Source organism: Clostridioides sp. GD02367, from assembly GCF_045900275.1.
GTDB classification, from domain to species: Bacteria; Bacillota; Clostridia; order Peptostreptococcales; family Peptostreptococcaceae; genus Clostridioides; species Clostridioides difficile_A.
This window is the reverse complement of record NZ_JBJODK010000006.1, coordinates 230686-288356: the sequence shown is the minus strand read 5'-3', so window position 1 is coordinate 288356 and position 57671 is coordinate 230686. Positions and strand designations below refer to the sequence as shown.

Sequence of the window (57671 nt, the reverse complement as noted above, 5' to 3'; positions counted from 1 at the left end):
CTCTTCTTTTAAATAATTTATCATTTCTTCTCTTGACTCATCATCATCAAACTTCATAAGATTACTTTCCAGAGTTATATACTTTCCTATATCTTTATTCATTATCTCTGCGCCTTGCCTGTCTATTACTTCAACTTTTGTTACAATACAATTTTCTAATTCTTTCGTTTCTATTTTTACACCAGGAATACTACTTCCTTCTTGAGACTTTTCACACATTTCACTAGCTTCTAAAGCTAAATCTGTTCTTACGCTAATCATATAAACCTCCAGTATAAATTAAATGCTAATTATAATTGTTAACAAAATTTAGTATTTTATAACAAAAAAATATAAATTTATTTAAAACAAGTAAAATTAAGGCTTTCAATGTAAGAAAATTGAGATTGGTCAGTAATTTGTCAGTAAACATTCTTATCTATCATTTATTTACAAATGTAAAAAGGTAGCAACTATTTATATAGGCGCTACCTTTTCATCTATTTATCATTTTCCTATTAAGTTTTCATTCGTTATATAGATTACCCTGTAACCACCTTACTCCTTTATTCTTGTTGAAAAAATGGTTCAGCAATTTCCAACCATTCATTTGGAAGATAAAGAGATAAATATCCATGATTATAACCCTTAGCTTCATAAATTTGGCAAGTACTAACAAAAGACTTAAACATCTTTGCAGAGTTTTTAACACATTTCATTTCTTTTTCTCCATACCAGTACATTACTTCTGCTTTGGTTGTTTTTATACTCTCTTTAAGCGTATATTTCATCATATAAGTACGATATATATTGTAAAAGGTTTCTTTTCTGACATGTGGCATATCTTGCATATAATATTTTTTAATCTTCTCTGGATACTGCATATTTTTAGGTAACAATTTTGGCATCATAGCAATTTGAAAACGACAAGCTTTCTCACTGAATAAAAGTCCTCCAAAAAATCGAATACCAGCAATACAAAATCGTGCCATAGTAGGTCTTGGGTAGCAGATACTTCCATCAATAATTGCTTTTTTAGCAATATCAGATTTTCTAGATAAAAGCTCCATTACAATTTGACCACCCAGTGATACCCCACACAGGGCAAAAAGGTGTCCATCACACTTTTCATCTATATATACCATCAACTTGTCTGCTGTATCCTCAGTGGAAATGTATGTTGTTTCATATTCTTCTCCATGACCATTCAATGTAGGAAGTATCACATAATAATTCTTGGACAAAACTTCTGCTTGTCGTAAATAGTTCCACCAAGCATTCCCTCCTCCATGAATCAACATAATATGTGGTTTGTTTTTATTTCCAAATTCATGAAATTTCATACGTAACCTCCTTCTATAAAGATGAGATGTATACTATTTTGTCTTATCATTATCAACTGGTGGAGAAGATATAATTGAAAGTTTTCTAAGTTTTAGATTTGACTTAGGCTTCTGCTCTACATATGGCTTCAATAAATCAGCTATACTTTTAAGAAGATTTTCATATTCATCATCACTCATATATAGTAATGCTGAAGTAAAAAATACATTATCTTTTTTATGTTCTTGCTCTTTTCTACTAAAATACTCATTCATTTCCTGCATCAATCCTACATGAAATGCTGTGGAAAGTGCAACAAATGTTTCTCCTTCCATATCTGCTGTATATTCTTTTAGTGCATAAACTTTTTCAATAGTGCCACGCACACGATTTTCTTTTACCACTTCAATCATGTTGTTCTCTTCTAAAATTTTTACATGATGATAAACTGTTGCACGGGGTATATCATTTAGATATTTTACAATGTCAGATGTTCGAACACTACCATGAAGTCTAATATACTGTAAAATACGAAGTCTAACAGGATTTAAAATTAATTTTGCTATGTCCATCTTATCATCCCTTTCTTTAGTCTATAAAAATATTATAGTCTAATTTTTTAGATTATTCAAGTATATGATATAAATAGTAATTATAACTTAAATTGTATTTTTATTAATCCATTTTATAGATATAAAAATATCAAATAATCTATTTATATAGGAGTATAGAAAAGAGTTGTCACACTAAAAAAAGTAATTTTTAGTGCAACAACCCTTTGTGGATTTAAATAATTTATTTTACTATTCTTTTTGAGTTTTAAGAGCTTCACTTAGAGATATTTTATCAATTTTTCTAGCACACATAAATTTGGATACTTCAAATGTAAGAATTATTATAACAAAACCAATTATCACATAGGATAAATTGAGTCTTGCTTCTAAAGCTATATCTAATGATTCAAATATCTTAAATATTACTTTTATTATAGAGTAACCTATAGGAACCCCTATAATATATCCAAGGACTACATATATTCTTGAGCCATTAAGCATCATTGAGTTTATTTCTTTCTTTTTATATCCAAACACCTTCATAAGGGCTATATGATTTTTATTTTCATCTATACTTATAGATGCAACTACATATATGATAATTACACCTATAATAAATGCTACAAATGCTATTCCATATATAAAGGCTGACATTAATTGCATATAGTCTTCTAACATATTAGTTATATTGTTTGGTGTATTTATCATATATACCATATCTTTGTTAATTTCAATTGGTGTTTTTGACATAATCGCATTATATGAACCTTTTTCCAACCCCATCATATGATTAAAGCTATTTAATGAAGTAAATACATAATCTCCTGAATTGGTCTGAGCGATATCAGTGATTTTTATAGAATACTCCTTATCATCAACTATATTAATAAAAGATAACTTATCACCAATACTAAGGTTATATTTTTTTGCCATTATAGATGTAATAATAAACTTGTTATCATCTATACTTATTTCATTTCCCTTTTTGTCCTTTAAACTAATCATCTGTGAATTTTTATTTCCACCTATTAACTCAAAGTCATTATTCATTTCACTATCAAGTACGAACTTAACGCCTGATACTCCTTCTCCACCTATAGGTGGTTTATCTGTACTTAATTGCTTTAATATATACTCATACTTATAACTAATTACATCATTTCTTTCTTGATTTATCATATAATCCATAGAACATTTAGCAATAAACCCATACATTAAAAATACTGTAGCTATAGAAACTCCAATTACCAAAAATGCTAAACGAGATATTGACCTTAATTGTTCTCTTATAGCAAATTTATTTTTAAATTTTAAATTATTCAAAGTCAACTTTCTTTCAATTATATTTACCTTTTGTCTCTTATTTTCATTTTTCATTAACAACACTGGTGACAATTTTAATACTTTATTAATTGATAAATAACTTCCAATAATTGAAAACACCATACATAAAACTATACCCAGTATAAAATAAATAGGACTATATGATATTTTTTCTATTGGTATTGGGAAAAACGTAAGGAATAAATCAAATAGATACTTCTGTACTATAATACCAATTATCCCACCAATTACTCCTGAGATGCTTGAAAGTATTATAGGATAGTTCATGTAATGAATCATTATTTCTTTTTTTCTATAACCTAAGGCATATAAAGTACCTATGTTTGCCATCTCATTTTTCATCATTCTACCTAAAACAATACTTATTAATACAACTGTTATTAGTAATATGACTGTAGGTAAAATAACTGAATAAACACTTATTGCTGTTACTTCGATATCTAACATTGATATTTTCATATTATTCTTAGCATAAGTCCAATCAATTATATTTACTTCATTAGTGTTCAGGTAGTTTTTAAGATTTTTTGACTGTGTATATATCTCTCTATTTTTATTATATTTTACTGAATATAAATAATCTCCACTTACCATATCTTCTTTATTTAAAATACCTATACCAAAATTCTTTGGATTATTAATCACATCTCCATCTTTTTCAAGTATATAAGCATAATTTGGTATACCAATATATCCTGATATTCTATAAGAAGAATTTCCAATATGATATTCATCCCCAATATTTAATTTATTAGATTTAGCAAATTGAGGGTCTAGTGCTATTTCTCCAACTCTTGGCATAGCACCTTCTAATACTGCTGTAATATTCACTTTTTTATTTGGTGTAAATAATCTTAATGTTTTATCACCATATTTATATTCTTTTACAAGCGTCTCTTGAAACTTTAAATCAAACTTATCTTCTATTTCTCTTATATTATCAATTTTGTTACTAGTATAAAATTCCAAATCTTCTTGAACATTATTTTTTACATACATGTCCTTATTATACTTTAAGTTTTGAGCTGTAATAGTTAAAGCAACAAACAGAAATACTGATAATATCAACATATATAACATACCTATGTATTGCCCTCTATTTTCTTTCATTACACGTAATATACTTTTATTTAGCTTCATTACCACTCCACTCCCTTTGCATCAATAGGGTCATTATTAATAATATAGTCTTTAACTTCTCCACTTCTAAATTTGTATATTCTGTTTGCCATTTCACCTATTGCTGCATTGTGTGTAATTATTAAAATTGTAGTATTAAACTTTCTATTTATTTCTTGTACAAGAGAAAGTACATCAATAGCAGACTCATAATCTAGGGCTCCTGTCAATTCGTCACAAAGTAATATTGCTGGATTTTTTATTATAGCTCTTGCTACTGCTACACGTTGTTGTTGTCCACCAGATAATTCTCTTGGAAATCTATTTTTCTTATCTATTAATCCTACTGATTCTAATACTTCATTAATATCAAGTGGTGATTTACTAATATTTTGTATTATTTCTATATTTTCTAGTACCGTTAAATGTGGAATAAGATTGTATGACTGAAATATAAAACCTGTCTTTTCTCGTCTGTATTCAACTAATTCATCATCTGATAATTTAACAATATCAATACCATCTACAATCACTTCACCGCTATCAGCACTGTCTAATCCTCCAAGAATATTCATCAAGGTAGATTTACCACTTCCTGAAGGTCCTAATATTACACCTATCTCCCCTTTATTTAACGAAATATTCGCATTTTTTAATGCTATGGTTTCTATATCCTCACTCTTATATGATTTACATAAGTTATTGATTTCAATAAACATTATTTTACTCCTTATAGTATAATTTTTTATAAAAATTTATATAATCTTCAACTTCATCAAATAAACTTTTCAAATCTTTTTCATAATTCTCATATGATAGTTTTTCTATCCATTTCATTGATAGTCCATCAAATGTAAGTTCAATCGCTTTTATTGCCATATCAATATCTATATCATCTCTAAATTTTGTCTTATCATAATCCCCCATAAAACTTAATACTAATTGATTTTTGTTCATAGATATATCATTTAACCATTTTTTTGCTATTTTTGAATCATCTAAGTATAAGGTTTTAAAGAATTTAAAAACATATGGATTTTTCTTAAGTATTTTAAACTTAGTATGCACTGCATGTCTGTACAGTTCAAAAAAATCAGTTTCATTAATTTCTTTTTGATTCAATATCTCGTCTTTGATGATATTTATTTGATAATTACAAAGGTATATGTATAGACTTTCTTTATTTTTAAAATATTGAAATATAGAGCCTTTTGATATACCTGCTTTTGATACTATATTATCTATCGTTGCACTTTTATATCCTTTGCTTGCAAATTCTTCTATTGCAGAATTTACTATTCGTCGTTTTTTTTCCTTGTTGAGATTTTCAAACGTCTTATTCAATTAGATACCTCCTTACCCAATAATATGACTATATTAGTCATATTATAATTATATTGTTTATGACTGAATTAGTCAATAATATGGATACACTTGATATTATTGAAAAATAGAAAATACTAGTGACAACGAAATTTCCACAGTTAATAATTCTTTTTATATTTTAATAATATAAATCTTTCTTATATATTATTTCTCTCCTTAAATAATGGACTATAAAATAAAAAATCATCTTAATCAATGGAAAATTTATCATAATAGACCATATAACTTTATATTTTTATAAATTTTTTTACTAAATCTATAAAAATGAGCAATTTCTTGTATTATCTTATAATAATTGGAAATACTATCAAAATGTATGTTAATAGTTTGTGTTATCTCAAAATATTTGTTGCAAAAATGAAGTATTAATTTATATACATTAAAATATTTAAAACACAACATAACCCAACCTAAAAACAAGATATTGCAAATTATTTATACACAATCTACAATCTAAAAAATCAAAATAAAAAACATTATTAAAATATATAAATAATAATCCTTGATTTTTAGATTTATTTCTGTTAAAATCTAATATGTTGACGATGAATATGATAAAAAAATACAGGGAGGTGAACACGGTGGCAAATATAAAATCAGCTAAGAAAAGAATAGGTGTTATCGAAAAGAAAACTGCTTTAAATAGAGTTAGAAAATCTCAAATAAAAACTGCAATAAGAAGATTCGAAGATGCTGTTGCAGCTGGAAACAGAGAAGATGCTGTTGCTAAGTTCCAATACGCTCAAAAAAGAATATACCAAGTAGCTTCTAAAGGAACTATACATAAGAATGCTGCAGCTAGAAAAGTAGCTAAATTAGCTCAAAAATTAAACGGTATGAACGCTTAATTACCAGTTTATATTTCTTATATATAATAACCCCTATGTAGGGGTTTTTTATTTTGTAAATTTATACAATAAAAAATAAAAAAATAAATAGTTAGAATAACTCTACTATTTATTTTCTATATATTATTAATTTATATAATTTGTCTTTTACAGTATCTACTGACCAACATTTCTATTGCTAAAGTATCCCTTATAAGACCTGTTTTTATTTTATAATCACTTTCTAATATATAATTTAAGATTTCTACAATTATATCATCAGAAAAATTCTTAGTTTGCTTTAATGCTTTTCCTACAACAAATTGATGCATTTTCAGTTTGTCAGATATGAGTTTTGTTGAATATCCATCAAGTTGTAACTGTCTTACTTGCATCACTATTTTAAATTGTCTTGCTATCATAGAAAATATCCCTAAAACAGACTCGCCTTCTTGTATCATATCATTCAATATTTTCATTGCATTAGAAGCATTTTGTTCTCCAATATAATCAATTAATTTAAATATATCATTCTCAACTTTTTTTTGAGATAATTTATCAATTACTTCGTTAGTTACATTATTACCCTTACCAACAAATGAACTTATTTTATTTATCTCGTTTTCCAAATCAGATAAAGTCTTTTCACTACTCTTGTCTCTGTATCCTTCTTGCTCGATGAAATACATTATTTGAGAATTTTCTATTATAACTTCATTTAGAGCAAAAGATTTTTTTATCCACTTAAATAAATCCATATCAGAAAGTTTATCACAATCAAAAACAATTCCATTACTTCCAATTTTCTTAACTAAAGATTTTCTTTTGTCAACATCTCCATACACAACAAAAACTATAGTGGTAGTATCTGGAGTATTGTCTAAATGCTCTATTAAGTATTTCTCATCACTATCAGTAAAATTCTTTTTCTTTCCTTTTAGTAATTCAAAATCTTTTATTATTACTATTTTTCTATCATCCATAAATGGAAGTGTTTCTATAGAGCTTATAAGCTGATTTAAGACTATTTCCTTTCCATCTATTATATCTAAATTAAAATCAAGCATTCCCTCGTTTAAACTCTCTTTAAATGCCTTTATTGCATTTTCGATTAAATAATACTCTCTTCCATAAAAAAGATACATTTTTTCAAAATTATTCTCTTTTACATTCCTTATAATATCCTTGTAATCCATTTTCTTGCTCCTTTATCTCTTTTCCTTCTATGTAAAATATGTAAAAAAACACTCCTATGTAATAAATCACTACAATATAAAATTTAGGATTTTCTATATTAATATATGCAAAATTTAAGTTGCTGAGCTTATCTAGTAAAAAAAATATGCTTTCTATCAACGAACTATTGAAAAAGGATATAATTTTAGCTATAACTACACTTACTTTAAATACTATTAAGCTTGCAATACTCAAATACATTATTACACCTACAAATGGTACTATAATCAAATTTCCTATAATTGAAAGTAATGGTATGCCCTTAAATGTATAATAAATTATAGGTAGAGTTAATATATTTGATGATATTGTCAATGATACCATACTTAATTTTACAATACTATTTATTCTATTATAGAATATTAATATAGAAAGTGTAGCTAAAAAAGACAATTGAAAGCTTACATTATATATAACATAGGGGTTATTCATAATTAAAACTATCCCTATTAGAGACAATGTTGATATACCATCCTTTTTTCTATCAATAAATATTGACAAATAGAACACTACAACAAATGTTATAGACCTAATTATGGATGGAGACGCACCTACCATTATACAATATAAAGTTATAAAAATCGACAATATTAATAATTTATACAATTTATTTATACCTCTTAATAAAAAAGATATAATTACACAAAGTATACCTGTATGAAGACCAGATATAGATATTACATGACTAGTTCCTGTTCTAGTGAACATTTCTTTTTGTTCATCAGTCAGATTTTCAACTTCAGCTAATAATATAGAATTTATGAAATCAGAATTTTTCTTATATAAATATCTGTAAGTCTTACTTACATAAAGCTTTATTTTTCCAACTAAAGAATATATTTTATTTTTACCAATAACTTTATAGTTATTTATATATATTATACCTCTATATCCAGTGCTTTTTATATATCTTCCATAATCAAAATCATCATACTTCATCTTGTCTAAACTCTTAAATTTTCCTGTAATACTAACTTCTTGTCCAATTTTCAAATTTTTATTTCTTGAATAATCATTTATTAAAAAAACACCTACCTTATATTGATTGTATTTTTTCTTTTCACTTTTACCTTTAACAGCTCCCTGTATAGTTATTATCTTATCATTAAGTTCTTCATCTTTCTTTTTACTATTTGTGGTCATAAATGATATAACTATTATAAATATTAATATAATTAATAAAGGCCTTCTTATTTGAATTATAATCACTCCTATATAAAAACATATTATCTAGATTATTTTCAAATAGTAAATTTTTAAACAATATAAATTATTATATAAAAAGAATACGCCAAAAGACTTTGAAAATCTTTTGGCGTATTCTTTTTATATATATTCATTTATATAGTTATTTTTTTTAGAAAAAATACACTTAAGTATTTCTATTGTTTCTTTTGAAACACCTTCCAGATTATTTAAGAAAATAGCTTCCTCTACATCTATATACGAAAATGCTAGCTGTGTTAAGGCATTTATATCTAATTTAATATCAAAACCGTCTTGAGACTCTTCTATGGCTTTTTTATCTAATTTTTCTATAGATACCTTATGATTCTTTATAGAAACTTTAAATAGACCATTATTTTCATCTATAAACTTGTCTTCTATTAATAAATTAATCGAACCACTAATATCCTTATCCACAACTATATCCTCTATAAATTTCTTTACATTTATAACTCTTCCCATCATAAAAGGTTTTATTTTTATCTCACAATCTTTAGGGTTGTCTAATATAAATCTTATTTTGTCTATTATAGGAGCAGATATAGTAGCTATCTTGCATTGAGTATTGTGATTATATATAAATTTAAGCATTGATTTAAGAGCATCTATATTCTTATAAAATAACTCTCTAACAAACATTTTGTCTCCTTGAAGAAAATAAACTATATATCCATCTTTTTCATTACCTTCATGAATGTATAAAAGTCCATCTTCACTTTGAATTTCTTTAAATAAGTTTTCATAATAATGTTCATCTTTTAACACATTACCATTAACCTCATTTAAAAAAGCTCTATCTATTTGTATTAAATCATCAATTTGTGATACATCAGCTTTTATCATCTTTCCACTTGACTTAAAATTTTTTAAATCATCTGTATTAAGTGTATATTCAATCTGGTCATAACAGTGTTCATACCCAAATCTTCTATAAAGTCTATAATCGATTGGCATCAATATAGAAACTAATTGTCCTTTTTTATACAATTCATTTAAAGTAAATTTAATAACTTTACTCATATATCCAGTTCCTCTTCCTTCTGGAAGTGTGGAAACCCCTACTACATACGATGTATTGTATACCTTATTATTTAGTATTAACTTATACTGATTTAGCTGAAGAGAGGAAACAACTTTTCCTTCATCTAAAGCTACTACAGTATTTTCATATTTATACTTATCCTCAAAATAGAACTTCATAAAACTATCACTATCATTAAAACAATAACTCCAAATTTCTTTTATACTTTCTATTTCTTCCTCTTTAGCATACCTAATCTCCATATAGCCTACTAAGCCTCCCTAACACTGTACTTTTCAACAAATCTACAAGGATGGTAAGAAAGTTTAGCCTTTCTTAAACCTTCAATACCTAAATCTTCTTCTCTATTTACAAATTCAACATCTTTAAATTCATTTACTAAAAACTGTTGGTTTATAAATGGATATAGACCTCTTATATCAGGATTAGCTTTTTCTATATGAATAAGTGCCATATTTTTGTTTAAAAGCTCTCCTATACTGAATGCTTCTAATTTTCCATCCACATAAACACCAAATACTTTTACTCTATCTTTTAGTACATCATAATGGTTAAATATCTTTTTGATACCTACCAATTCATCATCCATACTTTCATCAAATTCATCATTTTCTTCCTTATTACTTTCCCATTCTTTCATTAATACTAAACATTCATTGAAGTTTTCTTTATCTAATAATTTAACTTCATATCTACCTGCATATTCTTTTAAGAAATAATTTATATGATTTCTCTTCTTCTGGTTCTTCTTACCAGCTAGAGTTCTTAAACTTTCTGCATCATAGATATAGTCAAATAAATCTCTTTCTTCTATATACTCAAATCTATTTGGATACTTTTCTTTTAAAAATTCTACTACTTCAGTAGTAATACCTCTTAAGTATATCTTTTTATTATTTTTAGAAAAATATTCAAGTACAAAATCTACAACTTCTGGAAGTTTTTCTCTTTTAGCTAGTGGTAATATTGAGAAACTATCACCTTCGTATTCACCAACTAAAACAGCAAAATCTTCTCCTATATAATATCCTGTCTTATAAACATGTTGCCACATATATAAAGTACTAAAACAGTACTCACAAGCTTCATAATCTACTAAATCAAAATATGGGTCTAGCTCCTTTTTTGAATTTAGTTCAATATCTTTGAAAAACATAAAATCCTCCTACCTTTTTTATTGCTTAATTTTTTAAATTTTATATCTATAAAAACTCCAATTTTATTTTGGTATTAATTTCATTTATATTGTTTAAAATATAAAATATAATAAGTCATATATATCTTATATTACCCATCATAAATTTATATAAACATGTAATGACTGGAGTGATTTTTTTATTGAGAAATAAAATTTTTTTATTAATACTTATTATAATATCACTTTTAAGCGGTTGTGACAAAAAATCTCTACTATCTATACATATGATAGATGTGGGACAAGGTGATAGTATTTTAGTACAAACACCCACAAATAAAAATATATTAATTGATGGAGGTGATGAAGATAGCGGAAATATAGTTACTAGTTATTTGAAACATAAAAAAATAAAAACTATTGATATAATAATAGCGACACATCCAGATTCAGACCATATAGGAAGTCTTGATAATGTCGTAAAAAAATTTAATGTAAGTTCTATATATATGACTGAACAATCAACAAGTAGTGAATCTTATCAAAATCTAATAAATTCTTGTACTGACAAAAACCTCTCTATTAAATATCTCTATAAGGATGATATTTTAAATATCGATAACAATATAAATATATATGTATTAAGTCCATCATATATACAAGAAGAATCAAATTTAAATTCAATAGTTTTTGAACTAACTTTTAATAATAACTCATTTTTATTTATGGGTGATGCAGAAGAATCAATTGAAAAAGAAATCTTACATTCTTTTGAACTGGACAATATTAATTTTATAAAAATAGGTCACCATGGAAGTAATTCATCATCATCTTTAGAATTTATAAAAAGAATTAATCCAGATATAGCTGCTATATCATGTGGATATAAAAATCAATATGGTCATCCTCATAAAGAAGTTCTCAACAATTTGAAACAAAACCATGTATCGATTTATAGAACAGATAAAATAGGTGATATTGTTTTTTATAGTGATGGAGAAATTATATTTACAAAACATAAATATGAGATAGATACATAAAAAAATAAAACTATAACTGCATAATATAATTAGGCTAAAAGTATCAATATAAAATAATTTTACATTGATACTTTTAGCCTTTAAAATACGTATTTAAACCTTATAAATTAAAATATTTAAACTTATTGTTCTAATAATTCATTCACTATTACAGATGCAATTATTAGCCCTCCTACAGACGGTACGAATGATACACTACCTGGTGTTACTTTTCTCCCATTCATTACTTTCTTTTTAAGTTCTATTGGTTGTTCAGTTGAATATACTACTTTTAATTTTTTAATGCCTCTATCTCTAAGTTCTTTCCTCATAACTTTGGCTAAAGGACAAGTACTTGTTTTGTGTATATCAGTAACGACTATTTTAGTTGGGTCTAATTTATTTCCCATACCCATAGAGCTTATTATTTTTAAGCCTTTTTTTTCACAGGTTTCAATTAGATGTATTTTAGAGCTTACCATATCTATTGCATCCACAACATAATCATATCTTTCAGCCAATATTTCATCACTAGTATCTTTATTGTAAAGGCTTCTTATTTTTTTTATATTGATATTAGGATTTATATCCAAGATTCTATCTTCCATTACATCTACTTTATACTTTCCTACAGTTGAATGTAAAGCTGGTATTTGTCTATTTATATTAGTTATATCTACATCATCAAAATCCACAATAGTAAGATTGCCAACTCCAGCCCTTGCTAGAGCCTCAACAGTAAAACTACCAACTCCTCCGATTCCAAATACTATTACATTTGAACTCTTAAGTTTTTCTATTCCATCATCTCCAACTAGAAAACTAGTTCTCGTTGTAAAATTATTTTCCATCTTTTCACTCTCCTAGATTTTTATCTAAACAATAATAGTATTATAAAATATACATTATATAATACTCAGATATTATATATCATTAAAACTAAATTATCTTAAAATAAATTTAAAAAGGTATCTTTTAATATTAAAAGATACCTTTTACATACTGGCGGGAATGCGTGGGAATCGAACCCACCTAAGAGGCTCTTAACCCCTCATACTAGTTTTGAAGACTAGAGGGCACACCGGCACCCATCCACTCCCATAGTGAAATGCTTCTCAACGAAATCTATAATATCATATATTTTGACTCTTTGCAACAATTTTTATAGATTTATTTGATAGTAAGTTATAATTTAAATAGCTTTTATCTATACATGGTTAAAATTTACTTTTTATTATGTGCTTAAAATTAAAAACTGGAAATTATATTTTATGTATATATAAAGAGCTCCTCTCTATATTAATTAAAATATAATTTCCAGTATAAATATAAATTATCTAATTATTTTAATATACGTATATCTATAGTTTTTCTTCCCCAGTTATAAACTGTCTTTGAGTCATTCATAAATATATCAATTTTATTTCCTTTTATTGCTCCACCACAGTCTTCAGCAGTAAATACCATGTCAAATTGAGGTATATAAACCTTAGTTCCATATGGTATAACCTTAGGGTCTACAGCTATCGTTCCCCACTTAGGCTTTGTTCCTGTAGCAGTTATACTATGACCAGTATATGCAGTTGCTACTACTCTCATATTTTTACCATTGTTACTACTACTATTACTAGATGATGATGAAGCCATTCTTCTTGAGTTTTCTCCCCTTGATGAAGCTACTTGCATCTCTACTTTTGTTCCTTTGCTTACAACTTTGTTTACAGGCTCAGCTTTAACAACCTTTTTCACAAATTCCTTTTCTACTTTCTTTCCATTGTGATAAGTTTCTTTATATATTAATTCACTTTTCCCAGATTTTCCTTCTTCTTTAACTTCAGAGTCTCCCTTTGATAAAGAACCATCTTCAACAACTGTAACTTCAAATGGAATATCTTTAGTTTCTACAACTGTTTTTTCTTTTACATCAATTACTTCTATTTTATCTCCATTAGATAACTTTGAGTTTTCATCTAAAGTAACTATATCATTTGCATCATAGCTAATGTTTTGAGATTCTAAAAGGTCTCCTACATTAGAACTAAATGTTGATATAGTTCTTTCTTCTCCCTTTACTACTAATGTTACTTGTTTATTAAGTGCAGAGTACCCTGATAATATCCCAACTGATAAAACAACCGCCATTACCGAGACTTTAGCATTACTAAATTTTTTAAAATTCATATAAACTTTCCTCCCTCAAATTTTTTTACACTATATATTTTGCTTCATAAAATTCTGCTTTGTAAATTTCTTTTTTTGTTTGTGTTTTTTGTGTAACTAAATTGTAACTATTTTTTAAAGAGTTGTCAACTTGACAAAAAAATAGAAATATGTATGTATAGTATTTTCAACTATTCAAACATATTTCTATAAGTTACAACAATGTCATTGTTTGTTGTTGTTTTGTTATCATTTTGTTACCTTTTAATTTTATATATTTTCTATTTGCCAATTGATAGGTTCTTTTCCTAACTTTTCAAGAATTTCATTTATCTTAGAGAAGTGTTTACATCCAAAAAAACCTTTACTTGCTGATAATGGACTTGGATGAGGTGCTTCTAAAATATAATGCTTACTTGTATCAATCAATTCTACTTTTTTACGTGCATTACTTCCCCATAATACGAAAATAACTGGGTCTTCACGTTCGCTTAAAATAGAGATTACTCTATCTGTGAAAATTTCCCATCCTTTATTTTTATGAGAATTAGCTTCATGTGCTCTAACAGTAAGAGCAGTATTTAAAAGTAATACTCCTTGGTCTGCCCAAGGCATCAAATATCCATTGTTAGGTATAAAACACCCTAAATCTTCTTTTAATTCTTTATACATATTTAATAACGATGGTGGAGTTTTCACTTGTGGTTGAACTGAAAAAGCTAAACCATGAGCTTGATTATCTCCATGATAGGGGTCTTGTCCCAGTATCAAAACTTTTGTATCTTTATATGAAGTATGTTTCAAAGCTTCATATATATTATGCATATTCGGGAATATTTGACGTGTTTTATACTCTTCTATAAGAAATTTTCTTAAATTTAAGTAGTAATCTTTTTCAAATTCTTCTTTCAATAATTCATTCCAATCATTTTCTAAGTTAACCATATTTATCACCAATTCCTTTCAGTTATTTTTATTATTTTATTTAGAAATTATATCTTCTTGATTATCATCCTTTTCATTTGTATTTATTTTTATGCTAACTCTATTAGGTATACAAACTATGCTTTGACTTGGTTTATTTATAAAACCAGTATGTACACAAACCTTGTCAGGACATGAAGCATCTACTATTTCTACCCCTTTATCATGAATCTTTACTATATTATACCCCCCTCTATTCTCTATTTTAAATTCTTCTTTGGCATCTATTGGAACAGTTTTATACAATTTATTATCTACATAAATCTCAATATTTCCAGCATTTTTAGAATTTATAACATTTATTATTCCATAACATGCTGTAATAACAACTAAAATGCCTAAAATAAGAAGAATGTCTTTTTTCTTCATTTTTTGTCCTCCTATGAAATTATGTTATAATAAAATAATAACACAATTTCATAGGAGGAATATACCATGAATAAGAAAAAAATCACATTTATTTTTGTGATATTGATTTTAGCATTAATTTTATTTTCATTTTTTAGGAGTTCAAGCCAGAATACTAAATATAGTAAAACTAGCTATTACCTTGGTACAGTAAATGAAGTTACTGTATTTAATATAAAAGAATCCAAAAGTGATAAAATCTTAAATGAATGTGATTCAATTTTAAGATATATTGATAATAAAATGAGCACTCATATACCAGGCAGTGATGTTTCTAAAATAAATGATAATGCTGGAAAGAATTTTGTCAAAGTTTCAGATGATACGTTTTTCGTTGTAAAAGAGGCAATACAATACTCCAAACTATCAAGTGGATATTTTGATATAACAGTTGGTCCAGTATCAAACTTATGGGCAATTGGAACAGATAAAGCTAAAGTTCCAAGTGATTCTGAAATAAAAGAGCTTTTGCCTCTAATTGATTATAAAAACATTGTATTAGATGAAAAAAATAAATCTATAAAATTGACCAAAGAAAACATGAAAATTGATTTAGGCGCAATAGCCAAAGGATATGCTGCTGACAAAATAGTGTCCTATTTAAAATCAGAAGGTGTACAAAAAGGTTTAGTTAATTTAGGAGGCAATATATTTACTTTAGAAAATGGTAAAAATGATAAGCCTTTTAAAATCGGCATTCAAGACCCAACTAGTAAAAATGGAGAATCTATAGGAAATATAGAAACCACAAACAAATCTGTTGTTACATCTGGAATTTATGAAAGATTTATAGAAAAGGATGGCAAAATATATCATCACATGCTAAATCCATTTACAGGTTATCCTTTTGAAAATAGCTTAAGTAGTGTAACAATAATATCTGATAAATCTATTAATTGTGATGCTTTATCTACTTCTACATTTGGACTTGGACTTGAAAAAGGTATGAATTTAATTAATAGTATTGATAATGTAGATGCTATATTTATAACTAAGGATAAAAAAGTATACTTAACTGATGGTATAAAAGATAACTTCAAACTTACTGACAAAGCTTTTTCTATTGAAAAACTAAATAAATAGTAAACTCATACTCTAAATACTTACCATAGGTATATATACTTATCTAAAACAAATCTACATAAACCATGTTATAAGAAATAAATTATACTGGCAAAGATAAAACTTAAGACTTTAACAACAATAAAAAAAGCACCTTATTATATTAAAGGTGCTTTTCATAACATTCTAGTAATTATTACAAACAATTTATATTTTACTATATAAAATTTTCTTCATCATATTTTCAAATAAAGAATCGCTCAAACAATATTATAATTATTGTAACAAAACTTACTTATCTTGTTTTTTAGAATTATTTTATAAAGACTTTAAAAATAAATCCATCCTATTTAAAGCTTCAACCACATTTTCTTTTTGAGTTCCTAAGTTTATTCTAACATAATTCTCACCATCTTTTACAAAATGGCTTCCATCCTCCAATAATACTCCTGTATCAATAGCCAGTTTATCAGTAAATTCACTCGCGCTTATTCCTAGCCCACTTATATCCATCCACGCCAAATAAGACGACTCCATCTTCATCAATTTTATATTATCATATTTTTCTACCCAAGTTTCTAAAAGTTCATAATTTGATTTTATATATTTGTTTACACCACTCAACCACTCACGACATTCATTATAAGCACTTATCAATCCTATAATTCCAAACACATTTGGAGAAGTTATAGAGTTTTGTTTTAGTTTATCTCTGAATATCTCTCTTATATCCTTATTTATAACGATTGAGTAAGAAGTCTTTAATCCTCCAAGATTAAACCCTTTATTTGGTGATGTCAATAGAATAACATTTTCTAAAAGCTCTTTTTCAATTTTAAGTATTGAATTAAATTCACCATAATGAATATGTTCTGCATGTACTTCATCTGCAACCAAAATAACATTGTTTTCTTTACATATGGTTGCTACTTTTTCCATCTCCTCAATTGACCATATTCTTCCAGATGGATTATGTGGTGTACAAAACATCATTAACTTAGGTTTATTTTCTTTAATTTGAGCTTCTAATTTATCAAAGTTTATATAATATCTATCATTTATAATATCTAATGTATTACAAACTATATTTACACCTTGCTTTTTGGCTGATGATTCAAAAGGGTCATAAACTGGTGTATTTAATATTATACTATCCCCCTTTTGACAAAAAGCTTGTACTACATAGTGAAGTGTCGATACAGTTCCATAAGTCAATGTAATCCATTCTCTTTCTACCTTTACCTTATGCATATCATTTTGCCATCTGATAACTGAATCATAAAATTCATCATAGCAGTATGTATATCCAAACACACCTCTTTTTACAGCTTCAATAAATTTATTTTCTATTTCTGTTGGTATTTTAAAATCCATATCAGCAATCCACATTGGTACAAAATCTTCTCTAATATCTCCAAACTTATCTCTTATAATATTTAAATCCCATTTTCTACACTTTTCACTTACTCTATCTGGTCTATCATCAAAATTATACATTTAAATTTACCTCTTCTTTTCTAATTATCTTACTTATTATAAAATATTTGTCTAATTCGCTTTTAATTTACAACTATTAAATCTTTAGTAGATGTAGTCAACCTCATACATCCATCTTGTGTTATAAGTACATCATCTTCTATTCTTACTCCCCCAAGATTTGGTATATATATTCCTGGCTCTATAGTTATAATCATACCTTCCTTTAATACTTCTTTTGATTCAGGAGCTAATGCAGGATATTCATGAACCATAATCCCTACACCATGACCTAAATTATGACCAAAGTTATCAGTATATCCATAGGAACCAATTATATCTCTTGCAACTTTATCTATTTCACCAGTAGTCATACCTGGTTTTAAAACCTTTATACACTCTTCATTAGCTTCTTTTACTATATTATATATTTCTTGTAACTCTTTATTTACAGTACCCATACATATAGTTCTAGTAATATCAGAACAATAATTATTGTATTTAGCACCAAAATCAAAAGTAACAAAATCTCCATACTCTATAATTTTTTCACTGGCTTTTCCATGAGGCAATGCTCCTCTCAATCCAGATGCTACTATAGTATCAAAAGACTCTTTTTGACCACCCAACTCTTTTATAAATCTAACAATTTCATTTTCCACTTGTTTTTCAGTCATACCAACTTTTATAAAATCAATTATATGATAAAATGTAGCATCGACTATTTCACAAGCTTTTTTTATATATTTTATTTCATCATCGTCTTTTTCTTTTCTTAAAGTAGATAAATCAACCGATTTTAAAGTTACACTTAACCTTTGACTCATATTCTTATATGAATCAAAAGATACTTCACTTCCTTCAAATCCAATTTCTTTTATATTTTGATTTTCGCAAATTTCATTGACTATATCAAAGTAGGTTCTGTTTTTATCCATTAATATGACATCAAATAAATTTGATTTTCTTTTGATTTCTTCAAAGTATCTAAAATCTACTATTATATATTGTTTCCTTTTAGTTATAAAAACATAACCTGATGAACTAAATAGATTCCCAATGTAAAATTTATTGGTAGAACTATTAATAAGAATACCTTCTATATCATATTCTTCTAAATACTTTCTTATTTTTTCTATTTTACTCATATTTTTTATCCACCACCTTTAATTAATATATAGGTAAGGCTGGTAATATTAATTAAAACAATATTACCAGCCAAAGTTATCATAAATAAACTTAAATGTTAGTCTATATAATCCACAACAAGTTTACCATCTTTTATTAATTTATTTCTATAGAATATATTTCCTACAGCTATGAATATAGCACCAACTGCTATACCTATGATATACCCAAACAAGTTATCAACTAGAGGCCATGCCCATATAGCTGACTCTGGGAACCATTGAATTGCACCTAGAACTATACCTGTAATAGCTCCTATTACACTTCCCACTATGTTTAAAGGTATAACAAAACCTGGTCTTTCAAGTGCAAATGGTATTGCTCCCTCAGATATACCCATAAATGATAGGAATATAGAAGTCTTTCCTGCTTGATAGAATTGTCTATCATATACTCTTCTTCCTACTAATCTTTTATCTAATAAAGTTGTTAATCCTAATCCAATTGGAGGAACAACTATAGCTATTGTTCTTGCCGTTATTGGTAGTACATTCTCTGTAGTTAAACCAAGTGCAACGAATCCTGCTGCTTTATTTATTGGTCCACCTAAGTCAAATGCTGTAGCTGCTGCTAAAGCTGTTGCATATACATACTCTCCAGCTGCTCCTGCTGCTGTTAAGAAGTTTTTCATACTTTCATTAATTAAACCACCAATTGGAGTTATTATAAATATCATCAATATCATACAAGTTAATGATGCTATTAGTGGTATTAAAAATGTTGTCTTAAAAGCTAACCAGTTATGAGAAACTTTTATAGATTTATTTAACCATTTTACAAAGTATCCTATTATGAATGCTATTAATATCGCACCTAAGAATCCTGATGCAACTGGAACAACTTCAGTCCATTGACCATCCACAAATTGTGGCACACCTACAGGTTTATTAGCTATATATCCACCTATAAAACCTGCAATTAAAGCTGTTTTTCCACCTATAGAATTTGCACAAAATGCTGCAAATAGTGGTATTGCAAATCCAAACAAAGTAAATCCGAAATTTGACATTAATTGTGCCATATTTAAAAGAGTAAGTTTAAACCCTGTAAAATCACCTGAATTCATAGCATCAACTATACCTACAGATGGGTCAAGTCCTAATATGGCATATGGTATTAATTGAGATAAGGCTCCTATAAGTCCACCCATTACTAAAACTGGTATCATATATGATATACCTGTCATTATATGTTTACTTATTTCCTTCCATTTTCCATTTCCCTTTGATTGAGTTGGATTAGATGGAGTAGGTTTTCCTACATTGTTTCCTCCTGTTGTAGAAGCACCTGAACTGTTTATAACTTTTTTCTTAATTGCCATTCTATTTCCTCCACAATAAATTTATTATATTCCTAAATCTTCTTCGATTTCTTTTATAACACCTTCTGCATTTTTTATAGCTTCTTGTAACTCAACTTCATATACTTCACAACCATCAAATCTTTCCATGCCTTCTGGAGTTATTGCTACTGCATGTATTATCATAGTTGCACCTAATATATCATCTCTTGTTAACTCATTTTGTACACCATCTGCACCTTGAGTTTCAACTTTAGCTTCATAACCTAGTGCCTTTGCAGCTTGTTCTATTGCCTCTGCTGCCATGAAAGTGTGAGCTAGTCCCATTGGACAAGCGCATAATGCTACTAATTTTTTATTCATTTTAAATTCCTCCTACTTTTCAATTAATTATTTGTTTTATTTTAGCCTTAGCGTTTAATTATAAACCCAAAGCTTCATTTATTAATTTAGATATTTCTTCAACATTATCACTCTTTAAAAGAGAATCTTTAAAGTCTTTATTTATTAATTTTCTTGAAAGAGATGATAATAATTTAAGATGAATATTCTCTTTACTTTTTCCTGGCATAAGTAAGCTTATTGCCAATTTAACCTTATCTTCATCTTCATTCCAAACAACATCATCAGTAAATTTCAATACTACTACTGCTGGATTTTCAATTGCATCATTTTTAGTATGAGGTATTGCGATAGATTCACCTAAATTTGTAGTAAATTGTTCTTCCCTAGCCATTAACCCTTCATATACTAAATTTTCGTCATCTGTCAAGTTTAATTCTTTAGCTTTTTTTGCTATAAATTTTAAAACCTCAATCTTAGACTTAGTATCAACATTTAAAAATACATATTCTGTGTTAAATATGTTTGTTTCCATTATTAATTTCCTCCTTAATTACCTATCAGTGCCATTAATTTATTAAAGTCACATATTTTAATAATTCCTCTTACTCCACCTTCATCTTTTATAAAATTATAAAGGTATTTAAATATTGAAAAATTATGTTTTTCTTTAGTGTTAAAAAATACCATAAATACTAGTTGAACTTCTTGTTTATCCCAAACTATTGGATTTTCAAGTATACCAACTCCTATTATAGATTTTTTATCTCCCTTCACAATTGTGTGAGGTATTGCTACTAGATTTCCTATCTCAGTTGATGAGATATTTTCTCTGTCTATTATGCTTTCTATTGAGCTTTCTTCTATAAAATCTCTTTCTTTTAGTTTGTTTGAAAGAGAAAGTATAACTTCTTCTTTCGTACTAGCCTTTATACTAAAAAAAGCTTTTTCATCAAACATATTACTTATTATCTTTCTTCTTTCCTCTTTTTCGTAAAATGCTTTATTTACGTTTTCAATTAAGCTATCATCAAATATATTTTCGATATACAAGACAGGTTTTTCATAACCTTTTAATTCAACAGTAGACACTATTAAATCAACATCTTGGCTTATAGCCATATCAAGATATCTAACTGGATAAACACCTACAACGTTTAAGTCACTTATATTTTGCTTTAATTTTTCAGAAATAAGTTGACCTGTTCCTATCCCATAATGGCAGACTATACAAATCTTCTTACTAGTATTTTTTTTCATTCTTTCATTTGAAGCAGCAAAATGAATAGCTATATATCCAAGTTCATCTTCATCAAGTTTTAAATTAAACTCAGTTTCTAGTTTGTTTGATAAAAACACAGCTAAATTAAAAGCTATTGGGAACTTTTCTTTTATCTGATGAAGCAGAGGATTATTAGATTTTATATTAGCTTTAGCCCTATTTAAAAATCTCTTTATATGGTCAGATATTGAAACCATAAACTCTTCATCTTTCGTATAATCACTTCCAGAAATAAGTAATATATCTTGAAGTGCACTATTTATAACATTATTTATTCGTTCCTCAATTTCACTTGTATTTTTTCTTCCTTGTGTACCTTTATATGCGATTACACCAGAGTAATTTGAAATATAAATCACTTCATCTTCAATAAGTTTAAATCCAACCTTATCAGATATTTCTTTCATTAAGCTTTCTATAAAAGAGTAATTATGAAATCTATAACTTGTATCTATTAGATTTATATTGTTACTATGTCCTCTCTTACTTCTAAACACAGAAACAATTATCTTTGAAAGCAGAAGATTAAAATCTTTATCTGAAATTATTGTATCTTTCTCTCTTAAATGTTTTTCTAAAATACTTTCTATACAGTGTATATCGTTTTCACTAATGTCATCTAAAAGCACCTTGATTTTACTTTTTTCATCCAGTTTTATTGCATAGTCAGTAATCAATTGTCTTATATTAATTTCTTCACCATGTATATAGCTTCCATAGTAAGGTTTAGATTTTATAACTAAGTCATACTTTTCAAGTTTTCTTTTAAGCTTACTAGACAATTTGTTTATAGCAGCTATACTTAGATTTAATTCTTCTGCCATTGCTTCTATACTCATATAATTTCTATTAATAAGCATACATATTATATTTGACATTCTTGATTCTTCAGAGTCATCTAAAAAACCATCAATATATTTATTTGCTTCTTTAACAGCTCTTGCTATATTGCTTTTAGAGCCACTTAGCTTATATCCTATACCTCTAGAAGAATCTATTACCAAATCATACTTGCTTAAAATACTATTTAAATCTGCTATATATCTTTTAATAGTTTTTGTAGACACATCCAATTTGATAGCTAATTCATTTGATGTCATATATCCGTCTTTATTGCTTAAACTTTTTACTATTACTGCATGTTTCTTAGTTATCATTGTATCACCTTCTCTTTGATTTCAATTATATATCAAGTAAAATTTTAATTGTATATATAATATGTCTATATAAGGGACATTTTGTATTTATATATTATTGCATAATTCAACTATCGCCTCTGCATATATGGCTATTGAAGTTATAAATCTATCTAAGCTAGCAAATTCATTTGCACTATGGACATTTCCAAAACTACCATCAGGAAATTCACAACCAAATATTACTGAATTATTCATTTCAGAAGCATAACTTCCTGCACTAGTTACCCTAACATCATTTTTTAAATCTCCAGAGTACTTTATATATATATCATGCAAAGTTTTTACAATCTTTGAATTTCTATCTATATAATTTGCTTGCTTTAAATTTTCCCCAATAATCTCGAATTTATTAATATTATTTGTCTTCATATACAAATTAAATTTTTTTATTATTTCCTCAACTGTTAATACTTCTGGATATCTGACACTTAAAACTAATTCTAACTTTCCATCTATTATGTTTATTATTGTTGGAACCATCGATAAAATCCCACATTTTCCTTCAATATCTAAACCAAATAATCTTCCATCTGTATTATCTTTATTTATTAACTTATCTAAACTTTTTGTCCAATCTTCATCAATATTTTCTGATAAAAATTTAATTGCACCTAGTATAGGATTGATTGCTTTCTCAGGCTTAGATGAATGTCCACCTTTGCCATGTATAACATAATCTCCATTATTATAACTTATTGAAGTATTATTAAAATCACAGCATATATTATCTTTACCCAAATTTTTCATATTTTTTATATATACTTTATCTGGTATTGTGTTAAACTCTATTCCGCCACTTATGTATAAAGACTTATCTTCTATCTCTGAAATTAACTTTATTGTTGCCCCACCTTTTTCTCCATTTAGTACAGGAAACTTAGCATCTGGAGTAAATCCACATATACCATAAGGCTCTTTGCTATAATAATGCTTTATACATCTAAATCCACTTTCTTCATTTCCCCCAGCAATTAATCTAACCTTTCTTTTTAAATCAATATTTAGATTTTTTATCATTTTTAATGCTAAAAAATTTACTATCATAGGGCCTTTATTATCTGATACCCCTCTAGCAACCAATTTATCTCCTATAATATTTAATTTAAATGGCTCACTATCCCATCCTTCTCCTGGATTTACAACATCACAGTGTCCAAATATATCTACAAATTCTTTTCCATCTCCATATTCAATTTGAACAGCATGATTATCTATATTTTTGACCTTGAAATTGTTTTCTCTACCTAGATTTTCAAACCAATTTAATGCATCATAGACTCCTTTTCCAAAAGGCATATCTTCAGATACAGTTTTGTCATCATAAAATGACGGTATGCTCACCCATTCTTTCAACAGTTTTAAAAATTCTTTTTCATACTTTTTACTTTCTTCTTTAAATAATTCCATAATTATCACTCCAATTTAGAACTTTATATTATATATCATAGTTTATCTTATTTGATAACTCCTTATACTTTATGTCATTTCAAGGGACAAAACTTTTTTACTATTGATTTTATAATCTATTTATATATAATTATTTGTAGGATAAATTTAATATCATAGGAGGAACAAAATTATGGAACCATTATTTTTAAAACCTATTTTTATGGATAGAATATGGGGTGGTACTGCACTTAAAGATAAATTTAATTATGAAATAACTTCGCCAACAACTGGTGAATGTTGGGCTATAAGTTCTCATAAAAATGGATATTGCTTAATAGAAAATGGAGAATACAAAGGCAAAAGTCTATCTGAATTGTGGGACAAAAACAGAGAATTATTTGGAAATACACCTGGAGATAAATTTCCTTTGCTTACAAAAATATTAGATGCAAATGATAATTTATCCGTTCAAGTTCATCCAAATGATGAATATGCAAAGAAAAATGAAGGTGGAGAATTAGGAAAAACAGAGTGTTGGTATGTAATAGATTGTTCTGATGATGCAGAAATTATAATAGGTCATAATGCAAAATCTCATAAAGAATTTGTAGATATGATAAAGAATAATGAATGGGACAAACTGCTTAGAAAGGTTAATATAAAAAAAGGAGATTTTTTCTACGTTCCTAGTGGTACTATACATGCCATATGCAAAGGTACATTAATTTTAGAAACTCAACAAAATTCAGACACTACTTATAGAGTATATGATTATGATAGAACTGATAATTCAGGCAACAAACGTGAACTTCATGTTCAAAAATCCATAGATGTTACGAATGTTCCTCATATAAATCTTGATACTGATTATAAAACTGTATCAACATCAGACTTTAAATGTACAACATTTGTATCAAATGAATTTTTTAGCGTTTATAAATTAGATATCTTTGGAAAATGTAATTTTACACACGATACACCTTTTTCCTTATATAGCGTATTGGAAGGCAATGGAAAACTAATACACAATTCGGTAGAATATGATTTAAAAAAGGGTATGCATTTTATATTACCAAATAACTTTGGAGATTTTAGCTTTGAAGGTAATTTGGAGATTATATGCTCTCATATTTAGATACAAAATATAACTAAAAATAGGCTATCATAATAGCTTAATTTATGATAGCCTATTTTTTATAAAATACTTACTAAAACATATAGTATTTTGATTTAGAATTTGCTTATAAGAGTCTTTAATAATATATATCAGAAAATTCTATTTTTATTTTTTCTTCAACATTATAGATTCTCTTGTCTTCTGTATAATGTTCACTATTAAAACTCTTCATTGGAAGTGAAATCAAGAATTCTGTTCCTTTGTTTACTTCACTTATTACTTCTATATCTCCACCATGAAGACTTACTAGATTCTTAACTATAGCAAGCCCTATTCCACTTCCTTCAGTATTTCTAGATAAAGTCTTATCAACTTGTGAAAATTCTTCAAAAATCAATTCCAGTTTATCTTGAGGGATTCCAACTCCTGTATCCTTTACACTTATGATTACTTTATCTATTTTATAATAAATATTTACATATATCCATCCTCCATTGTCAGTAAACTTAATGCAGTTTGACAATAGATTCAATATAATTCTCTCAATTTCAACCTTGTCTATATAGACATTAATTTCTTCAAGTTCTGTATCAAACAGAATCTTTATATCTTTTCTACTTGTATACTCTTCTATATTCATAAATAGGTCTTCTATTACAGATACAATATTGTATTTTGCAAGTTTTAATGTATAGAATCCAGACTCCATCTTTGTTAAATCTATAATATTATTTATTAGTCTTTGAAGCCTATAAGAACTTTGTCTCACTAAATCTACATGAGATTTAATATTATTATTGTAATCTTTTATCTTTTCACTTCTATAGAAAGAGTCTACTAATTGATTTGAACTTGATATAACATTTAGTGGAGTTTTTAACTCATGAGACATATTTGCAAAAAACTCAGTTTTTATTTTATCTGTTTTAAATCTTTCAAGCAGTTCTTTTTCTGCTTGTTCTGAATATTTTTTATGTGCCAAGTCTTTTATAATAAGCATTATGTATCTAGTATTATATATAGCAAAAGGTAATGCACTTAATTCTACTTCTACTATATCATCATAACTATTTATCAACTCATACTCTAGTAAAGATATACTCCTATTCTCATTTAAAACCTTAGACATATTATCAGTAAATTTCATTTTTTCTTCAGTATTTGCATTCATTAATAACCTAATGTTAGAATCTTTTATATCATCTATATTTGTAAAAGCTAGCATATCTAAAAATGACTTATTTGCATAGTTTACACTCAAGTCATCTTTTAGTAAACATATCCCATCAGGTAATATATCTATAAACCTTGAATAAGATGATTGACTTTCTTCAAGTTTTATTTGAGATATTTTTCGAGAAGTAGTATCACGTATCACAATAATAGTTTTATCTGTACCTGCATTAGTATACTGAGAAAAACTCATTTCAACATACTTTACCTCACCATTTATTAAATACCTTTTTTCTGCACTTTCTTTGCCTTTACATATTGAAGAAAAATCAATACTTTCCAAATTATTTTTAAAAATTTCTCTACATGCATTATTCACATATATTTTATTACTACCTTCGAGTACTACTATACCATCTCCAACACTTTCTAAAAAATCTCTACTTCTCTTATTGGCTTCAATAAGTTTACGTTCATATTCCTTTTTCTTAGTCTTATCTTTTAATACACATAATACCCCTTCTATTTGTGAAGTAATAATTAAAGGAGCAAATATAGCTTGATAAACCTTATTATCACTAGTATTAATAAACTTTTCCACATTCTTTTCATTGTCAAATACAGAATGAATACTATCTATTAAATCGTGGAAATTTTTTATTTTATCACCTAATTTATCCTGTTCTTTATAATCTCCAAAAATATTTCTAAAACTCTTGTTTGCATATGTAATTACTCCATCTTTACTAAACACAACTATGCTATTTACTGCAACATCCAAAGTAGATTGGAGTCTAGATTCTCTTTTTATAAGTATCCCTTTAAGCTCCTCTATCTTTTCTGTTTCATAAATTAGTTTTTTGTTTTTTTCTTTTAAGCTCTCCGTTTTTATTGTTAACTCTTCATTTGTATCATGCAATTCTAATGCTGTTTTCTTAATATTCTTAGATACTATGTAATTATATAAATAATATAAGGCTACATTTATTATTATCTGAGATAATATCTCCTCTATATGCCTATCAACAATCACCATATGTAATAAATTTGGAGCCCTTGATAAGATTATTATTATTATTATTCTATTAAAAAACTTTTTTTCATTGTATTCCCATTTGCTTTCATTTGAACTTGAATTTAATTCAATTCCACTTACAATAGCAGTAATTATCATGAATACAGATGTTATAACTCCTAAAGCATATTGTAATGCATCATTTTCTAGAGAATTAAACATTCTAGATATTATGAATAAAGATGCTACAGTTAAAGTAACACTTGCTATGAATAAAACTACACTAGAGTTGATTTGTTTATTATCCCTAACAAATTTAAAACTTAAGTATACACCAAGTATAGGAAATAAGTCGGTTATTGCTGATATTGTGATATTAGTCTTAATCACAGACTCTGTTCTAATTCCCAAGCAATTAAATAAATATACACATTCTAATGCCCCAGTAGCTATAAAAATCAATCCTAAAAATGTAGAAAATGAATCTACTTTAAACTTAGTTGTATTAAATATAACCATTCCTGTAGCTATTAAAAATGTAGCATATATTGCATGTAATAAAGTTTCATATTTATCTATATCTTTTATAATAAATAATAAAAGTACTGAGCCCATTATTATAAATAAAAGGCTCATGTCTTCTCTTTCTTTTATATCTGGATTTACATCAGGTATTATATTCTTCAATACTTTACACTTCCTCTTAATTAATATTTTATACTAATTAATTTATACGATACTCGACATTATAATTCCTTCTTTATACCTCAAAGCAAAAACAGACATTTTCCGCTAAAACAAAATTCTTTTGTTTTCTACTCTCTTAGTTATCTTGTTTCTATCGAAGTTTTCCAGTATAATCATACAATTTTTTCTACTAGAATCAATCAAATCTCTGTATTCTCCTAGTGTTATTTCTTTATTCTCTTTTATATAATTTATTAAGGTCTTCTTTGCATTTTCATAAATACCTTTGTCCATTATATACAAATCATCTAATTTCTCTACCTTATTACCTATCATTGACTCTAATACTTCAGCATAGTTATTATTTCCTTCAGAAACTTCATCTATTGTCAATATCGAAGAAACTCCACATGATTTTAATCTTTTTTCTATCTTTTTTGCTATTTCTTTTTGTTTGTCATTTAAAACAACCTCAAAATCAAATAGGGATACTATATTATTTTCTATTTTTATGATATTTTCTGTAGATAATCTTTCTAACAAAATATCCATTTCTCTAGTCTTAAAATTACTTTCTATTTTAGACCTTACTTCTTCTTTTAATATTCCTTTTCTCAATCTATATTTCTTATGGTATTCATTTAAAAGATTTACTATATTTTCTTTTAATTTATTATATTGATTTATATGCATATACATATTACCTATAATAAATACTTTACTTTCTAATATAAGTGTTTCAAGAGCTTTTTTTACATGCTCTTCATGGGCACCACTATAACTCATTATTTCTTTTATATTTGGATAATTTTTTAGGTTTCTTTTTAGATATTCTTCTATTATATCTTTAAGTTCGCCTTTTTCTTTTATTTTTAATGCTTCTATAACCTTTTCATCAAATCTCTTATGTTTTTTAGGAGATGGGTCGATTATTACACCTCCACCAATAGTTTCCATTGGAGAATATCGTCTAACTACAAAGGTGTCACCTTTTTTGGACACTATACTTTCTTCAAGTCTTAACTGAACATAACCACTCTCTCCACTTTCGATTAACTCTTTATCTAATGGAACTGCTCTACAAAGTATTTCTCTAGTGCCATGATACAGTCTTAATCTATCCCAATGTTTTAACCCTTTGTCCAAATGATTTACCAGTGATAATTTCACATCTAGCATCATTGATTCTTCTAATGAATTTGGTGCAGCCAAAACATCTCCTCTATTTATATCTTCAACTTTTACATTTGATATATTGATTGCTGTTCTTTGCCCTGCATAAGCTGTATCTTTATTTTCTCCATGAACTTGTATACTTCTTATCTTTGTTTTTAATACTTGTGGATATATAACCAAATCATCTTCTATACTTATCTTTCCTTCTATTAAAGTTCCTGTTATTACAGTACCAAATCCTTTTATTGAAAATACTCTGTCTATATTAAGTCTCGATGGAGAATTTTCGTTTTTATCCTCTATATCATCACTCATTTTATCTATTTTTTCAATAAGGGTATCTATACCTTTTTTAGATACAGAATCAACTTCAATTATTTCTGCGTTTTCAAGAAAAGTTCCTTTTATTTTCTCACAAATGTCTTCTTTTACCAATTCTCTAAATTCTTCGTCTACAGTATCAGACTTAGTTAGAACCACTATTCCATTTTTTATATTTAAAAAACTTAAAATATCTAAATGCTCAACTGTTTGTGGCATAACTCCTTCGTCTGCTGCTACAACAAGTAATACAATATCAAGACCAGATGCTCCAGCCAACATGTTTTTTATAAACTTCTCATGTCCTGGTACATCTACAATACCAGCTCTTTTCTTATTTGGTAAATCAAAATAAGTAAATCCTAAATTTATTGAAATACCTCTCTTTTTTTCTTCATCTAATGTATCAGTTTCTCTTCCAGTCAATGCTTTTATAAGAGTTGTTTTTCCGTGGTCAATATGACCTGCTGTTCCAATTACTACATTTTTCATTTTTTGCCCCCTATCAAAACTTCAATACTTCTAATTACAAATTAAATTTAATATCAATATTACCTCAGATTTATTTAATTAAAGGCTTTTCTTAATTCTTCAACTATTACATCAAACTCATCATCAAATATAGTTCTTACATCTAATACATATTTATTATCATATACTCTAGCTATTATATGAGCTTCACTAAGTCTTAACTTCTTTTCTAAAGCTGACACATTCATATGTTCAGGAGTTATTGTTACTACCTTTGTACTTATAGTTTCAAGAGGCATAGACCCTCCTCCCACTTGTGAAAATCCATCTTCTATATTTATAATTGCATTCAAATTTAATGCAGTTATTTTTTCAAATAGCCTATTTGCTTTTGCTTCTAATTCTTCTATTTTATATGTTAACATTTTTAAAGTTGGTATACTTTCTATTGCCTTTGTTTCATCTAAATACATTCTCAATGTTGCTTCAAGAGCACATATTGTAAGTTTATCAACCCTAAGAGCTCTAGTAAGCTGATTTTTCTTCATTTTTTCTATATATTCTTTTTTGCCAACTATAATCCCTGCTTGTGGACCTCCAAGCATCTTATCTCCACTAAATGTTACTACATCTGCACCTTGTCGTATAGAATCTAATACAGTTGGTTCATAAGATAACCCATATTTTGATAAGTCTATAAATACTCCACTTCCTAAGTCTTCTATTACAGGTAATTTATATTTTTTGCCTAAATTAACTAACTCTTCTATAGAAACACTCTCTGTGAACCCCATAATCCTATAGTTACTTGTATGAACTTTCATTAATACATTTGTATCTTCTGTAATTGCCTCTTTATAATCTTTTAAATGAGTTTTATTAGTTGAACCAACTTCAACAAGTTCTGCACCACTAAGAGCCATTATACTTGGAATTCTAAATGAGCCACCTACCTCAACTAATTCTCCACGAGATACGATTGCTTCTCCTCCTTTAGCCATTGTGCTAAGTACAAGAAGTACTGCTGCTGCATTATTATTTACAACTAGTACATCTTCTGCGCCTGTAAGCCTTTTTATTGTGCTAGTTAAATGAGAATATCTTGAACCTCTTTCTCCATTGTCCAAATCATATTCTAAGTTTGAATATCTTGAAGCAGCACACCATAATTCATCTTTTATATCTTCACTAAGTAAAGACCTCCCTAAATTTGTGTGAACAACTGTACCAGTTGCATTTATAACCTTTTTTAATGATAGTGAATAATTTAATTTAACTCTGTCTATCGCAGATTCTATTATTTCATCAAACTCTATTGTTACAGAATTTGACGCATCTTCTTTCAATCTTAATATAAACTGTCTTTTAAAATCGATTACTTCTCTAACAGATTCTAAAACTAAGCTTCTTGGATATTCATTTATTATTTCTACAATTCTATTATCACTTAATACTTCATCAACTGAAGGTAACATTGCAAATAATTCTCTTTTGCTCAAAACAATCACTCTTTCTCTATAATATTTTATAAAACGGTAATATATTTTTCCCCTTTTGGAACTACAGAACCTATAATTTTTGCTTCTATCGCTCCATTTAATTTCATATCTTTCACAAGTTCCTCTGCAAGTTCTTCTTTTACAGAAATTAATAATCCTCCTGATGTTTGTGGATCGTATAAAATATCTTGAACTGCTACTTCCACATCACCTACAACTTCTACATCTTTAGATACATAATGCATGTTTTTGTACATGCCAGCAGGTATAATTCCCATTTGTGCCATTTCTATTGCACCTTCAATAATTGGTACATGGTTTGATTCAATTTCAATACTTACTTCAGAAGCTTTAGCCATTTCTAAGGTATGACCAAGTAAACCAAACCCTGTTATATCTGTAACTGAATTTACATCAAATTTATCAAAACTCATTGCTGCGTATTTATTTAAATGTATCATTATTTCTACTACTTTATCTGCTATGTGTTGTTCTACCATACCTTCTTTCATAGCAGTATTTAATACACCTACTCCAATTGGTTTCGTTATAATTAACTTATCGCCAGGCTTTGCAGTAGCATTTGATAAAACTTTATCTGGATTTACAATTCCAGAAACTGAAAGACCATACTTAGGCTCCTTGTCATCTACAGTATGTCCTCCAACTAAAAGTGCTCCACTTTCTTTTACTTTATCAAATCCACCTTTTAATATTTCTGCAAGCACATCCATATCATGGCATGATGGGAAACAAACAATATTCATTGCAACCAAAGGTTTGCCTCCCATAGCATATACATCTGATAGAGAATTTGATGCGGCAATTTGTCCAAATACATACGGGTCATCTACCATTGGTGTAAAGAAATCCAAGGTCTGAATAAGTGCCATATCATCATTTAATTTATAAACAGCAGCATCATCTGCTGTATCTAATCCTACTAATAGGTTTTCTATATTATCATTTTTAGGTAATTGAGATAAAACTGATGCCAGAACCTCTGGCCCTATTTTAGCGGCTCAACCACCTGCTGTTGTCATCTCTGTAAGTTTTTTTTGTTCTTTTTTCATAAAAGTGCCTCCTTTACTAAATTTCCACATATACACACATATACATACATATTTATAATACCATATCTATAAGTAAGTTTTGTATTATATTTTAGTCTACACAAATTAAATCTTTTATATTTTCATATTTTTTATCTCCAATACCATTTACATTTTTTATGTCCTCGATTGAATTAAATTGTCCATTTTCTTCTCTATACTGTAAAATTTTATTAGCAGTAGCTTCTCCAACTCCAGGAAGAGAATCTAGTTCTTCTATTGTTGCTACATTTATATTTGTTTTTTCTTCTTTAGATGCATTTTTATTATTTTTGGTTTTAGATTCTTTTTTTAATTCGTCGTTTTGATTTGGTTCATTGGAATCATTATTACTTGTCACAGATACCATCTCCCCTATTTTAGGTATTATGTAATGTTGCTCATCTTCTAGCTTTATAGATAAATTAACTCCATTTAAATCGGCTTCACTCGTTGTTCCTCCTAATAATTCTACAGCATCATAAAGTCTCTTATCTGTTTCTATGGTTACAATACCTGGTCTATTTACTGCTCCACTTATGTATATAGTTATTTTTTTATTTTGAACACTTTTATCTATGTCTTTGACTACTTTATTGTGACCATCCTCTTCAGTTTTAATTGAGTTGTCTACATTATGTTTTTTTTCATTAAGTGAATTTTTTTTACTTACAACATAAATATCATCGTTAAAAATATTCGATTTATAAACGATTACTGAAGATAATATTAAAAAACAGAAAACAAAAAATGAAATAAACTTTACCTTTTTTTTCATATATTAACCACTCCTTTCTTTTAATTATTGACAAATATATGCTATACTAAAAGATGAATTTAAAATTTGGAGGTTCACAATGAAAAGAAATTTATCACTTTTATTAATCTGTTTATTGATATTCACTTCATTTTTAGGAAGTTCTAATATCTCTTTTGCAGATGATGAACCAGCTATAGTTGCCAAACATGCAGTTTTAATGGACTATGAAACTGGAAAAATATTATACAATAAAGATGGAGATTCCAAACTTTATCCAGCTTCAACAACTAAAGCATGGACAGCTTGCATAGTTCTAAAAAAGGTTAAAGATTTAAATCAAGTAATAGAGATTAAAAATCTACCTCAAATAGATGGTTCTAGTATGTATCTAAAAGAAGGAGAATCCTTTACTGTAAGAGAGTTACTAAATGCTCTTTTAGTTCATTCTGCTAATGATGCCGCTTTTGTATTAGCTAGATATGTGGGCGGTGGAGATGTACAAAAATTCGTTGACCTTATGAATTCTGAGGCAAAAAAAATTGGAGCTAATAATACTCACTTTAATAATCCTCATGGATTGCCTGACCCTAATCACTACACTACAGCTCATGATATGGCTCTTATAGCTAGAGAAGCCATGCATAATGATATTTTTAGACAAATTGTAAAGACTAAATCACTTAAATTTGAGGCTACAAAAGCATACCCTTATGAAAGATATTTTGTAAACACTAATAAGTTTTTGACATCACATGCTAAGATTACATATAAAGGTCAACCTATAGATATAAAATATGATATAGTTGATGGTATAAAAACTGGATTTACTGATGCTGCTGGTAAATGTCTTTTATCTAGTGCTGTAAAAGATGAAAGAAGAGTTATCTCTGCTGTATTTAACTCAACTAATGCCGATTTATATTTAGACTCACGAATCTTGATTGATTATGGATTTGATAATTTTAAGTGTGCCACTATTGTTGATAAGGAAAAATATGCTGATACTAAAAAAGTATTATTTACAAAACAGCATGAATTAGTTTATGAACCAAAAAATAGTTATAAGATATTTTTAGGAAAAAATGAATCTCAAAGTAACTATGATGTTAAAACAGAACTAAACAAAATTGATTTACCTATAAAAAAAGGAGCTAAGGTTGGTACTTTAAATATATACAATGGTAATAAGCTAGAAAATAGTATAGACCTAGTTGCAAAAAACAACCTTGACAGTAGTATTCCATTTATAACTAGTAATGATACTTTAATGACTTTAATTAAGATTGTTGCAGGAATTTTAGTACTTTTAATTTTATTTATAATAGCTTCAATCATCAAGAAGAAAAATAAAAAAAATAACAGAAAAAAATCCAAAAGAAATATGAAAAAATAGTAATTATAAGAAAAAAATTAAATCTGTTTCTTCTTATAAAATAGGTACTGTTATAGTAATATGTATTTAATTTATTTAGACAAGCTCTCAAGATTATTAAATATAAAATACTATGACAGTACCTTTAATTTAAATTTATGTATTTTTCTGTTTTTGTTTATCATTAAGTTTACATTTTGAACAATTTCCAAGACATTCATCGACCATATCTAGACATTCATTAAATGCTACCTTACTACTATTCTTATGTCTTACAATTAATATATCTTGTTTTTTAGCTTGAGACTCAACCGTTCTAGACATCTTATGTGAAACTGTTGATGTGAGTATAACAACTGCATCTGGTTTTCCTATAGAATTATTTAATTTAGAAGACATAGTCGTATATACCTTTGTCTTATAACCTTTTTTCTTGGCCATAACCATATAATCTTTTTCCATTCTTTCATGACCACCAATCACTAATAAGTTCATTAGATTTCCTCCCATTTATTTGATATTGATTTTCATTATTATTTATATTATATATAATAGTATCTTGAAATAAATTTGTCAATACTTATTGATATTAATTATCATTTTAATAATAATTTTTTTACTTATATTTATTTCCAATATTACTCTTTTTAAATTTACTACTTTTACGTATAATAAATTTTTATACAAAAAAAGCTGTAGATTTGAATGTCATCACCCAAATTTACAGCTTTTTGAAATTTAATATATTATTTTAAATTCTTTTTTATTCCTTTATTTAATATACTCTCATAGTCGATAAAGTCATAAATGTCTTCCTTAAATGCATCTGAAAACTTATGTAATTCTTCTAATGTTAAATCTTCTATTGCCTTTTTATTGTCTTCACAATATATAACGATACTTCCTACTATTCCATGTGCATCTCTAAAAGCAACATTATTTTTAACCAAGTAGTCAGCAACTTCTGTTGCATTTAAAAATCCATTCTTTACTGCTTGTTTCATTTTGTCTTCATTTACTTTTAATGTAGCTATCATTCTATCCATTATCTGTATACACATTTCAATAGTATGTACACTATCAAAAAAACCTTCTTTATCTTCTTGCATATCTTTATTATATGCTAATGGTATACCCTTCATTACTGTAAAAAGACCAAACAGATTTCCATATACTCTTCCAGTCTTTCCTCTTATAAGTTCCGCTCCATCAGGATTTTTCTTTTGAGGCATTATACTACTTCCTGTAGTATATAAATCATCTATCTCAACAAATCCAAATTCTTGAGAACTCCAAAGTATCAACTCTTCACTTAATCTACTTAAGTGCATCATTATAATTGAAAAATCACTCATTAACTCTAATAAATAATCTCTATCACTTACTCCATCCATAAAATTATCTACTACTTTTTTAAATCCTAATTGTTCACAAGTTATATTTCTATCTATATCATGTGTAGTTCCTGCCAAAGCTCCACAACCTAAAGGTGATTCATCTAATATTTCTATAGCATTTTTTATTCTTTTCTCATCTCTATCAAACATACTATAATACGCCATCAAATGATGTTTAAATGTTACTACTTGTGCTCTTTGAAGATGAGTATAACCTGGCATTATCACTGGATTTTTATCAGCAACATCTTTTATAGTTGCTTTAAATTCAGATATTAAATCTACCAAATCATTTGCCTTTTCTTTAGCATACAATCTCATATCAACTGCAACTTGGTCATTTCTACTACGTGCTGTATGAAGTTTCTTACCAACATCGCCAATTCTTTGAATTAAATTTATCTCAGTAAAACTATGTATATCTTCATATTCTCCATCTAATGCTAACTTTCCATTTTCTATATCTTCAAAGATTCCTTTTAAGCCTTCTGTTATAGTCTTTCCTTCTTCCTCTGTTAAAAGACCACATTTTACTTGCATATGAACATGTGCTATACTTCCTTCAATATCCTTTTTATACAGTACACAATCATAACCAAAAGATTTATTAAATTCTTCCATAAGTTGATTTTCCGCTTTTCTAAAGCGTCCACCCCATAATTTCATACCTTTCACCTCATATTTTAAATTTTTTTATTTTAATTATAATATTTACATCTAAGTTAAAATTAAAAAATCTCTTGGTCAAAAAGACCAAGAGACGAAATATTCCGTGTTACCACTCTAGTTGATAAACAAAGTTTACCCACTCTATTCTCTTAAGGCGAGATTACCTACTACCATACTAAATTTCAAGTAGTATTCTCCAAAGCTCTTTTCAATATAAAGTGTTATCATTAGGCTCACACCATTCCTAACTCGCTGAGATTTTCTTTATACCTACTCTCTTCTTCACTGAATCTAAGTTTTTTATGTTTTATCTATTTGTATTATAATTACTATCAATAAAATAGTCAACCTCTTTTTTCCTGTATATACATTTTTTAAGAGTTAAGTGTTTTTTTTAACTCTAAGAATTTATAAATTGCCTTTGCAACTCCACTATCTTGATTGGTATCTGTAACATAATCAGCTTCTTGTTTAATTAATTCTTCTGCATTTCCCATAGCTATTCCAAGACCAGCAAATTTTATCATCTCTATATCATTATAATTATCTCCAAATGCAATTATATCTTCTCTATCTATATTCATCTTTTCAGCTAAAAATTTAACTGCATTGCCTTTATCAACACCTTCATTCATAACTTCAATATTGTTTGGCCACGAAGAAGTTATCTTTATACCTTGAACCTTTATCAATTCTTTTCTTATATCATCTAAAATAGACGGATTTTTTTCTTCTATGATTACAAATTTTAGTATATCATTTTTTAAGATTTCTTCTCTTAAATCGTCTTTTACAATTACTTTTGTCTCATTACCTAAAAATATACTTAACTTGTCCTCACGTCCCTCTATTTTTCTTGAAAGCATGGAATCTATACTATTACACTGATAGTAAATATCATATTTGTCCAATACATCTAATATATTTAAACACGTTGTTGTGTCAATTTTATTTGAATATATTATATTTCCATTTTGCTCTCTTATCAATGAACCATTACAAGCTATTATTGGCATATCTTCTTTAAGAAAATCTACATTGCATTTAGCTGAATCGAAGGCTCTTCCTGTTGCTAAAGTTACATTAATACCACTCTCTATAACTTCTTGTAGTGCAGTTTTATTTTCATCTGTAACTTTATGATTATTTCCTAATAAAGTTCCATCCATATCTGTTACAATTAATTTATATCCCATAATCCAACTCCATAACTTTTTATTGTATACCTCTATTTCCTTAATATAATCTAAAGAATTACCCTTATTAAATTATATCATAACTTTCTACTTAAACTATTTCAATTTACAAAATTAATAACATTCATTTAACCCCTTTTAAGAGAAAAATAAATCGTTTCTTGTAGTATTTTTCTGAATATTTTCAATTTATAGTCTTATAATGCTAGAAATTTTACAATATATGATATATAATCATATTAAATAAAGTGAGCTATTATAATATTTATATTCATTTTTTACTATTATATATTTTCAAAATATTTTAAATCTAGCGACTTTTGTAACATTTATTATTGACTAAATAAGGAGTGATGAACTATGAAATTAAAAATTAACAAAGCTATTGAAATGCAGTTGAAAAAAAGTTATGCAATAGAATCTGGGCATTCAGAAGATGTATTTGAGATAGACTGTGGTGAAGGTATAAATACAGTTTCTTACTCAAATAAAGCTGTAGAAGCTTTTAATGCTTTAGAATTTGATATGATAAGAGGATACCCTCATTCAATTGCCTTAAAAGACAATATAGTTGATTATTGGAAAGACTTTATAACATTAGATATTGATAGAATCTGTTTGGCAGATGGTTCTATACATGTTATTTACCTTTTAAATAGACTATTTATTGAAAAAGGAGATAAGGTTTTAGGATATTCTCCTCAGTTCTCTGAATATGAAACAGATATAAAAATGCATGGTGCTACTTATGATTATGTTCTTTTAAAGAAAGAGGATAATTTCAAATTTAATGAAAAAGAATTTATTGAAAAAATAAATCCAGAATATAAAGTAATTTACATAGACAATCCAAATAATCCTACAGGACAAATTATACCTTTATCATCAATCGAAAATATAGTAAAAGAAGCATCTAAATATAATATCGCAGTTATGGTAGATGAAGCTTATGGTGAATACATGCCAAAAGAAAATTCAGCTGTAAAACTTCTAAATACTTATGATAATGTAATTGTCTTAAAAACATTTTCAAAAGGTTTTGGTTTAGCAGGACTAAGAGCAGGATATGCAGTTCTTCCAAAAGAACTTGTTGACCCTATTAAAAAGATTTCTACTCCTTACGAAGTATCTGAAATATCTCGTAGTATTGCAGCCAATTTACTAGATGATGTTCAATTTATAGAAGAATTAAAGGAAAAAACACAAGCTATAAAAAATCAATTATTAATTCCTTGGAAAAACCTTAATATAGCTGAAACTAATGATACTGTATCAATAATGACAGTTGAACATAAAAACAAAGACATAGATTTACAACAAGAATTTGCAAAGTTAAAAATAAGAGTTATATCTGGTAGTGACTTCACTGGACTTGATAAAAATTTTATAAGATTTAGAATGCCAGAAGAAAAGGAACTTCCTGAAGTTATAAAAGCATTCCAAATAATCGATAATATAGAGTAAATTATATAGGAGGCATATTGTTAAAATCAATATGCCCCTTTAATTTTTAAATTATTTTACTGTATTTCTGTTAATTAACTTATTAAGCTCCATTAGTATTGATGAAATCAACGCTAGACCTAGACAAATTCCTAATTGATATAGTCCAAACACTTCTGGTATAGAGAATATGCCTCTTAATACTGGTATTAGTGTTAAAGAGTAAAGTCCAAAACAAATTACAACTGCTCCTATAACATACTTATTACTAAAAAAGCCTAATTTTATTACGGTTTGATTATTAGAACGTGCAGGTAATGTCTGCATTATTCTAGCTAATATCAATGTTGAGAATGCCATAGCTACTCCAAGTTCTGGAGATACTTGTAATCCTATATACTGTGCAATAATTGTAACTACACCTATTATACAACCTCTTATAGCTACTGCCTTCAATGTCCCTCCTGCTAGTATACTTTCATCTGGATGTCTAGGAGGTTTATCCATTATATTTTTTTCTGACTTTTCAAATCCCAACGCAATTGCTGGTAAAGAGTCATTTACTAAGTTTATAAATAAAAGTTGTAAAGCTGTAAATGGATTCGACCAACCTGCAAATACTGCAAACAATATAGCTACTATAGCTCCTAAGTTTCCTGCAAATAAATAAGTAATTGCTTTTATTATATTGCTGTATACTGTTCTACCAACTTCAACAGCATTTACTATACTTGCAAAGTTATCATCAACTAGTACCATGGCAGAGGCATCTTTTGCTACATCAGTACCACTTCCCATACCTATACCTATATCTGCTTGTTTCAATGCTGGTGCATCATTTACACCATCACCAGTCATAGCAGTTATATTGTTTTTATGTTGCCACGCTTTTACTATACGAATTTTATTTTCTGGTGATACTCTGGCATACACACTTATATTTTCCAATTTTTCATATAATTCTTCTTCACTCAAAGCATCAAGTTCTTTTCCAGTAAGAGCTAAGTCCCCATCTTCCATTATACCAATTTCTTTTGCAATTGCCGCTGCTGTTGTTTTATGGTCACCAGTTATCATAACAGTTTTTATCCCAGCACTCTTTGCTTCTTTTACAGCATCCATCACTTCTTCTCTTGGTGGGTCTATCATTGCCATTATTCCAACCAATGTCATATCATGTTCATCATCAATTGAAGGTGTAAAGCCTTCTTCTGGAACATCTTTTATTGCGAAAGCTAATACTCTAAGTGCTCTATTTGAAAATTCTTCATTTTTATGCTTATATTCTTCTATTATCTCATCTGTTATATCTACTTTTGAACCATTTTTTAAAGCATATTTACATCTACTAAATACAATATCTGGTGCACCCTTTGTAAACATTATATAATCTCCATATATGCTATTTACAGTAGACATAAGCTTTCTATCTGAGTCAAATGGAATTTCATTGATTCTAACATACTTACTTCTTAATTTATCATAATCTAAATCATTTTTACTTGAATAATTTATCAATGCTACTTCTGTTGGGTCACCAACTTCTTTACCATCACTAGTTATATGAGAATCATTACAAAGTGTGGAAACCATAGTCAATAATTTAGCATGATAAGAATAGTTTACCTTTTCTTTATTTAACTCATCATTATTAGTTCCATACATGTAATAATCAACAACTGTCATTTTATTTTGCGTAAGAGTACCTGTTTTATCAGTACATATAACACTTGTTGAACCTAAAGTTTCTACTGCTGGTAATTTTCTTATTATAGCTTGTTTTTTTGCCATGCTGTTTGTTCCAACAGCTAATACGATAGTTACTATCGATGATAAAGCTTCTGGTATAGCTGCTACTGCCACTGCTACAGAGAACATGAATGAATCGAGAATTATCTGTGTCATTTCACCATTTCCAGCCATAAAGTAATTTCTTGCCACTTGAATTATAAATATTAAAAGAGCAAGTATTACAATACCTACACCAAGTTTTTTACTAAAGTCTTCTATTTTTTGTTGTAATGGTGTAAGTTTATTTTCAGCACTTTCCAAAAGGCCAGCTATTTTACCCATTTCAGTATTCATACCTGTTCCAGTTACTACAAAAGAACCTCTACCGTAAACAACTACAGCACCACTAAATACCATATTTTTCTGGTCGCCTAAGCTTACATCTTCACTTATTTGCTCTGTATGCTTTAAAACTGGCTCTGATTCTCCAGTTAACATACCTTCTACCACCTTTAGAGATTGTGCTTCTATAAGTCTTCCATCTGCTGGTATGTAATCGCCAGCTTCTAAGAATACAATATCTCCAACTACTAAATCTTTTGCTGGAATTGTCATTTTTTTATTGTCTCTTATTACTTTTGCATTTGGTGCAGATAAATTTTTTAAACTTTCTAATGAACTTTCTGCTTTTTTCGTTTGTACGACACCTAAAACTGAGTTTATGATAATAACTGCAAAAATTATTATAGACTCTACAGTTTCACCTAAAAATATTTGTACTAAAGCAGCTATTAATAGAATTATTACTAGTGGGTCTTTAAAACTTTCTAAGAAAAGCTTATACGTAGGAACTTTATCTGCTTCTTTTAATTCATTAGCTCCATTTTTTTCTAACAGCTCTTCTGCTTTTTCTTTGCTCAAACCAGATAAGCTTGAGTCTAAATTTTTAATTACTTCTTGATAAGTACTTTTGTAAGACATTTGTTGCCCTCCTCTTTAATAAATTTATTTTATGTTTGGGGGCTCTTATGTATACTTGAAATTTAAATTTTTTTAAATAAAAATTCCTTGAATAAAAAAAGACCCCAAAACAAACATACTTAATGCTTATTTTGAAGGTCTTGCTATCAAGGAATTCCTTGCTAATTAACCGAGTATTTCTACTGTCTTGACGATTAATTACCACTTTCGTGTAAGCTACTCCCCTTCGAGTAGTTATCTTAAATTGTATTTACATTATATCACCTTATGTAATTAATAGTCTAGCTTATTTTTTATTTTAACCTAAATTTAACAAACTATAATTTAATTTAAATGTAAGTATTCTTCTAAAGTCAAATCATTCATTGCAAAGTTTTTGCTATGTTCAGTTCCAACATATCTATAATGCCAAGATTCATACATATATCCAGTTATATTCTCTTTGCCTTTTGGATATCTAAGTATAAAACCATACTTATATGCATTTTCATACAACCACTTAGCTTCTTTTGTATTATTAAACTTCTGATTTGCCCAACTAGATTGGTCATTTCCTCCAATATCAAAAGCAAGTCCAGTTTGATGTTCACTTTCTCCAGGCTTAGCTGAAAATCTATTTGCCTCTTTTTCACCATGTTCTTTTGCATACGACTTAAATAATTTATCTTGATATTCATAACTTCTATATGTACTAAAAGCTTTTAAATTTAAACCTGACTTTTGAGCGTCTTTATTCATTTTATAAAAAGCATCTTTTGCTTCACTACTTTCTTGTGGAGAATATTCTTTAGGTAAGCTATACTCCTTATTTGCTACTATAATATTATTTATTGATAATACATTTACGCCCTTCCTATATTTACTTAATTCAGATGTTATGATTTTCTTTCCTGCACTAGAACTATCAATAAACATTCCTATAAAAACTATAAATAGAGCAAAAACTATGGCTATACAAGTTTTCTTTTTCATATACTACACCTCCATAATTAGTATTTGATACAGAAAAATTTCAAGACATTTTCTTTCTTAGTATAATCATACCACTAATTTATTGCAATATATTTAAAGTATTCTTACGAAATTCTTAATTTCTTCTCTATATGACTAAAAACAACAACAAATTTTTCAAAATTCTCAGGTTAATGATACATATATTGATTTTTTTTCCAAATAGTGTATAATATATCTATAGAAACTCTCAAGTACTCTTTAGTACTTTATGTTTTTATATGAAGGGAGATAGTAAAGTGACGGATAAACAAAGACTCATTATAACTATTGCACAAAGAATTTTTGACCAGAAAGGTTTTCAAAATACTTCGATACTAGATATTGTAAAAGAATGTAAAATGTCTAAAGCTACTTTTTATAAACATTTTGAAACTAAAGAAATTTTTATCTGCGAAATAATCAATTATTATGATGAAAAATTCTTGGAAATTATATATTCCATTAATGAAAATAAGGATATTCCATCATCTGAGAAGTTAAGAAGAAAGATAATTGCTGTATGGGAAAATATTTTTTCTAGAACTACTATAAACACCTATATAAGAGAAAACTTTTCTGAGGCGCAACGTAATACTACGAGTAAATTACAAAAAAAAACTCGAGCTAATTTATTGAATGAATACAAACTCAGTTTATTTGATAACTACGGGGATAAAATAGAAAACAATATATTCGATTTAGTTTTCTTATTGGATGCACTAATTCATCAGTTTACGTATATTATTCACATACAAAAAAGAGAAGTGAATGTATACTTTATTGCTGAATTCACTATACAAATTTTAGATTTAGTTGTAGAAAATATTAATAATCTAAATCCTTTAATTGAAAAATCAATGTTTTTATATGAACAAGAAGATGAAGCCTACTTTTCCATTCATAATAAATCGCTATTTTTTAAAACGATACAAGATATAGAGGAACTAATAAAAACGGATACTTCACTCCTTGAAAACCCCAAGCTACTAGAGGCAACAAAAAAATTATATATTGAGGAAAAAAATCAACAATATGATTCTTTAATCATGGATGCAATGATTACATACTTAGAAAAAGAAGACATTTTGAGACCAAAAGTACTTTTGTTGAACAGTATTAAAAATCAATTAAAAAAGGAGACGTTATAAATCATGGAAACCCAAAGTAATAACAAAAAAGGAAATTTAATAATAGCAATCGTAATGACTGGTGCTTTTATAAGCTCTCTTAGCCAGACATTATTATCAACTGCATTACCTAATATAATGTCAGATTTTAAAATTACTGCTGATGTTGGTCAGTGGTTAACAACAATTTATCTACTTATTGCAGGTATTATTGTACCTACAACAGCTTACTTGATAAATAGATTTAGTACTAGAAAATTATTCATTACATCAATGACTATATTTTCCCTAGGATGTGTCATTGCACTTTTTTCTAATAGCTTTTCAACTATGCTAGTTGCTCGTGTATTACAAGCAGTTGGTTCTGGTTCTTTAATGCCACTACTACAGGTCATTATACTCTATTTATGTCCTGTTGAAAAACGTGGTACAGCTATGAGTTTAGTTGGTATTACAGTAGGATTTGCTCCAGCTATAGGACCAACTTTATCTGGATGGTTGGTAGATTCATTTGGTTGGCATAGTTTATTTTTACTTCTTTCACCTATAGCTATATTAGATGTTATACTTTCATTTGTTCTATTGAAAAATGTTGGAGAAGCTCAAAAACTAAAATTGGATATACCTTCAATAATACTATCTTCTCTAGGATTTGGTGGTTTATTGATTGGATTTACTAATCAAGGTAATTATGGCTGGACTAATATTGCCACATATTTACCAATAATTATAGGAATTATATCATTAATATTATTTACATTACGTCAATTAAAATCTAAAGAACCATTTTTAGAGTTAAGAGTTTTCAAAAACAAACCATTCCTAATTTCTACAGTATTGATTATGATTGTGTATGCTTCAATGATGTCTGCCACATTAATGATTCCTCTATATATACAATCTGTAAGAGGTTTTTCTGCACTAGTTTCAGGTTCTTTAATGATGCCAGGTGCTATACTGATGGTTGCATTAAATCCAATTGCAGGTCGCCATTTAGATAAATATGGGCCTCAAGCTTTATCAATATTAGGAACTGGCTGTTTATTTTTAGGAACTTTGTCTTTTGCTTTTTTAGGTAAAGATACGTCTTTAATTCATGTATCATTAATGTATTGTATACGTATGATTGGCATTTCACTAGTTCTAATGCCATTAACTACTTGGGGACTTAAAACTCTGGATAGGGAACTTATATCTCATGCTACAGCAATAAATAGTACACTTAGACAAATATCTGGTGCTATAGGCTCTGCTGTACTTATTACTATAATGACATCTGCTACAAAAAAAGCTCATATGAGTTCAGCTATTCTGTCTAACATACATGGAATGGATGTTGCATTTTCAACAGCTGCTACTCTTGCATTTATTGGTTTAGTTATTTCTATATGTTTTATAAAAGAACGTCAAATTATTAGAGGCTAACAAAAAGAAGTTAATAAAAAAGGAGTTGTCACATGAACAGTTTAAGTTTGCTATGTGATAACTCCTTTTTATTTATTTTAATCATCATATTTTTAATTATGCTATATTTTACTATATAGGCTCTATACATTCAACACTCAGTTATTTTTACCAAAATAATTGTTTCTAATCTTACATACATTTTTTGTCATTATTTTTCTAATAAGATGCACATAGATGAAGTTTTTTAATTTTGATAGATGTTGTGAATGAGTAGAGAAAAATACATCTGGTGAAGAAAAAACACCATAATCATATGCTATAGCTTCTTTTTGAATAAAAGTATCTTTACCATCCCAATCAATAGATGTGTTTTTCAAATCATTTGTGGCTATTGCATACTTTTTGAATGTTCCATTCTGATTAATAAATTTCTTCTGAATTGCTTCTAAATATTTTTTATCAGTTATTACTCCCTCTAGAGCAATCCATTTATCTTGATAAAATACCTCTACCCAAGTATGAAGAATATATTTTGGTGCTAATAATGAAATCAATTTAGATGTAGCGCCTCGTTGAAAGTCTTTTGTTACATTAAAAGCATGAAGCCTACAAGGGATATTCACTGAACGCAATAATGCCATTAAAAGAGTAGCTTTTGTATTACATTGTCCCATACCTTCATTTAGTACCTGTGTTGCCTTCAACATATCAGAAGCATTATAGCCAAATAAAATATCATTTTGGACAAACTCATAAATAGATTTTATTTTATGAAAATCATCTAAATCTAACCACTTCTTAAGTGATACCAAGAACTTAAGTTGTGGGTCACTATAGTTTAGCATTTTTGTTTCTTCTAAATATTCTTTATTCATAATAAATCCCCTTTCTTAATACAACTTCATTATATAACGAGAATATTTAATATACTTTCAAAAACTCGCTATCTTTTAAAGATAAAGAAACGGGCATTCCCATCATACGCTTAACTGTTCCTGCAAGGTGTGATGGAGTGTCGAATCCAGCAATCATAGAAGCTTCAGTAACATTTTTTCCAGAAAGCAATTCTCCAAAAGCACACTCCATTTGATGAAGTAAAATATAGCTTTTTAAAGGTATCCCAATTTGCTCTTTAAACAAATGTGATAATCTACTTGCTGATAGTGCCACTTTATCTGCAAAGTTTGAAATCGTATGATTATCACAATTACAAGTATGTAATAATTGAAGCAATTCTGTAATTCTATCATCATAGTATTTGATAGTTTCAGGGAAATTCAAATAGTTGTTAAGCATTTTCATAAACTTTAAATACTGTTCTTCACTAGATTGATATATCAAAAAAGTTCCTTGTTGACGTAATTCATCTAATCCATCTTTTTCACATATCCAATATCCAAAATCATTCATTTTTGAGGTAAGCTGTTCTGCAAATATAGATGTAGGTTCAATAAGAGCAGAATAATAAACTTTTTTTCTTGCTGAAAATGAGTGAGAGATATTTTTATCTACTACGATACAATTACATTTAACTAATTTTTCATTGACTGTTATTTCAATGCTGTCTTCTATTCCTATAAATAGTTGTAACATCCAATGGCTATGTTTATCTGCCTCTAAATGATTTGTAATCATACTAATTCTATCTTCTTGCCAAAAAATTTTATTTATAATGTTCATTGTATCACTTCCTTCTTCTAAAAATATCACTCTTTATTTTAATAGATTGTCCTATATTTGTGAATACATTTTGATAAAAGACCTGCAAAAAGGCATGAATCCTTAGGATAAAAATACCCAAGAATTCATGCCTAATCTAATAGCTACATGTTCCAAATTATATATTCTTATAATACAGCTATTACTTCTATTTCAACTTTAACGTCTTTTGGTAATCTAGCAACTTCTACACAAGCTCTTGCTGGTTTATTTTCTCCAAAATATTCAGCATAAACTTCGTTTATAGCTCCAAATTCATTCATATCTTTTATAAATACTGTAGTTTTAACTACATTTGAAAAATCAGCTCCACTTTCAGCTAATATAGCTTTAAGATTTTTTAAAGATTGAGCAGTTTGAGCTTGTACATCTCCTTCAACTACTTCCATAGTTTCTGGTACAAGAGGAACTTGTCCAGATACAAATAATAAGTTTCCAGCTTTTATAGCTTGAGAGTATGGTCCTAAAGCTGCTGGTGCATCATTAGTATGTATTACTTCATGTTTCATTTTAAAATCCTCCTAATTCGTTAATCTGATACATATAAAATGTATCTTCATACACTATTATACTATTTTTCTTGTATATTATATACACTTTTTACTATAATTCTATAATTTTAAAACCTTTGTCTTCTATAGCTTTCTTTATTTTAGCTATATGGTCATAATCTATTGTCTCTAGTATAAATTCCGCACTTTGTTTTCCTAGAGCTTCTCCTGCTGATAATTTACCTTGATTAGCACTTAAAATGTTTCCACCATTCTCACTTATTATTCTAGTTAATTCAGCAAAGTTTCCTGGCTTGTCTTCCATAATTGTACTAAATGAATATCTTCTTCCTTCTTTAGCTAAAGCAACACCTATTATTCTATATAATGTATTTATGTCTATGTTACCACCAGATATTATACAAACTACATTTTCATCTTTTGCTGGTACATACTTACCACTTAATATAGCAGCTGTACATACAGCTCCAGCACCTTCTGAAACTATTTTTTGACTTTCCATCATAAATAATATTGATTCTGCAATTTCTGTTTCTTCAACCACAACTATTTCATCAACTAATTCGTTTATTATTTCAAAAGTTAAATCTCCTGGAGTTTTAACAGCTATACCATCAGCTATTGTAGTATCATTAAATGCTGTTGTTACTTTTCCATTTTTAACTGATTCTTTCATTGAAGGTATATTTGCAGTTTGAACACCAACTATTTTCACATTAGGATTTAATGCTTTTGCAGCTACAGCTACACCAGAGATGATTCCACCTCCACCAACTGGGCATAATATAGTATCAACTTTATTGTCTAATTGTTCGAAAATCTCAAGAGATATAGTTCCTTGTCCTGCTATAACATATTTATCATTGAATGGATGTAAGAAAGTTGCTCCTGTTTCTTTTTGTATTTCAACAGCTTTTGCATACGCATCATCATAAACTGCACCATTTAAAACTACTTCTGCTCCATAACCTTTAGTTGCACTAACTTTTGCTAAAGGTGCAGTTGCTGGCATTACTATTGTAGATTTTATACCAGTCATTTTTGCCCCTAATGCAACACCTTGAGCATGATTTCCTGCACTTGAAGCTATAACTCCATTTGCTTTTTCTTCATCTGTTAAACTCGCTATTTTGTTACAAGCTCCTCTTAATTTAAAAGAACCTGTTTTTTGAAGATTCTCACATTTATAGAACACATTTGCTCCTGTTTTTTCGCTAAGTTTAACACTTTCAAGTAAGTCAGTTCTTTTTACTATGTTTTTGATGGTCTCTCTAGCTTCTTTCACATCTGTTAAGGTAACGTTTATCATTTTATTCCACTCCCGTAAATCCAATTTTTGTTTATTACTTTCTATATAATTCTATATCTTTTTTTTTTAAAAATCAACATGTAAACGATTTTTATAATTTTTTAATTAATCACAAAAAAACTAAAAATACAACAATTGAATACAATAAACACATATCTTCAATTCGTTTAAATTACATTAAATGATAATTTAAAAATATATTTTACAATTTTATCAAAATAACAATGTATTCTTTATTATTTTTATTAAAATTTGTATTTTATATTATTTTATTTACTTACAAACTATTTTTTTGGCTTTTTTTAATCTTATTAAAGTTAACAAAATAATAATAAACATATATTACTAAACAACTTCTATTTAAAAGAAAGTTTTACTTTATTTTTATTCAAAATTAGAAAACTATACATTAATAATAAAATATAATAAAAAAACTAAAATACCAATAAAATTGAAGATTTCTTTTATATAACAATCATTTTTTATTAAAAGGTGTTTTTTATTTTAATATATATTTAATAAGGTTAAATAGAATAATCATTTTAATTTTATACTTTACTTTTTCTATAAACCTATTATAATTAAAGTATAATCATTTTGCTAACTTGTTTATTTTATTATAAAAATGTGAAACTTATTACATAAGGAGGAATTTAACATGAAAAATAATACTTATAAAGAAATCAAAAACATATATGGAAAAATAAGCCCTTTTGAATTTAAGGACAAATTAATAGATATTGCAAAATACACTGCAAAAGAAAATAACAGAGAGTTACTTGATGCAGGTCGTGGTAATCCAAATTGGATTTGTTCAACTGCTAGAGAAGCCTTTTTTACTTTTGGTCATTTTGCTATTACTGAAACTCGTTCTAATTGGGATTTAGGTCATTTGGCTGGAATGCCTCAAAAGAAAGATATAAAAGAAAGATTTTTTAAATTCATAAATGAAAATATAGATATGCCTGGAGCATACTTAGCTAGAGATATTATAAACTTTGGTATAAATGAACTTGGATTTGATGGAGATGAATTTGTTCATGAACTAGCTGATGGAATTATTGGTGATAACTATCCACTTCCAGATAGAATGTTACCTCATATGGAAAAAATAGTGCATGATTACTTGGTTCAAGAAATGAAATATGATATATCAGGTAAATATGGTGATGTAGAGATTTTTGCTGTTGAAGGTGCTACAGCTGCCATGTGTTATATTTTTGATTCATTAATGGCTAATGAACTACTAAAAAAAGGTGATACTATAGCTTTGATGACTCCAATATTTACACCTTATCTTGAAATACCTAATCTTCCTCGTTATGATTTTAAAGTTGTAAATATAAATGCTAATGCAGTTGATGAAAAAGGTGCTCATACATGGCAATACACTAAAAAAGAATTAGAAAAACTTCGTGACAAGTCTATTAAAGCTTTATTTGTTGTTAATCCTAATAATCCTGCATCTATAGCTATGGATGACACATCTTGTAATAACCTAATAGATGTGATTGAGAATTATAACAAAGATTTAATGATAATATCAGATGATGTGTATGGAACTTTTGTAGAAGACTTTTCATCATTGATGTCAAAACTTCCTTACAACACTGTTGGGGTTTATTCTTATTCAAAATATTTTGGAGTTACAGGATGGAGACTTGGTACATTTGCACTTCATAAGAAGAATGTTTTTGATAAGAAAATAAATGATTTAACTGGAGAATTAAAAAAATCAGTAGATAAGCGTTACAGTGATATGAGTCTTAATCCTTCTAGTCTTTCATTTATGGAAAGAGTTGTTGCTGATAGTAGACTTGTTGCTCTTAATCATACTGCTGGTCTTTCTACTCCTCAGCAAGTACAAATGGCATTTTTCTCTGCATTTGCCTTAATTGACAAAGTTGATGCCTACAAAAAACTTAATATGAGTATCTGTCATAGACGTCAAAAACTATTGTTTGAAGCTTTAGAGCTTCCAATCAATGAAAGTAAAAATAATGCTGCATATTATACTCAATTTGATATTGAAGAATGGGCTAAATTAAACTATGGAGAAGATTTATTTAAATTTATAAGTAAAATTTCTGCTCCAGTGGATGTTCTTTATAAATTAGCTAATGACTATTCTGTAGTCTTACTTAGTGGAAATGGATTTTATGGTCCTGAATGGTCAATCAGAATATCTCTAGCAAATTTATATGATGAGGCTTACACTAAGATAGGAAAAGCTATCAGAGAAATACTAAATGGTTACATTACTGAATGGCAAAAAACTAAGAAATAGTTATATTACACTGAAATATCTAAATTATATGAATAAAAGAATTTATGTAGACCTTAGCTACTTTTTTTGATATAATCCTATCGGAATTATAAATTTTATTTATGAAAGGCAGAGAATAGTATGAGTATTAAGAAAAAAGTTGCCATAGTTTTTACTGGTGGAACTATATCTATGACAGTAGATGATAAAGTAGGAGCTGCTATACCAACTTTATCGGGGGAACAAATATTATCAATGGTTACCAATATTGATAAAGTCGCAGATGTGGAGGTCTTTAACTTTGATGAAATTCCAGGACCTCATATAACGCCTTATAGAATGATGGAATTAAAAAATTATGTAAATGATTTATTAGCAAGAAAAGATATTACAGGAGTTGTAATAACACATGGTACAGATAGTTTAGAAGAAACAGCTTATTTTCTAGACCTTACAATTGATAACATTAAACCCGTAATAGTCACAGGTGCTATGAGAAGTAGCTCTGAGCTTGGATATGATGGTTCAAGTAATTTATCTGCTTCAGTTTGTACTGCTGTGTCTAAAGATGCTATGGGCAAAGGTGTTCTTGTAGTCCTAAATAACGAAGTATTATTAGCTTCTGAGGCTACTAAGACAAATACTCTTTCTTTAAATACATTTAAATCTTTAACTAGTGGTCCATTAGGAATAATTGACTGCAATGAACTTGTTCTTACAAGAGATATTGTAAATAGAACAATTATAGATACTGATAAGGTAGAATCTAAAGTTGCTTTATTTAAAGCATATGTAGGAGAGAATGCAGATTTTATAAGATTTGCTGTTGATAGTGGATATAAAGGTATAGTTATTGAGGCAATGGGTAGAGGTAATATTCCTCCTCATATGCTTTCTGGAGTTGAATATGCTAGAGAAAAAGGACTTCCTGTTGTTATAGTTTCTAGATGCCACTCAGGTAGAGTGTTTGATAGCTATGGTTATTATGGTTCTGGTAGAGATTTAAAAAATCTTGGATGTATATTTGGTGGAGACCTTCCAGGTCAAAAAGCTAGAATAAAACTTATATTAGCACTTGGGAAAACTGATAATCTTGATGAAATCAAAGACTTCTTTGAAAAAGGAATCTACTGTTAATTATAATAAATCTTAAAATAATAAACCCCTATTACAATTTTTAATTAATTTGTAATAGGGGTCTTATTTTATCTTATAGTTTTAATTTATTTCACAACTACATTGACTAACTTCTTAGGTACAGCAACAACTTTAACTATAGTTTTACCTTCAACTAATCCTTTTATTTTTTCATCTTCTAAAGCTACTTTTTCCATTTCTTCTTTAGATATATTTGAGTTAACAGTTAATTTTCCTCTAACTTTTCCATTAACTTGTACAACAACTTCTATTTCATCTTTTACCAAAGCTTTTTCATCATACTTAGGCCAGTCTATATCAAATACACTTCCATCTTTACCTATCATAGTCCATAATTCTTCACCTAAATGAGGTGCAAATGGTGCTATTATAGTTACTATAGTTTGTACACCTTCTTTTATAACTGCTTCATTTATATTATCTAATTCTTTATATTTATACATATCATTTATTAATTCCATAAGAGCTGATATAGCAGTATTAAATCCAAATTTTTCACTTAAATCAGCAGTAACTTTTTTAAGTGTAGAATGTATAGTATATCTCATATCTTTATCTTGAGAATTTAATTCTCCAAACTCTACATCCTTTTTAACTACATCTGCTAACTCATCAACCAATCTATAAACTCTATTTAAGAATCTAAAACATCCATCAACACCTTGCTCTGACCAGTCTAAATCTCTTTCTGGTGGTGCTGCAAATAATACGAAAAGTCTTGCAGTATCTGCTCCATACTCATCAATTATATCCATAGGTGATACTGTATTGCCTTTAGATTTACTCATTTTAGAACCATCCATAAGAACCATTCCTTGAGTAAGTAAGTTTTTAAATGGCTCATCGAAATCTACCATACCCATGCTCTTAAATGCTTTTACAAACCATCTTGCATATAATAAGTGCATTATAGCATGTTCCACTCCACCTATATATTGGTCTACTGGATGCCATCTATTAACTAACTCTTTACTAAATGGCTCACTTTCATTATTACTATCCACATATCTTAAGAAATACCAAGAAGAATCTACAAATGTATCCATAGTATCAACTTCTCTTCTAGCTGGTTTTCCACAGTGAGGACAAGTTGTTGACATAAATTGCTTTGAAGTAGTAAGTGGAGATTCACCTTTTCCAGTAAACTCAACATCTGTTGGTAAAAGAACTGGTAAATCTTCTTTTTTAACTGGAACTATTCCACACTCATCACAATAAACTACAGGTATAGGACAACCCCAGTATCTTTGTCTTGAAACTAACCAGTCTCTTAATCTATAGTTAATAGTTCTCTTTCCTCTACCTTCTTTTTCTAATTTATCTATTATTCCTTCAAATCCTTCTGAAGCATCTAATCCATTAAACTCTTCTGAATTTATTATTTTGTTATCTTCTGTTATTACATCTATTATATCTAAATTATATTTCTCAGCAAAATCTCTATCTCTTTCATCATGTGCAGGAACTGCCATTATAGCTCCAGTTCCATATTCAACTAATACATAATTAGCTATCCATAAAGGAACCTTCTTACCATTTAAAGGGTTTATAACATATCTACCTATAAACATTCCTTCTTTTTCTACATCAGCAGCTGTTCTTTCTATTTCTGTCATTGTATGCATTTTTTGAACGAAAGCTTCAACTTCTGCTTCATATTCAGTACCAGCAACCAATTCTTTAACTAACTCATGTTCTGGAGCAAGTACCATATAAGTAACTCCATAAGTTGTATCTGGTCTAGTTGTAAACACTGTCATAGACTTATCAGTTCCATCTATATCAAAAACTAAGTCTGCTCCTGTACTCTTACCTATCCAGTTTTTTTGCATTATTTTAACCTTTTCTGGCCATCCATCTAATGTATCTAAATCATTAAGTAATTCTTCTGCAAATTCAGTAGTCTTAAAATACCATTGCTCCAAATCTTTCTTTAATACTGTTGCTTTACATCTCTCACATGCTCCTTGAACAACTTGCTCATTTGCAAGAACAGTCTCACAAGAAGGACACCAGTTAACATAAGATTTTTTCTTATATGCAAGCCCATGTTCTAAAAACTTCAAAAATATCTCTTGAGTAAACCTATAGTATTCTGGAGTTGAAGTTGCTACTTCCTTATCCCAATCATAGCTAAGACCTAATAAATTTAATTGTTCTTTCATTTCTTCTATATTTTCCATTGTCCATTTATGTGGATGTATACCATGTTTTATAGCAGCATTTTCAGCCGGCAAACCAAAAGAATCCCATCCCATTGGATGAAGTACATTATACCCTTCCATTTTTTTGAATCTTGCGACAACATCACCTATAGAATAGTTTCTAACATGACCCATGTGTATCTTTCCAGATGGATAAGGGAACATTTCTAATGTGTAATAATTAGGTTTTTCAGTTTGTGCTGTATCCATTTTATACTGCTTATTGTCTTTCCAGATTTTTTGCCATTTCGATTCTACTTCTTTAAAATTATATACGCTCATATTTTGCCTCCTATTTTAGTTGTGTTCAACTACCTTATTTAATATTATTTACTTATAATTTCCAAATAATGCCTTGAAAATAAAAAATCCCCATCACTAAACTTACGTTTAGGGACGAGGATAAATCTTCGCGGTACCACCCTAATTAGTCTACATTATATAGACTCTCTTAGATAGCTTTTAATCCAGCTATGGAGAATAGATTTCAATCTAGTAAGTTCAAAGTTATATAATATTAGTTCTCACCTTCCACTAACTCTCTGAAAAAATATAATCTTTTACTGCTCTAGTCTATTCAATTTAATATAATTTTTGAAATTTTCTAACTATAATAACATATATTATCATGTTTATGCTAATGTGTCAATATCTATATAAGGCGCATCTTTCCATAATTTTTCTAAATTATAAAATCCTCTGTTTTCCTCATTAAATACATGAACCATTACATCTCCATAATCAAGAAGTACCCAAGTTTGAGTGCTTTGTCCTTCTTTTCCTCTTGGCTCTAGTCCTAGTTTTGCTAATTCATCTTCTACATTATCAGCAATAGCTTTTACCTGTCTCTGAGAAGATGCTGTAGTGATAATAAAGTAATCGCACAAACTAGAAACTTTTCCTATATTTATTATAACTGTATCTTGACCCAGTTTATCTTCTATGGCATCATATGCTATTTTTGTCATTTGTTCCACTGTCATATAAAATTCCTCACTTTCCTAATTAAAATACACTTAGTTATTGTAACATATTAATACGACTTTGTAACATAGTCAATTTTAAATTTATTAATATATTTGCCTTTATGTATGTTTTTTATAATAACTTTCGTTTAATTAGATAGTTTCTTGCCATAACTGTTCTTGGATGTATCTCTTCTTTTTTATTAATAACAAACATTAAAGTATTGTTAAAAGAAGTTAAAAGTGCTTCATCAAGCTTTCCTCCATATGCCAACTCTCTTAATGTATCTACAACTGGGAATTTTCTACCTTCTTCAATTAAATCAGCTATGTAAATTATTTTTTCTAAAAGAGACATATCTTCTCTTCCTGTTGTATGATATTTGATTGCATTTATAATATCTTCATCTTCTATTCCAAACTCATACTGACATATGTATGACCCAATTACACTATGAGATAGAGAGCGATTTCCATCCTCTATTGGGTCTAAGTATATTTCATACTTATTTACATAATCTTCTATTTCTTTATCACTTAAATACTTTGCACAATCATGAATCATTCCTGCTAAACAAGCTTTTTCTTTGTCACACTCATAAATCTCACATAATTTTTCAGCACATTTTGCAACATTTTTTGAGTGGCTAAGCCTCCCCACTGGTAACATTTGATTTAGTCTCTGGTTAATATTCTCTAAGTTCATTTAATCATCTCCATATTGATATAGTTTATTTTCATATAAATAATTTTCTACATTTTCGGGTACTAAGTAACGTATTGACTTGCCTTCATTTAGCTGTTCCCTTATATATGTGGATGATATATCCAGTGATGGAACATAAACTGTTATAATGTCAGCATCGTACTTTTTAGTTAGTTTTTCTATAGTCTCTTGTGACCTTAACAAACTAATTCCTGGTCTAGTCGC

The 57671-nt window shown here is 27.9% G+C and carries 49 protein-coding genes, 1 tRNA gene and 1 other annotated feature (2 of these 51 only partly in view); of the genes, 10 read left to right on the top strand and 40 right to left on the bottom strand.

Annotation, left to right across the window (positions count from 1 at the left end):
- The 6 genes from gpr to Q3223_RS10880 all read right to left on the bottom strand — a co-directional run.
- Positions 1 to 261: the beginning of a GPR endopeptidase gene (gene gpr, locus Q3223_RS10905; RefSeq protein ID WP_054271077.1), read on the bottom strand. 693 nt of this gene lie to the left of the window's left edge; the window shows 261 of its 954 coding nt (coding positions 1-261); the start codon lies at positions 259 to 261; its stop codon lies off the left edge, out of view.
- A gap of 284 nt (positions 262 to 545) precedes the next feature.
- Positions 546 to 1322 carry an alpha/beta fold hydrolase gene (locus Q3223_RS10900; RefSeq protein WP_054271078.1) on the bottom strand — a complete coding sequence of 259 codons (777 nt, stop codon included), beginning with the start codon at positions 1320 to 1322 and terminating at the stop codon, positions 546 to 548.
- Positions 1323 to 1355: 33 nt separating this feature from the next.
- Positions 1356 to 1874 (bottom strand): helix-turn-helix domain-containing protein, encoded by a 519-nt coding sequence (locus tag Q3223_RS10895; protein WP_054271079.1) that lies wholly within the window; start codon positions 1872 to 1874, stop codon positions 1356 to 1358.
- A gap of 231 nt (positions 1875 to 2105) precedes the next feature.
- A complete protein-coding gene (locus Q3223_RS10890; RefSeq protein ID WP_054271080.1) occupies positions 2106 to 4340 on the bottom strand; it encodes an ABC transporter permease in 2235 nt (744 codons plus the stop codon).
- Positions 4340 to 5038 carry an ABC transporter ATP-binding protein gene (locus Q3223_RS10885; protein ID WP_054271081.1) on the bottom strand — a complete coding sequence of 233 codons (699 nt, stop codon included), beginning with the start codon at positions 5036 to 5038 and terminating at the stop codon, positions 4340 to 4342. Before Q3223_RS10885 ends, Q3223_RS10890 begins: the two co-directional genes overlap by 1 nt.
- 4 nt (positions 5039 to 5042) lie before the next feature.
- The gene (locus Q3223_RS10880; RefSeq protein WP_054271082.1) at positions 5043 to 5663 is read right to left on the bottom strand and encodes a TetR/AcrR family transcriptional regulator; all 621 of its coding nucleotides are present in this window, start codon (positions 5661 to 5663) and stop codon (positions 5043 to 5045) included.
- Positions 5664 to 6286: 623 nt separating this feature from the next.
- Between Q3223_RS10880 and rpsT the strand changes: the two genes are divergently transcribed.
- Positions 6287 to 6553, top strand: a complete 267-nt coding sequence (rpsT, locus tag Q3223_RS10875) for a 30S ribosomal protein S20 (RefSeq protein ID WP_021385419.1) — start codon at positions 6287 to 6289, stop codon at positions 6551 to 6553.
- 131 nt (positions 6554 to 6684) lie between these two features.
- Here the strand turns inward: rpsT and holA are convergent, their stop codons facing one another.
- From holA to Q3223_RS10855, 4 genes are all read right to left on the bottom strand, one after another.
- A complete protein-coding gene (gene holA / locus Q3223_RS10870) occupies positions 6685 to 7728 on the bottom strand; it encodes a DNA polymerase III subunit delta (RefSeq protein WP_054271083.1) in 1044 nt (347 codons plus the stop codon).
- Positions 7688 to 8983, bottom strand: coding sequence for a ComEC/Rec2 family competence protein (locus Q3223_RS10865; protein ID WP_231300969.1), 1296 nt, complete (start codon positions 8981 to 8983; stop codon positions 7688 to 7690). Before Q3223_RS10865 ends, holA begins: the two co-directional genes overlap by 41 nt.
- A gap of 111 nt (positions 8984 to 9094) precedes the next feature.
- A complete protein-coding gene (eis, locus tag Q3223_RS10860) occupies positions 9095 to 10279 on the bottom strand; it encodes a GNAT family N-acetyltransferase (protein WP_231300913.1) in 1185 nt (394 codons plus the stop codon).
- 8 nt (positions 10280 to 10287) lie between these two features.
- Positions 10288 to 11193: a DUF2156 domain-containing protein gene (locus tag Q3223_RS10855; RefSeq protein WP_021385469.1), complete on the bottom strand. Its 906-nt coding sequence runs from the start codon at positions 11191 to 11193 to the stop codon at positions 10288 to 10290.
- 182 nt (positions 11194 to 11375) lie between these two features.
- On the opposite strand from Q3223_RS10855, the gene Q3223_RS10850 reads away from it, so the two are divergent.
- Positions 11376 to 12212, top strand: a complete 837-nt coding sequence (locus tag Q3223_RS10850) for a ComEC/Rec2 family competence protein (protein WP_074178439.1) — start codon at positions 11376 to 11378, stop codon at positions 12210 to 12212.
- 122 nt (positions 12213 to 12334) lie between these two features.
- On the opposite strand, the gene Q3223_RS10845 is transcribed toward Q3223_RS10850, so the two are convergent.
- The 5 genes from Q3223_RS10845 to Q3223_RS10825 form a co-directional block, all read right to left on the bottom strand.
- Entirely contained in the window at positions 12335 to 13042 is a 708-nt protein-coding gene (locus tag Q3223_RS10845) for a ThiF family adenylyltransferase (protein ID WP_074178440.1), read from the bottom strand.
- A gap of 152 nt (positions 13043 to 13194) precedes the next feature.
- Positions 13195 to 13291: transfer RNA gene (locus Q3223_RS10840), tRNA-Sec, on the bottom strand.
- 241 nt (positions 13292 to 13532) lie between these two features.
- Positions 13533 to 14372 carry a 3D domain-containing protein gene (locus tag Q3223_RS10835; protein WP_167640908.1) on the bottom strand — a complete coding sequence of 280 codons (840 nt, stop codon included), beginning with the start codon at positions 14370 to 14372 and terminating at the stop codon, positions 13533 to 13535.
- Positions 14373 to 14621: 249 nt separating this feature from the next.
- Positions 14622 to 15296 (bottom strand): uracil-DNA glycosylase, encoded by a 675-nt coding sequence (locus Q3223_RS10830; RefSeq protein WP_021385356.1) that lies wholly within the window; start codon positions 15294 to 15296, stop codon positions 14622 to 14624.
- Between the two features lie 36 nt (positions 15297 to 15332).
- Positions 15333 to 15704 carry a NusG domain II-containing protein gene (locus Q3223_RS10825; protein WP_054271089.1) on the bottom strand — a complete coding sequence of 124 codons (372 nt, stop codon included), beginning with the start codon at positions 15702 to 15704 and terminating at the stop codon, positions 15333 to 15335.
- Between the two features lie 66 nt (positions 15705 to 15770).
- On the opposite strand from Q3223_RS10825, the gene Q3223_RS10820 reads away from it, so the two are divergent.
- On the top strand, positions 15771 to 16826 hold the full coding sequence (locus Q3223_RS10820) for an FAD:protein FMN transferase (RefSeq protein ID WP_054271090.1): 1056 nt from the start codon (positions 15771 to 15773) through the stop codon (positions 16824 to 16826).
- A 297-nt stretch (positions 16827 to 17123) separates the two neighbouring features.
- Here the strand turns inward: Q3223_RS10820 and Q3223_RS10815 are convergent, their stop codons facing one another.
- The 7 genes from Q3223_RS10815 to Q3223_RS10785 all read right to left on the bottom strand — a co-directional run bounded on the left by Q3223_RS10815 (position 17124) and on the right by Q3223_RS10785 (position 24999).
- Positions 17124 to 18302 (bottom strand): MalY/PatB family protein, encoded by a 1179-nt coding sequence (locus Q3223_RS10815; RefSeq protein WP_054277207.1) that lies wholly within the window; start codon positions 18300 to 18302, stop codon positions 17124 to 17126.
- Positions 18303 to 18364: 62 nt separating this feature from the next.
- Positions 18365 to 19429: an aminopeptidase P family protein gene (locus Q3223_RS10810; protein WP_074178443.1), complete on the bottom strand. Its 1065-nt coding sequence runs from the start codon at positions 19427 to 19429 to the stop codon at positions 18365 to 18367.
- 98 nt (positions 19430 to 19527) lie between these two features.
- Positions 19528 to 20790: a PTS fructose transporter subunit IIC gene (locus Q3223_RS10805; RefSeq protein WP_054271093.1), complete on the bottom strand. Its 1263-nt coding sequence runs from the start codon at positions 20788 to 20790 to the stop codon at positions 19528 to 19530.
- 24 nt (positions 20791 to 20814) lie between these two features.
- Positions 20815 to 21132, bottom strand: a complete 318-nt coding sequence (locus Q3223_RS10800) for a PTS fructose transporter subunit IIB (protein WP_003416512.1) — start codon at positions 21130 to 21132, stop codon at positions 20815 to 20817.
- A 58-nt stretch (positions 21133 to 21190) separates the two neighbouring features.
- Positions 21191 to 21646 (bottom strand): PTS sugar transporter subunit IIA, encoded by a 456-nt coding sequence (locus tag Q3223_RS10795; protein WP_074178444.1) that lies wholly within the window; start codon positions 21644 to 21646, stop codon positions 21191 to 21193.
- A gap of 14 nt (positions 21647 to 21660) precedes the next feature.
- Positions 21661 to 23550, bottom strand: a complete 1890-nt coding sequence (locus tag Q3223_RS10790; RefSeq protein WP_054271095.1) for a BglG family transcription antiterminator — start codon at positions 23548 to 23550, stop codon at positions 21661 to 21663.
- A gap of 87 nt (positions 23551 to 23637) precedes the next feature.
- Positions 23638 to 24999, bottom strand: coding sequence for a Sapep family Mn(2+)-dependent dipeptidase (locus Q3223_RS10785; protein ID WP_219673250.1), 1362 nt, complete (start codon positions 24997 to 24999; stop codon positions 23638 to 23640).
- Positions 25000 to 25171: 172 nt separating this feature from the next.
- On the opposite strand from Q3223_RS10785, the gene manA reads away from it, so the two are divergent.
- Positions 25172 to 26116: a mannose-6-phosphate isomerase, class I gene (gene manA / locus Q3223_RS10780; protein ID WP_407811955.1), complete on the top strand. Its 945-nt coding sequence runs from the start codon at positions 25172 to 25174 to the stop codon at positions 26114 to 26116.
- Between the two features lie 118 nt (positions 26117 to 26234).
- On the opposite strand, the gene Q3223_RS10775 is transcribed toward manA, so the two are convergent.
- The 5 genes from Q3223_RS10775 to Q3223_RS10755 all read right to left on the bottom strand — a co-directional run bounded on the left by Q3223_RS10775 (position 26235) and on the right by Q3223_RS10755 (position 34309).
- Positions 26235 to 28973, bottom strand: a complete 2739-nt coding sequence (locus Q3223_RS10775) for an ATP-binding protein (RefSeq protein WP_407811953.1) — start codon at positions 28971 to 28973, stop codon at positions 26235 to 26237.
- A gap of 105 nt (positions 28974 to 29078) precedes the next feature.
- Positions 29079 to 30962 (bottom strand): selenocysteine-specific translation elongation factor, encoded by a 1884-nt coding sequence (gene selB / locus Q3223_RS10770; RefSeq protein WP_407811952.1) that lies wholly within the window; start codon positions 30960 to 30962, stop codon positions 29079 to 29081.
- A gap of 74 nt (positions 30963 to 31036) precedes the next feature.
- Positions 31037 to 32416 (bottom strand): L-seryl-tRNA(Sec) selenium transferase, encoded by a 1380-nt coding sequence (selA, locus tag Q3223_RS10765; protein ID WP_054271284.1) that lies wholly within the window; start codon positions 32414 to 32416, stop codon positions 31037 to 31039.
- Positions 32417 to 32466: 50 nt separating this feature from the next.
- Entirely contained in the window at positions 32467 to 33513 is a 1047-nt protein-coding gene (gene selD / locus Q3223_RS10760; RefSeq protein WP_079739767.1) for a selenide, water dikinase SelD, read from the bottom strand.
- A 91-nt stretch (positions 33514 to 33604) separates the two neighbouring features.
- Entirely contained in the window at positions 33605 to 34309 is a 705-nt protein-coding gene (locus Q3223_RS10755; RefSeq protein ID WP_223195703.1) for a helix-hairpin-helix domain-containing protein, read from the bottom strand.
- Between the two features lie 79 nt (positions 34310 to 34388).
- Here Q3223_RS10755 and Q3223_RS10750 point away from each other — a divergent pair, with 79 nt between their 5' ends.
- Positions 34389 to 35684, top strand: coding sequence for a D-alanyl-D-alanine carboxypeptidase family protein (locus Q3223_RS10750; RefSeq protein WP_054271102.1), 1296 nt, complete (start codon positions 34389 to 34391; stop codon positions 35682 to 35684).
- Between the two features lie 135 nt (positions 35685 to 35819).
- Here the strand turns inward: Q3223_RS10750 and Q3223_RS10745 are convergent, their stop codons facing one another.
- The 3 genes from Q3223_RS10745 to Q3223_RS10735 form a co-directional block, all read right to left on the bottom strand.
- Positions 35820 to 36158 carry a DUF2325 domain-containing protein gene (locus Q3223_RS10745; RefSeq protein ID WP_021385441.1) on the bottom strand — a complete coding sequence of 113 codons (339 nt, stop codon included), beginning with the start codon at positions 36156 to 36158 and terminating at the stop codon, positions 35820 to 35822.
- A gap of 251 nt (positions 36159 to 36409) precedes the next feature.
- Complete coding sequence (gene argH / locus Q3223_RS10740) at positions 36410 to 37726, bottom strand: argininosuccinate lyase (protein ID WP_054271103.1); 1317 nt, start codon at positions 37724 to 37726, stop codon at positions 36410 to 36412.
- An 87-nt stretch (positions 37727 to 37813) separates the two neighbouring features.
- Positions 37814 to 38024, bottom strand: a binding site (T-box leader).
- A gap of 79 nt (positions 38025 to 38103) precedes the next feature.
- Positions 38104 to 38925, bottom strand: a complete 822-nt coding sequence (locus Q3223_RS10735; RefSeq protein ID WP_219673240.1) for a Cof-type HAD-IIB family hydrolase — start codon at positions 38923 to 38925, stop codon at positions 38104 to 38106.
- Positions 38926 to 39285: 360 nt separating this feature from the next.
- On the opposite strand from Q3223_RS10735, the gene Q3223_RS10730 reads away from it, so the two are divergent.
- Positions 39286 to 40389, top strand: coding sequence for a histidinol-phosphate transaminase (locus Q3223_RS10730; RefSeq protein ID WP_219673238.1), 1104 nt, complete (start codon positions 39286 to 39288; stop codon positions 40387 to 40389).
- A 51-nt stretch (positions 40390 to 40440) separates the two neighbouring features.
- Here Q3223_RS10730 and Q3223_RS10725 read toward each other — a convergent pair whose 3' ends face one another.
- A complete protein-coding gene (locus Q3223_RS10725; RefSeq protein WP_054271106.1) occupies positions 40441 to 43080 on the bottom strand; it encodes a cation-translocating P-type ATPase in 2640 nt (879 codons plus the stop codon).
- 324 nt (positions 43081 to 43404) lie between these two features.
- Positions 43405 to 44052 (bottom strand): D-alanyl-D-alanine carboxypeptidase family protein, encoded by a 648-nt coding sequence (locus tag Q3223_RS10720; RefSeq protein ID WP_054271107.1) that lies wholly within the window; start codon positions 44050 to 44052, stop codon positions 43405 to 43407.
- 278 nt (positions 44053 to 44330) lie between these two features.
- Here Q3223_RS10720 and Q3223_RS10715 point away from each other — a divergent pair, with 278 nt between their 5' ends.
- Both Q3223_RS10715 and Q3223_RS10710 read left to right on the top strand, forming a co-directional pair.
- Positions 44331 to 45221, top strand: a complete 891-nt coding sequence (locus Q3223_RS10715) for a TetR/AcrR family transcriptional regulator (RefSeq protein ID WP_407811951.1) — start codon at positions 44331 to 44333, stop codon at positions 45219 to 45221.
- Positions 45222 to 45224: 3 nt separating this feature from the next.
- Positions 45225 to 46625, top strand: coding sequence for an MDR family MFS transporter (locus Q3223_RS10710; protein ID WP_074178456.1), 1401 nt, complete (start codon positions 45225 to 45227; stop codon positions 46623 to 46625).
- 137 nt (positions 46626 to 46762) lie between these two features.
- On the opposite strand, the gene Q3223_RS10705 is transcribed toward Q3223_RS10710, so the two are convergent.
- The 4 genes from Q3223_RS10705 to ilvA all read right to left on the bottom strand — a co-directional run bounded on the left by Q3223_RS10705 (position 46763) and on the right by ilvA (position 50147).
- Positions 46763 to 47482, bottom strand: coding sequence for a transglutaminase family protein (locus Q3223_RS10705; RefSeq protein WP_074178457.1), 720 nt, complete (start codon positions 47480 to 47482; stop codon positions 46763 to 46765).
- 46 nt (positions 47483 to 47528) lie between these two features.
- Positions 47529 to 48287 carry a helix-turn-helix domain-containing protein gene (locus tag Q3223_RS10700; protein ID WP_074178458.1) on the bottom strand — a complete coding sequence of 253 codons (759 nt, stop codon included), beginning with the start codon at positions 48285 to 48287 and terminating at the stop codon, positions 47529 to 47531.
- 167 nt (positions 48288 to 48454) lie between these two features.
- Positions 48455 to 48835, bottom strand: coding sequence for a RidA family protein (locus Q3223_RS10695; protein WP_003416451.1), 381 nt, complete (start codon positions 48833 to 48835; stop codon positions 48455 to 48457).
- Positions 48836 to 48929: 94 nt separating this feature from the next.
- Positions 48930 to 50147: a threonine ammonia-lyase gene (gene ilvA, locus Q3223_RS10690; protein ID WP_054271112.1), complete on the bottom strand. Its 1218-nt coding sequence runs from the start codon at positions 50145 to 50147 to the stop codon at positions 48930 to 48932.
- A gap of 658 nt (positions 50148 to 50805) precedes the next feature.
- On the opposite strand from ilvA, the gene aspD reads away from it, so the two are divergent.
- Together aspD and Q3223_RS10680 are read left to right on the top strand one after the other, a co-directional pair.
- The gene (gene aspD, locus Q3223_RS10685) at positions 50806 to 52434 is read left to right on the top strand and encodes an aspartate 4-decarboxylase (RefSeq protein WP_223152807.1); all 1629 of its coding nucleotides are present in this window, start codon (positions 50806 to 50808) and stop codon (positions 52432 to 52434) included.
- 120 nt (positions 52435 to 52554) lie between these two features.
- A complete protein-coding gene (locus Q3223_RS10680) occupies positions 52555 to 53550 on the top strand; it encodes an asparaginase (protein ID WP_054271114.1) in 996 nt (331 codons plus the stop codon).
- Positions 53551 to 53636: 86 nt separating this feature from the next.
- Here the strand turns inward: Q3223_RS10680 and leuS are convergent, their stop codons facing one another.
- From leuS to nadD, 4 genes are all read right to left on the bottom strand, one after another.
- Positions 53637 to 56057 (bottom strand): leucine--tRNA ligase, encoded by a 2421-nt coding sequence (gene leuS / locus Q3223_RS10675; protein ID WP_054277224.1) that lies wholly within the window; start codon positions 56055 to 56057, stop codon positions 53637 to 53639.
- Between the two features lie 350 nt (positions 56058 to 56407).
- Positions 56408 to 56758: a ribosome silencing factor gene (gene rsfS / locus Q3223_RS10670; RefSeq protein ID WP_054271116.1), complete on the bottom strand. Its 351-nt coding sequence runs from the start codon at positions 56756 to 56758 to the stop codon at positions 56408 to 56410.
- Between the two features lie 115 nt (positions 56759 to 56873).
- Positions 56874 to 57446, bottom strand: a complete 573-nt coding sequence (gene yqeK / locus Q3223_RS10665) for a bis(5'-nucleosyl)-tetraphosphatase (symmetrical) YqeK (protein WP_054271117.1) — start codon at positions 57444 to 57446, stop codon at positions 56874 to 56876.
- Positions 57447 to 57671, bottom strand: partial view of a nicotinate-nucleotide adenylyltransferase gene (nadD, locus tag Q3223_RS10660; protein WP_054271118.1) — the 3' end only. Its footprint extends 465 nt past the window's final position; 225 of the gene's 690 nt are visible here — the last part of the coding sequence; its start codon lies off the right edge, out of view; it ends in the stop codon at positions 57447 to 57449.

Bases quoted from the DNA above. Each gene is read 5' to 3' on its own strand.
- Q3223_RS10900 (WP_054271078.1), bottom strand. From the start codon at position 1,322: ATGAAATTTCATGAATTTGGAAATAAAAACAAACCACATATTATGTTG.
- Q3223_RS10895 (WP_054271079.1), bottom strand. From the start codon at position 1,874: ATGGACATAGCAAAATTAATTTTAAATCCTGTTAGACTTCGTATTTTA.
- Q3223_RS10890 (WP_054271080.1), bottom strand. From the start codon at position 4,340: ATGAAGCTAAATAAAAGTATATTACGTGTAATGAAAGAAAATAGAGGG.
- Q3223_RS10885 (WP_054271081.1), bottom strand. From the start codon at position 5,038: ATGTTTATTGAAATCAATAACTTATGTAAATCATATAAGAGTGAGGAT.
- holA (WP_054271083.1), bottom strand. From the start codon at position 7,728: ATGGATTACAAGGATATTATAAGGAATGTAAAAGAGAATAATTTTGAA.
- eis (WP_231300913.1), bottom strand. From the start codon at position 10,279: ATGGAGATTAGGTATGCTAAAGAGGAAGAAATAGAAAGTATAAAAGAA.
- Q3223_RS10855 (WP_021385469.1), bottom strand. From the start codon at position 11,193: ATGTTTTTCAAAGATATTGAACTAAATTCAAAAAAGGAGCTAGACCCA.
- Q3223_RS10845 (WP_074178440.1), bottom strand. From the start codon at position 13,042: ATGGAAAATAATTTTACAACGAGAACTAGTTTTCTAGTTGGAGATGAT.
- Q3223_RS10835 (WP_167640908.1), bottom strand. From the start codon at position 14,372: ATGAATTTTAAAAAATTTAGTAATGCTAAAGTCTCGGTAATGGCGGTT.
- Q3223_RS10830 (WP_021385356.1), bottom strand. From the start codon at position 15,296: ATGGTTAACTTAGAAAATGATTGGAATGAATTATTGAAAGAAGAATTT.
- Q3223_RS10825 (WP_054271089.1), bottom strand. From the start codon at position 15,704: ATGAAGAAAAAAGACATTCTTCTTATTTTAGGCATTTTAGTTGTTATT.
- Q3223_RS10820 (WP_054271090.1), top strand. From the start codon at position 15,771: ATGAATAAGAAAAAAATCACATTTATTTTTGTGATATTGATTTTAGCA.
- Q3223_RS10815 (WP_054277207.1), bottom strand. From the start codon at position 18,302: ATGTATAATTTTGATGATAGACCAGATAGAGTAAGTGAAAAGTGTAGA.
- Q3223_RS10810 (WP_074178443.1), bottom strand. From the start codon at position 19,429: ATGAGTAAAATAGAAAAAATAAGAAAGTATTTAGAAGAATATGATATA.
- Q3223_RS10805 (WP_054271093.1), bottom strand. From the start codon at position 20,790: ATGGCAATTAAGAAAAAAGTTATAAACAGTTCAGGTGCTTCTACAACA.
- Q3223_RS10800 (WP_003416512.1), bottom strand. From the start codon at position 21,132: ATGAATAAAAAATTAGTAGCATTATGCGCTTGTCCAATGGGACTAGCT.
- Q3223_RS10795 (WP_074178444.1), bottom strand. From the start codon at position 21,646: ATGGAAACAAACATATTTAACACAGAATATGTATTTTTAAATGTTGAT.
- Q3223_RS10790 (WP_054271095.1), bottom strand. From the start codon at position 23,550: ATGATAACTAAGAAACATGCAGTAATAGTAAAAAGTTTAAGCAATAAA.
- Q3223_RS10785 (WP_219673250.1), bottom strand. From the start codon at position 24,999: ATGGAATTATTTAAAGAAGAAAGTAAAAAGTATGAAAAAGAATTTTTA.
- manA (WP_407811955.1), top strand. From the start codon at position 25,172: ATGGAACCATTATTTTTAAAACCTATTTTTATGGATAGAATATGGGGT.
- selB (WP_407811952.1), bottom strand. From the start codon at position 30,962: ATGAAAAATGTAGTAATTGGAACAGCAGGTCATATTGACCACGGAAAA.
- selA (WP_054271284.1), bottom strand. From the start codon at position 32,416: ATGTTACCTTCAGTTGATGAAGTATTAAGTGATAATAGAATTGTAGAA.
- Q3223_RS10755 (WP_223195703.1), bottom strand. From the start codon at position 34,309: ATGAAAAAAAAGGTAAAGTTTATTTCATTTTTTGTTTTCTGTTTTTTA.
- Q3223_RS10750 (WP_054271102.1), top strand. From the start codon at position 34,389: ATGAAAAGAAATTTATCACTTTTATTAATCTGTTTATTGATATTCACT.
- Q3223_RS10745 (WP_021385441.1), bottom strand. From the start codon at position 36,158: ATGAACTTATTAGTGATTGGTGGTCATGAAAGAATGGAAAAAGATTAT.
- argH (WP_054271103.1), bottom strand. From the start codon at position 37,726: ATGAAATTATGGGGTGGACGCTTTAGAAAAGCGGAAAATCAACTTATG.
- Q3223_RS10735 (WP_219673240.1), bottom strand. From the start codon at position 38,925: ATGGGATATAAATTAATTGTAACAGATATGGATGGAACTTTATTAGGA.
- Q3223_RS10730 (WP_219673238.1), top strand. From the start codon at position 39,286: ATGAAATTAAAAATTAACAAAGCTATTGAAATGCAGTTGAAAAAAAGT.
- Q3223_RS10725 (WP_054271106.1), bottom strand. From the start codon at position 43,080: ATGTCTTACAAAAGTACTTATCAAGAAGTAATTAAAAATTTAGACTCA.
- Q3223_RS10720 (WP_054271107.1), bottom strand. From the start codon at position 44,052: ATGAAAAAGAAAACTTGTATAGCCATAGTTTTTGCTCTATTTATAGTT.
- Q3223_RS10710 (WP_074178456.1), top strand. From the start codon at position 45,225: ATGGAAACCCAAAGTAATAACAAAAAAGGAAATTTAATAATAGCAATC.
- Q3223_RS10705 (WP_074178457.1), bottom strand. From the start codon at position 47,482: ATGAATAAAGAATATTTAGAAGAAACAAAAATGCTAAACTATAGTGAC.
- Q3223_RS10700 (WP_074178458.1), bottom strand. From the start codon at position 48,287: ATGAACATTATAAATAAAATTTTTTGGCAAGAAGATAGAATTAGTATG.
- Q3223_RS10695 (WP_003416451.1), bottom strand. From the start codon at position 48,835: ATGAAACATGAAGTAATACATACTAATGATGCACCAGCAGCTTTAGGA.
- ilvA (WP_054271112.1), bottom strand. From the start codon at position 50,147: ATGATAAACGTTACCTTAACAGATGTGAAAGAAGCTAGAGAGACCATC.
- aspD (WP_223152807.1), top strand. From the start codon at position 50,806: ATGAAAAATAATACTTATAAAGAAATCAAAAACATATATGGAAAAATA.
- Q3223_RS10680 (WP_054271114.1), top strand. From the start codon at position 52,555: ATGAGTATTAAGAAAAAAGTTGCCATAGTTTTTACTGGTGGAACTATA.
- leuS (WP_054277224.1), bottom strand. From the start codon at position 56,057: ATGAGCGTATATAATTTTAAAGAAGTAGAATCGAAATGGCAAAAAATC.
- rsfS (WP_054271116.1), bottom strand. From the start codon at position 56,758: ATGACAGTGGAACAAATGACAAAAATAGCATATGATGCCATAGAAGAT.
- yqeK (WP_054271117.1), bottom strand. From the start codon at position 57,446: ATGAACTTAGAGAATATTAACCAGAGACTAAATCAAATGTTACCAGTG.